This is a genomic window from Ulvibacter sp. 2305UL32-6 (assembly GCF_058148545.1).
Window position 1 is genome coordinate 1 of the sequence record NZ_JBYVKA010000003.1, and the last position, 57,671, is coordinate 57,671.

At 38.5% G+C, this 57,671-nt stretch carries 45 protein-coding genes (1 of these 45 running past the window's edge); 8 read left to right on the forward strand and 37 right to left on the reverse strand.

Annotated features, from left to right (window positions below):
* Positions 1-1,362 (reverse strand): choice-of-anchor L domain-containing protein (locus ACY2RU_RS09855; RefSeq protein WP_490138287.1); only part of this gene is annotated, 1,362 nt, incomplete at its 3' end.
* Between the two features lie 75 nt (positions 1,363-1,437).
* On the opposite strand from ACY2RU_RS09855, the gene ACY2RU_RS09860 reads away from it, so the two are divergent.
* The 6 genes from ACY2RU_RS09860 to ACY2RU_RS09885 all read left to right on the forward strand — a co-directional run bounded on the left by ACY2RU_RS09860 (position 1,438) and on the right by ACY2RU_RS09885 (position 7,375).
* The gene (locus ACY2RU_RS09860; RefSeq protein WP_490138288.1) at positions 1,438-2,370 is read left to right on the forward strand and encodes a NifU family protein; all 933 of its coding nucleotides are present in this window, start codon (positions 1,438-1,440) and stop codon (positions 2,368-2,370) included.
* A 202-nt stretch (positions 2,371-2,572) separates the two neighbouring features.
* Entirely contained in the window at positions 2,573-2,773 is a 201-nt protein-coding gene (locus ACY2RU_RS09865) for a dodecin family protein (protein ID WP_490138289.1), read from the forward strand.
* A gap of 73 nt (positions 2,774-2,846) precedes the next feature.
* Positions 2,847-4,964: a thioredoxin domain-containing protein gene (locus ACY2RU_RS09870; RefSeq protein WP_490138290.1), complete on the forward strand. Its 2,118-nt coding sequence runs from the start codon at positions 2,847-2,849 to the stop codon at positions 4,962-4,964.
* Between the two features lie 4 nt (positions 4,965-4,968).
* A complete protein-coding gene (locus tag ACY2RU_RS09875; RefSeq protein WP_490138291.1) occupies positions 4,969-5,829 on the forward strand; it encodes a mechanosensitive ion channel family protein in 861 nt (286 codons plus the stop codon).
* A 29-nt stretch (positions 5,830-5,858) separates the two neighbouring features.
* Complete coding sequence (locus tag ACY2RU_RS09880) at positions 5,859-6,554, forward strand: hypothetical protein (RefSeq protein WP_490138292.1); 696 nt, start codon at positions 5,859-5,861, stop codon at positions 6,552-6,554.
* Positions 6,555-6,622: 68 nt separating this feature from the next.
* A complete protein-coding gene (locus ACY2RU_RS09885) occupies positions 6,623-7,375 on the forward strand; it encodes a hypothetical protein (protein WP_490138293.1) in 753 nt (250 codons plus the stop codon).
* Here ACY2RU_RS09885 and tsaB read toward each other — a convergent pair.
* From tsaB to cyoE, 14 genes are all read right to left on the reverse strand, one after another.
* Positions 7,362-8,018, reverse strand: a complete 657-nt coding sequence (gene tsaB / locus ACY2RU_RS09890) for a tRNA (adenosine(37)-N6)-threonylcarbamoyltransferase complex dimerization subunit type 1 TsaB (RefSeq protein WP_490138294.1) — start codon at positions 8,016-8,018, stop codon at positions 7,362-7,364. The genes ACY2RU_RS09885 and tsaB overlap by 14 nt on opposite strands.
* Positions 8,018-9,316: an efflux RND transporter periplasmic adaptor subunit gene (locus ACY2RU_RS09895; protein WP_490138295.1), complete on the reverse strand. Its 1,299-nt coding sequence runs from the start codon at positions 9,314-9,316 to the stop codon at positions 8,018-8,020. The genes tsaB and ACY2RU_RS09895 overlap by 1 nt, the downstream gene beginning before the upstream one ends.
* A 3-nt stretch (positions 9,317-9,319) precedes the next feature.
* Positions 9,320-10,651, reverse strand: a complete 1,332-nt coding sequence (locus ACY2RU_RS09900) for a TolC family protein (protein WP_490138296.1) — start codon at positions 10,649-10,651, stop codon at positions 9,320-9,322.
* Positions 10,652-10,713: 62 nt separating this feature from the next.
* Positions 10,714-11,874, reverse strand: coding sequence for an efflux RND transporter periplasmic adaptor subunit (locus ACY2RU_RS09905; RefSeq protein ID WP_490138297.1), 1,161 nt, complete (start codon positions 11,872-11,874; stop codon positions 10,714-10,716).
* Between the two features lie 32 nt (positions 11,875-11,906).
* Positions 11,907-13,166 (reverse strand): ABC transporter permease, encoded by a 1,260-nt coding sequence (locus tag ACY2RU_RS09910; protein ID WP_490138298.1) that lies wholly within the window; start codon positions 13,164-13,166, stop codon positions 11,907-11,909.
* A gap of 1 nt (position 13,167) precedes the next feature.
* The gene (locus tag ACY2RU_RS09915) at positions 13,168-14,412 is read right to left on the reverse strand and encodes an ABC transporter permease (RefSeq protein ID WP_490138299.1); all 1,245 of its coding nucleotides are present in this window, start codon (positions 14,410-14,412) and stop codon (positions 13,168-13,170) included.
* A complete protein-coding gene (locus tag ACY2RU_RS09920) occupies positions 14,405-15,127 on the reverse strand; it encodes an ABC transporter ATP-binding protein (protein ID WP_490138300.1) in 723 nt (240 codons plus the stop codon). The genes ACY2RU_RS09915 and ACY2RU_RS09920 overlap by 8 nt, the downstream gene beginning before the upstream one ends.
* 376 nt (positions 15,128-15,503) lie before the next feature.
* Positions 15,504-16,028 (reverse strand): DUF420 domain-containing protein, encoded by a 525-nt coding sequence (locus ACY2RU_RS09925; RefSeq protein ID WP_490138301.1) that lies wholly within the window; start codon positions 16,026-16,028, stop codon positions 15,504-15,506.
* Positions 16,025-16,723 (reverse strand): SCO family protein, encoded by a 699-nt coding sequence (locus ACY2RU_RS09930; protein ID WP_490138302.1) that lies wholly within the window; start codon positions 16,721-16,723, stop codon positions 16,025-16,027. Before ACY2RU_RS09930 ends, ACY2RU_RS09925 begins: the two co-directional genes overlap by 4 nt.
* A gap of 6 nt (positions 16,724-16,729) precedes the next feature.
* Positions 16,730-17,374 (reverse strand): hypothetical protein, encoded by a 645-nt coding sequence (locus tag ACY2RU_RS09935; RefSeq protein WP_490138303.1) that lies wholly within the window; start codon positions 17,372-17,374, stop codon positions 16,730-16,732.
* 118 nt (positions 17,375-17,492) lie between these two features.
* Positions 17,493-17,936, reverse strand: coding sequence for a cytochrome C oxidase subunit IV family protein (locus ACY2RU_RS09940; protein WP_490138304.1), 444 nt, complete (start codon positions 17,934-17,936; stop codon positions 17,493-17,495).
* A gap of 49 nt (positions 17,937-17,985) precedes the next feature.
* Positions 17,986-18,969 carry a cytochrome c oxidase subunit 3 gene (locus ACY2RU_RS09945; RefSeq protein WP_490138305.1) on the reverse strand — a complete coding sequence of 328 codons (984 nt, stop codon included), beginning with the start codon at positions 18,967-18,969 and terminating at the stop codon, positions 17,986-17,988.
* Positions 18,970-19,012: 43 nt separating this feature from the next.
* Positions 19,013-19,597, reverse strand: a complete 585-nt coding sequence (locus tag ACY2RU_RS09950; RefSeq protein ID WP_490138306.1) for a cytochrome c oxidase subunit 3 — start codon at positions 19,595-19,597, stop codon at positions 19,013-19,015.
* Positions 19,597-20,544 (reverse strand): heme o synthase, encoded by a 948-nt coding sequence (cyoE, locus tag ACY2RU_RS09955; RefSeq protein ID WP_490138307.1) that lies wholly within the window; start codon positions 20,542-20,544, stop codon positions 19,597-19,599. Before cyoE ends, ACY2RU_RS09950 begins: the two co-directional genes overlap by 1 nt.
* Before the next feature lie 116 nt (positions 20,545-20,660).
* Here cyoE and ACY2RU_RS09960 point away from each other — a divergent pair, with 116 nt between their 5' ends.
* Positions 20,661-21,662: an MBL fold metallo-hydrolase gene (locus tag ACY2RU_RS09960; protein ID WP_490138308.1), complete on the forward strand. Its 1,002-nt coding sequence runs from the start codon at positions 20,661-20,663 to the stop codon at positions 21,660-21,662.
* A gap of 14 nt (positions 21,663-21,676) precedes the next feature.
* On the opposite strand, the gene ACY2RU_RS09965 is transcribed toward ACY2RU_RS09960, so the two are convergent.
* The 21 genes from ACY2RU_RS09965 to ACY2RU_RS10065 form a co-directional block, all read right to left on the reverse strand.
* The gene (locus ACY2RU_RS09965) at positions 21,677-23,809 is read right to left on the reverse strand and encodes a gliding motility protein RemB (protein ID WP_490138309.1); all 2,133 of its coding nucleotides are present in this window, start codon (positions 23,807-23,809) and stop codon (positions 21,677-21,679) included.
* Between the two features lie 186 nt (positions 23,810-23,995).
* Complete coding sequence (locus tag ACY2RU_RS09970; RefSeq protein ID WP_490138310.1) at positions 23,996-24,793, reverse strand: energy transducer TonB; 798 nt, start codon at positions 24,791-24,793, stop codon at positions 23,996-23,998.
* A 114-nt stretch (positions 24,794-24,907) separates the two neighbouring features.
* The gene (locus ACY2RU_RS09975; RefSeq protein ID WP_490138311.1) at positions 24,908-25,630 is read right to left on the reverse strand and encodes an energy transducer TonB; all 723 of its coding nucleotides are present in this window, start codon (positions 25,628-25,630) and stop codon (positions 24,908-24,910) included.
* Positions 25,631-25,873: 243 nt separating this feature from the next.
* Positions 25,874-26,611 carry an energy transducer TonB gene (locus tag ACY2RU_RS09980; protein WP_490138312.1) on the reverse strand — a complete coding sequence of 246 codons (738 nt, stop codon included), beginning with the start codon at positions 26,609-26,611 and terminating at the stop codon, positions 25,874-25,876.
* 25 nt (positions 26,612-26,636) lie between these two features.
* Positions 26,637-27,035, reverse strand: coding sequence for a VanZ family protein (locus tag ACY2RU_RS09985; RefSeq protein WP_490138313.1), 399 nt, complete (start codon positions 27,033-27,035; stop codon positions 26,637-26,639).
* On the reverse strand, positions 27,001-27,381 hold the full coding sequence (gene gcvH / locus ACY2RU_RS09990) for a glycine cleavage system protein GcvH (protein WP_490138314.1): 381 nt from the start codon (positions 27,379-27,381) through the stop codon (positions 27,001-27,003). The genes ACY2RU_RS09985 and gcvH overlap by 35 nt, the downstream gene beginning before the upstream one ends.
* Before the next feature lie 30 nt (positions 27,382-27,411).
* Positions 27,412-34,653 (reverse strand): T9SS outer membrane translocon Sov/SprA, encoded by a 7,242-nt coding sequence (gene sov, locus ACY2RU_RS09995; RefSeq protein ID WP_490138847.1) that lies wholly within the window; start codon positions 34,651-34,653, stop codon positions 27,412-27,414.
* Positions 34,654-34,707: 54 nt separating this feature from the next.
* Positions 34,708-35,289, reverse strand: a complete 582-nt coding sequence (gene ruvA / locus ACY2RU_RS10000; protein ID WP_490138315.1) for a Holliday junction branch migration protein RuvA — start codon at positions 35,287-35,289, stop codon at positions 34,708-34,710.
* Positions 35,290-35,369: 80 nt separating this feature from the next.
* Positions 35,370-37,679: an NADP-dependent malic enzyme gene (locus ACY2RU_RS10005; RefSeq protein WP_490138316.1), complete on the reverse strand. Its 2,310-nt coding sequence runs from the start codon at positions 37,677-37,679 to the stop codon at positions 35,370-35,372.
* A gap of 69 nt (positions 37,680-37,748) precedes the next feature.
* Positions 37,749-38,603, reverse strand: a complete 855-nt coding sequence (locus ACY2RU_RS10010) for a transporter (RefSeq protein ID WP_490138317.1) — start codon at positions 38,601-38,603, stop codon at positions 37,749-37,751.
* A gap of 92 nt (positions 38,604-38,695) precedes the next feature.
* Complete coding sequence (queG, locus tag ACY2RU_RS10015) at positions 38,696-39,622, reverse strand: tRNA epoxyqueuosine(34) reductase QueG (RefSeq protein ID WP_490138318.1); 927 nt, start codon at positions 39,620-39,622, stop codon at positions 38,696-38,698.
* On the reverse strand, positions 39,622-40,956 hold the full coding sequence (locus ACY2RU_RS10020; RefSeq protein ID WP_490138319.1) for a cytochrome P450: 1,335 nt from the start codon (positions 40,954-40,956) through the stop codon (positions 39,622-39,624). Before ACY2RU_RS10020 ends, queG begins: the two co-directional genes overlap by 1 nt.
* A 3-nt stretch (positions 40,957-40,959) precedes the next feature.
* The gene (ruvB, locus tag ACY2RU_RS10025; protein ID WP_490138320.1) at positions 40,960-41,982 is read right to left on the reverse strand and encodes a Holliday junction branch migration DNA helicase RuvB; all 1,023 of its coding nucleotides are present in this window, start codon (positions 41,980-41,982) and stop codon (positions 40,960-40,962) included.
* 402 nt (positions 41,983-42,384) lie between these two features.
* Positions 42,385-44,211 carry a cytochrome c oxidase subunit I gene (locus ACY2RU_RS10030; protein WP_490138321.1) on the reverse strand — a complete coding sequence of 609 codons (1,827 nt, stop codon included), beginning with the start codon at positions 44,209-44,211 and terminating at the stop codon, positions 42,385-42,387.
* A gap of 21 nt (positions 44,212-44,232) precedes the next feature.
* Complete coding sequence (locus ACY2RU_RS10035; protein ID WP_490138322.1) at positions 44,233-45,294, reverse strand: cytochrome c oxidase subunit II; 1,062 nt, start codon at positions 45,292-45,294, stop codon at positions 44,233-44,235.
* A gap of 24 nt (positions 45,295-45,318) precedes the next feature.
* Positions 45,319-46,677: a quinol:cytochrome C oxidoreductase gene (locus ACY2RU_RS10040; protein WP_490138323.1), complete on the reverse strand. Its 1,359-nt coding sequence runs from the start codon at positions 46,675-46,677 to the stop codon at positions 45,319-45,321.
* Between the two features lie 25 nt (positions 46,678-46,702).
* Entirely contained in the window at positions 46,703-47,371 is a 669-nt protein-coding gene (locus ACY2RU_RS10045; protein ID WP_490138324.1) for a c-type cytochrome, read from the reverse strand.
* A 1-nt stretch (position 47,372) separates the two neighbouring features.
* On the reverse strand, positions 47,373-47,909 hold the full coding sequence (locus tag ACY2RU_RS10050; RefSeq protein WP_490138325.1) for a DUF3341 domain-containing protein: 537 nt from the start codon (positions 47,907-47,909) through the stop codon (positions 47,373-47,375).
* A gap of 1 nt (position 47,910) precedes the next feature.
* Positions 47,911-49,686 (reverse strand): helix-hairpin-helix domain-containing protein, encoded by a 1,776-nt coding sequence (locus ACY2RU_RS10055; protein WP_490138326.1) that lies wholly within the window; start codon positions 49,684-49,686, stop codon positions 47,911-47,913.
* 27 nt (positions 49,687-49,713) lie between these two features.
* On the reverse strand, positions 49,714-52,785 hold the full coding sequence (locus ACY2RU_RS10060; protein ID WP_490138327.1) for a TAT-variant-translocated molybdopterin oxidoreductase: 3,072 nt from the start codon (positions 52,783-52,785) through the stop codon (positions 49,714-49,716).
* 82 nt (positions 52,786-52,867) lie between these two features.
* Positions 52,868-54,199, reverse strand: coding sequence for a c-type cytochrome (locus tag ACY2RU_RS10065; RefSeq protein ID WP_490138328.1), 1,332 nt, complete (start codon positions 54,197-54,199; stop codon positions 52,868-52,870).
* Between the two features lie 224 nt (positions 54,200-54,423).
* Between ACY2RU_RS10065 and ACY2RU_RS10070 the strand changes: the two genes are divergently transcribed.
* The gene (locus ACY2RU_RS10070; RefSeq protein WP_490138329.1) at positions 54,424-54,822 is read left to right on the forward strand and encodes an SPOR domain-containing protein; all 399 of its coding nucleotides are present in this window, start codon (positions 54,424-54,426) and stop codon (positions 54,820-54,822) included.
* 133 nt (positions 54,823-54,955) lie between these two features.
* On the opposite strand, the gene infB is transcribed toward ACY2RU_RS10070, so the two are convergent.
* Positions 54,956-57,671, reverse strand: partial view of a translation initiation factor IF-2 gene (gene infB / locus ACY2RU_RS10075; RefSeq protein WP_490138330.1) — the 3' portion only. 83 nt of this gene lie beyond the right edge of the window; the window shows 2,716 of its 2,799 coding nt (coding positions 84-2,799); the start codon falls outside the window, past its right edge — the gene reads right to left on this strand; the stop codon is at positions 54,956-54,958.

Genomic DNA, 57,671 nt, shown 5'->3' on the forward strand with positions numbered 1-57,671 from the left:
GATAATCAACTCAACGACATCAAAGCAGCCAAATGTATTCTCTTCCAAACGTGCCCATACAGAGTCAAAACCAGCCATTGTATTTGTATACATGGTAGGATCTGGGATTGGAAACGCACCTGCCTGAGCCGCCGTTTCCGAAGTAAACCAAGAAACTGTAGTACCCGGTTGTCCATTCATAACTTGCACATCCCGATCTGTAAGATTAAAAAGACCAATACCATCATACGGTAGATCATCACAGATCTTTAAAATATCGGGGATCCCCGCAGTAGGTTGTGGTGCGAATTCTACTTCAATTTCGTCGGTAGCTGCACAACCTGTATTACTTGTAACTTCTATTTTATAAGTACCATCGACAGTAACATCTAAAGTGCTATTTGTCTCCCCAGGAATAAGGTCAAACATACCTGTACCTATATTTAAAACAAACCATCTATAAGTAGACCCTAATTCTGGCATCACACCAATAGTAAAATCTTCACCTTCACAACCAGGGTTCCCACTAGCAATAGTGGCATCAGGTCCTAGATCAACACCTATATTAAATGATCCAGCTTCTAAATAAACGGAGATATCAAACTGTGTATCTTGCTGATCGGCAATAACTAATTTAATGGTATATGTATTCCCTGGAGTAACCGTTCCCATAGCTGTCAATTCTACGGTTTGACCATTAAAATCGATAGCTGCGCTTGCCGCGGGAACTGAAGGAGCCATAGGATTTGTTATAGGCTGAAAATTGTATTGTCCAAAATATTGTTCATTAATCGCCGCGCATTGGCCAATTACCTCATACCGAATGTTAGTAACTTCAATTGGTGTTGCTGTTCCTGGCAATACGGCTAAGTTCTGAACAGCTCCAGTAACATTGTCGGTAAGAATAAAAGCGAAAGCATCAGAAAAAGAACATTCAAAACCCTGATTATATTCTTCAGAGGCCATGATAAAATCGAAACTGATGTTTGAAATTAATGGAACAAAATTAAACTGAATATACGATGCGTTCATAGTTCCAGTAGCGGTTGTATTAGCTTCTAGATCTGCATCACCTCCCCATGCACCCCCGCCATCACTATTGAGGTCTACATTAGGGCCAGGAGCATTTTGCACATTTCCAGAAGATAAAACTACGCCTTCGGCAAAAGGAAAATTAGATCCATTGGCATTAAAATAGGCAATACCATTTACGTCGCCAAAATCGGTTCCTGTGCTTTGAGAAAAGTCGGAAACCTGGGCACAAGGGCTGTCAATTAAAATATCTTCAACAAGCTGTTGAGTAGTAAATGTTTCATCAATTGTGATTTGAGCCAACCCTACAGCCGAAACCAGCAATGAAACGAGGAGTAATATTTTGTTCATAAGGGAGGGATTATGCAGCCAAATATATTGAATACATTGAGTTTCTTTTTATATTTTTGCAAAAAAATGCACTAGATGACTGATTTTAACATTACTGTACAACCTACAAATAACGAAAATATTGTAAAATTTGTTGCGAATACTTTTTTAACTCAAGCCAAAAGCTTCGAATTCAAAAACATAGAAGAGGCTCAACCGAGCCCTTTGGCGCAACAATTATTTCACCTTCCCTTTGTTAAAACTGTTTATATCTCACAAAATTTTGTCGCTATTGAAAAATATAACATTATAGGTTGGGATGCCGTTCAAGAAGATGTCGCAGAAGCAATTTCAGATTATTTAAAAACTGGAAAACCAGTAATTACTTCTTCGGAAGATACAACCAAAATTCCTGTAACCGTATATGCAGAAAGTACCCCAAATCCAGGCGTATTAAAATTTGTAGCAAACAAACCTTTGGCTTCCGGAATTTTTGAATTTAAAAATATTGATGAAGCGCAACAAGCACCTTTGGCTGCTGCTTTATTTACCTTTCCATTCGTAAAGGAAGTGTTTATTAGTTCCAACTATGTTTCGGTCACAAAATACAATGTTGCCGAATGGGACGAGATCTCAATGGAGGTGCGTGAATTTATACGTAGCTATATTGAAGACGGAAAAGTTATTTTAAATGATGCGTTGCTTCAGAAAGAAGAAAGCACTACTTCCGAAGAAAACGAAAATGGGACTGCACCCGAATCAAACGGCACTATAAATACATCATATACAGACATAGAAAAAGAAATCGTTTCTATTTTGGATGAATACGTAAAACCAGCCGTTGCAAGCGACGGAGGCCATATTGCATTCGATTCATTTGACGAAGCAACCAAAACAGTTCGCGTCATCCTTCAAGGTGCTTGTAGTGGTTGTCCGTCATCGACTGTTACACTCAAGAACGGTATTCAAAATATGCTAACTGAGATGTTGCAAGGACGTGTTACTACTGTTGAAGCTGTTAATGGATAATGGAAGCGCAAAGAGTGAAGGCAGAAGCTGCTATTGAGTTTTGAAAGGGAAAGGCCTTAGATGACAAATCACGACTCACTTCTAACTAATCTCTACCATTCTACCCCCTATATTCGGTCTTTTAACTTGATTTTCAGAAAAAACCGTACAATAAATTGTAACTTGGTTCTTCAGAAAAATTAACCTTAAAAATAAAATCATTATGGCTGTATTAAAAGTAATTGAAGTATTAGCAAATTCGACAAAAAGTTGGGAAGATGCCGCACAAAACGCTGTTGCACAAGCTGCTAAAAGTGTTAAAAACATTCGCTCTTGCTACATCAACGAGCAAACTTGTATTGTAAACGGTGATTCTATTACAGAATATCGTGTAAACGTAAAAATTACATTTGAAGTAAAATAACTTCTTTTATGATCAAATAAAATGCGCTTTTGATCTCTTCGGAAGCGTATTTTTATTTCTTATCTATCCTACTATGCGTCTTTCGGTATTCCTCCTTTTTATTACCATTTTTATTTCTTCCTGTAACTCTTCAAAAAAAGATATTGTGCAAAATCACGCCTACACCAATGAACTTATCCATGAATCGAGTCCGTATTTGTTGCAACACGCGCACAATCCGGTAGACTGGAGGGCATGGAATGAAAAGACCCTTGAAACCGCCAAAACGGAAAACAAACTTATGATCATTAGTATTGGGTACGCAGCCTGTCATTGGTGTCACGTAATGGAACGTGAAAGCTTTGAAGATTCAACCGTTGCTGCCGTGATGAATAAGAATTTTATAAGTGTAAAAGTTGATCGTGAAGAGCGCCCCGATGTAGACCAAATTTATATCAATGCGGTGCAATTGCTTACCGGCAGTGCTGGCTGGCCACTCAATGTGATCACTTTGCCCGACGGAAGGCCTATTTGGGGAGGAACGTATTTTAAGAAAACTGAATGGTTAAGCGCCCTAGAACAGCTTCAGGAATCGTATCAAAAAGAGCCCGAAAAAATAAAGGAATATGCAGACCGTCTAGAAGAAGGGATCAAAAATATGGATCTGATCGAATTAAATACAGACGTTGTTGACTTCGGATCGTATAACAAGGAAGCCACCTTGGCTCTTTGGAGTAAGAATTTTGATCAAAAATTTGGAGGATATCAAAGAGCTCCGAAATTTATGATGCCGAATAATTATCATTATTTGCTTCGAAATGCCATACAAAACCAAGACACCGAACTTTTAAAATACGTTAACACGACTCTGACTAAAATGGCCTATGGCGGAGTTTACGATCACATAGGTGGCGGATTTGCTCGCTATAGTACCGATACTAAATGGCATGTACCACACTTCGAAAAAATGCTTTATGACAATGCACAACTAGTAAGTCTTTACAGTGATGCTTATTTAGCGACTAAAAATGAATTGTATAAAGAAGTAGTGACAGAAACTCTCGATTTTATTGCCAGAGACATGACCAATAGTGAAGGTGCTTTCTACTCTTCGTTGGATGCCGATAGCGAGACGGAGACGGGTGAGTTAGAGGAAGGCGCATACTACGTTTATACTAAAGAGGAATTGCAATCGCTACTCCAAGAAGATTTTGAATTGTTTAAGTCTTATTACAATATCAATAGCTTCGGAAGTTGGGAAAAAGGCAATTACGTGCTAATTCGCGATACGAGTGATGCAGAAATCATTTCAAAATTTGAGATCACTTCCGAAGACCTTCAGAAGAAAAAAGTCGCATGGAAACTGCAACTTTTAGCCCATAGAAACAAACGAGCTAAACCTCGCTTAGATGATAAAACCCTTACTTCTTGGAATGCATTGATGCTAAAAGGTTATGTAGATGCGTATAAGGCCCTTCAAGAACCAACATACCTCAGTGCCGCCTTAAAAAATGCAAATTTTATCAAGGAAAAACAATTGCAAGAAAGCGGCGCGCTTTTTCACAACTATAAAGATGGAAAAAGTTCAATTAATGGATATCTTGAAGATTATTCAGCTGTCGTTGACGCTTATATCTCCCTTTATGAAGTAACGATGGACATACAGTGGTTAGATATAGCCAAGGTATTGGCTGATTATAGTTTTACGCATTTCTTTGATGAAGAAAAACATATGTTCTATTTCACTTCCAACGAGGATAAGGCGCTAGTTACACGTACAATAGAGTACAGAGATAACGTTATTCCTGCCTCAAACTCTATGATGGCAAAAAATCTGTTTAGATTATCACATTATTATGACAGTCCGAAATTTGGCGATACTGCGAAACAAATGTTGAAAAACGTGCTTCCCGAATTAGAGCAATTTCCTTCAGGTTTTAGCAACTGGATGGACCTCATCGCTAATTATCAAGGTAATTTTTATGAAATTGTTGTCGTTGGAAAAGATGCCGCAAGTAAAATTCAAAGCATTAACCAGTCATATATACCGAATAAACTAGTTGCTGGAAGTACAATTGCCAGTGATGCATACCTTCTACAAGAGCGTTATATTGATGGAGAAACCCTTATTTATGTTTGTGTAAATAACGCCTGTAAGCTACCTGTAAGTGACGTGAAAAAAGCATTAACATCAATAAAAGTTACCAAATAGATTTATGGAAAAATTTCAAGATATTGAATTTTATATAGATAAATACGGACAAAAAATAATTGATTTTATTCCAAGTTTGTTGGGAGCTATAGCGCTTCTTTTTATCGGACTCTGGCTCGCTCGTATGATCAATAGATTAGTGGCTAAATTTTTTAAGCAGAAAGATTACGATCCTACACTTGAAAAATTTATAGCTAGTTTAATTAACTACGGTTTAAAAATTCTTTTGTTTGTATTAGTAATTACTCAATTAGGTGTTGAGTCTGCTTCGTTAGTTGCTATCATTGGAGCCGCGGGATTAGCCATCGGGTTGGCCCTTCAGGGTTCGCTAGCAAATTTCGCAGGTGGCGTGCTTATTTTATTGCTTAAACCATACCGTGTTGGGCATTTTATAAAAGCGCAAGGAATAGAAGGCACCGTAAAGGAGATCTCTATTTTTACGACAAAACTGAATACTTTTGGCAATCAATTAGCGATTATCCCAAATGGGCAACTTTCAAACGAAAGCATTATTAATTTTACCGAAGAAGGCATTCGAAGAGAGGCAATCACCATTGGAATTAGTTACGACAGCGACATCAAATTAGCAAAAGACATTTTATTAAACCTTGTGATGGAACAAGAATTAGTGCTTAAAATGGAGGATAAAATGCCTATGGCTGTTGTTATAGAATTAGCAGACAGCGCTGTAAATTTAAGCCTGCGTTATTGGACAAGAAATGAGGATTTCTGGAATGTAAGATTCTATACCCTTGAGGAAGCTAAAAGACGCCTTGAAGCTCAAGGTATTTCTATACCATTCCCACAGCGCGATATTCACCATTACAATTTGGAAAATCAAACAAATATTAAGTCGAAGGCATAATTTTTGATACATTTGAAAAAAATAAACACATGAAAACAAGACTATTCACAATTCTACTATTTGCCTGTGTGGCAATATCGATGGGGCAAACCGAACATACCTATTTACTTCAAAAAGAAATAGACGCTAATTTTGATGCTACTTTTAGAGGACTCTCTGAAGATCAGCTTAGTGATATGAAGGGCTCCGCATATGAAAATGAATCGTTTTTATTGGGTAATATTTACCAAAACGATAAGTTAGTATCTAAAAATGTATTATTGCGTTACAATGCGTTTTCTGATGAGATCGAAATAAAAAACGGCAATGATGATAGCTATGGGGCACTCCTAAAGAACGCCGACACCTATGCTAGAATCATGGATAACATTTATATCTTTATTCCGAAAGATGGGTCTAATTTAAAAGGACATTATTTTAAAATTTTGACTTCAGGAGAGCATTTCGAATTATACAGCAAAATGGAAGCTACATTTAGACCACCTTCTTTGGCTAAAACCTCATATGACAGTGATCAACCTGCTAGAATAAACCAAGAAACTAGCTATTACTTAGTTTCCAAGAGAGGTACATTCTATGAATTGCCTACGAGTAAATCTAAAATCGTGAAGGTGATGGGTTTAAAGAAGAAAGAGATAAATACCTATATTAAAAAGGAGCGAATTGACGTAAATAGTGAAAAAGACCTTATCAAATTGGTTAATTATTATAATTCAATTCTTTAAAATATAGTTTTTCCTCACATTTGGAATGTTTTTTTATGTAAATTGAGGTGGATTATAATCTCAATAAAATGACTAAATACATACTTTTATTTTTATCACTACTTTTTATTAATGATGTTGTTTTAGCTCAAAAGGAATATCCCGTTCGCGCCTCATCAAAGAACCCTTTTTGGGAGCTTCAGTCACGTGCCATTGAAATAGAATCGGCCAATGAGTTTTTTGGCGATAATCCAAATTCAGTCGATAATATTGAAGGTTCGCCTTATGCAAACAAAGAGTTTGTTTTTGGCAAATTATACATCAATGGAGAACTAAGCAAGAAGAACGTCTTATTGCGATACAACATATTATCTGAAGAGATCGAGATCAGTACTTCAAAGACATCTACCGAAGATACGTATGATGCTCTTTTTAAAGATCCGGCATACCATGCAAAAATTGGTAACACCATCTATATTTTTGCAAACTATCAAGATTCTGCTGATGATGGAGGCTACTTTTCATTTTTAGAAAGCGGTTCTGTTTTTGATTTTTATAAGAAAATGACGGTTACTTTTACGCCTGCTAAAGAAAGTAGACCCTATCGTCCTGCGATCCCCGCTAAATTTGAAAAGGACACTCATTACTATTTAGTTTCTAAAGAAGGGAACTTCTTTAAACTACCTAATAAAAAAGCAAGATTGATCAAGGCAATGGGCGATAAAGAAGAGGAAATTGAAGCCTTTATAAAAAGCCGGAACTTAGTTGTTGAGAATGAGACTGATATGATTGCACTGTTTAAGTACTACGACGGTCTCCTATCTAGCTCTAACCCGCAATAAAATCTTTAAGATAATACGGCTCGAAATAAGCAACATCCTCAAATTCCTGATTTACATACTTTTTGAATGCCAATTGAGTCATCTCGCTCGATGAAGGTGTAATGTTGGTTCTAAATTCTGCATTCGCATGTGCACATATATCTCGAAATTTTGCCACCCCGTTACCAATAAAGATCGTTTTCCCTTGTTTTAGAAAAGCAGAAAAAGATTCAGTCGATAAAATTTCAGCACGGGTTTCTCTTATTTGTATTTTTTCCGAAGAAAAAACAGCCGAATAAACTTCCATACGCCTTGCGTCCAACAAAGGAATAATTATGGCGCTCTCTTGAACTTGTTGTGCCAAAACAGTTAAGGTGGGAACCGATATAAGTGGAACATCTAAGGCATAACAGAGCCCCTTTGCGGCAGAAACTCCAATACGTAGACCCGTATAAGAACCTGGTCCTTTACTCACTGCTATAGCGTCTAAATCCTCTTTCCTGAGATTTGCTTTCTGAAGTACTTCCTCAATATAAACATGAAGTCTTTCAGCATGTGAATACTGCTTATCATTATCTTCTTTCAATGCAATAACGCTTCCATTTACTGAAAGCGCTATAGAGCAATTTGTAGTTGCCGTTTCAAGGCATAAAATGACCGCCATTAGTCGTTCTTTTCTGAAGTTTCTTCGTCTTTCTCCTCCTCCTTTTCCACTCTATCGCCAGACTTTAATGTTTTGGTAACTGTATTATAAGGCCCTGTAATAACTTCATCACCTGGTTTTAAACCAGTGATTATTTCAATATTAGCGTCATCCTGGATCCCCGTAGTGACCACACGTAATTTAGCCTCATCCCCATTTTTTACAAAAACACATTCAAACTTTTCATCGTTAGCAGAAGTGGTCTTTGCTTCCGATTTTTTATACGCCTTTTTAGCCGTTGTGGTGTCTGTTTTAATAACAACTGCACTAATAGGCACACCGAGAATGTCGTTCTTTTTATTAGTAATTATATCTACCGTTGCCGTCATCCCTGGTCGAAACGGAGAATAATGGTCAGGTTTTCCTTCGGTTAGATCTTTATAACTTTCTGGAAGAATTCGGATCTTAACTTTAAAATTGGTCACTTGATCTGCAGATAGTGCCTGCTGAGCAGAATTTGCAATTTCGGTAACAATTCCTTTAAATTCACGTTTTAAATAAGCGTCTACCTCAACAATAGTTGAATCACCACCAGATAATTTGACAATATCATTTTCATTTACGTCTACTTCAACCTCCATATTGTTTAGGTTGGCCACACGAACAATTTCGGTACCCGCCATTTGCGCTGTTCCTACCACACGTTCTCCCAATTCAACCGACAACATCGAAATGGTTCCTGACATAGGAGCATAAATAGTGGTCCTTGACAAATTATCCCGAGACTGTTTCACATTGGCTGCCGCACTTTGCACACTGTAATATGTTGCTTGTTGGTTACCCTTTGCCATTTCATAATCTGCAATAGAGGCATCCCATTCTGATTTTGAAATTACACCCTTTTCAAAGAGACTTTTATTTCGATCATAATTTAACTTTGCGTTTTTTAAACTTGCTTCAGCTTGCGCCAATTGAGCACGTACATTTTGAAGACCAGCTTGTGATTGGCTTACTGCCGCTTGAATCAAATCTGGATTAATCTTAACCAAAAGATCTCCTTTTTCGACCTTTTGCCCTTCAATTACTGGAAGTTCAATGATCTCACCAGAAACTTCCGAAGAAAGTTTTACCTCTACTTCAGGCTGGATCTTACCTGTTGCTGCTACCGTCTCGATAATATCGATAGGTTCGATCTTCGTGATCTCAACCGATTTAAAATCGCCACCCTTTCCGAACCATCCAACCTTTTTTCCATAGATCAATGCGGATAGCAGAAGTAATACAAAAACAACGATAATAATTAGTGTCTTTTTTTTCATGGTTTAAAATTTTAATTCCGATGCGGGAACGCCAAAATAAAGTTCAAGCACTTTAGTTTTGAAAATATAATCGTATTTCGAGCGATTTACCTCAATACGAGCATTGTCGTAGCGCAATTTTGATTGACTAAAATCAAAAGCGTTGGTTCGTCCTACATCGTAACGATCTTTTGCGTACTGGTATGCTAAATTTTGTGATTCTAAAGCAGATTCTGCAGCTTCATACGCTTTTAGTGCTCCTTTGGCATCCACATAAGCCTGATAAATACTAGATTCAAGATCTAATTTAGCCTGTTCCAATTGGTACTTGGTGCGTTCAACACTTATCTTACTTCGTTTAACATTGTTTCTTGCTGAAAATCCATTTAAAATAGGAACGTTTAAGCTTAAACCGTATCCAACACCGTCATTTTGCCAAAGTTGGTCTGTAAAGGTTCTCTGTAATGCATCATTATCTGAGTATCGTGTATCATATCCGAAAAAAGCAGATAGTGTAGGATAGTACACACCGCGGCTTAATTGAAGGTCTTTTTCTGCCAAAGCAACATTTTGTTCGGCAATTTTTACTTCGCTTCTATTTTCTTGTGCGGTATTGATCACTTCGGAAACTGGTTTCAGCATAATTCCAGAATCAACTACCTCATAACCTTCATCGACGACATCAAAATTTTCAAAATCTTTGATCAAAAGAAGTTGGGCTAAACTTATTTTCGAAATAGTCACTGCGTTTTCCGCCACGGCAATTCGCTGCTTTTCATTGGCATCGGTTGCTTGAATCTCGAGCAGATCTCCGCGAGGAATTACTCCAGCATCAACTAATTCATTGGTTCTCTTGATCTGTTCTAAGGTCACCGCGTTCTGTGATTGAATCACCTCTAAGTTTGCCTTGTTAAGCAGCACCTGTAAAAAGCCATTTGCAACAAACAACGAAATATCGTCTTTCATCTTATCTAAACGATATTGACTAGCAAGTTTTGATAGATCGGCACGTTGTAATTCACGAACATTCCGAAGGCCATCAAACAACGTATAGCCAATACTTGCTCCGCCACTAGCCGACAAAAATGTTACGTTAGCAGGATTCCCAGTGGTAGGATCAAAACCAAGACCCGTATTTTGGGAAACACTGGCACTGAGATTTAACGATGGTAAAAAGTTGCCAATAGCATCGAGTTTTTCAATTTCGGTGCTTGCCACGTCCAATTCGCTCTGTTTTACCGAAATATTATTTTCCAACGCATGTTGCACACATTCCTGCAAGGTCCATTTCTTTGCCTGTGCATTTACCACGATGGTGGCAAAAAGAAAGATGCTGAATAGAATTGATTTTTTCATGTTGCTTATTGTTGTTGAATATGTCTTTTGTTTTCTGAAAGTGTTACAGAATATTTCGAAAATTACTGTTGCCCGAAAGATGGAGCAGCCTTAATTTGATTCCAAACCTTAATTTTGTCGTCTTTAGAGATCCCGCTAACAATCTCTACATTAAGTCCATCGCTGATGCCAAGTTCAATATCACGACGCTCAAATTCCTGATCGCCAGTCGCTATTTCAACAAATGGTTTTTGCGTCTCCGGATCATACTGTACAAGCGCCTCCTTGAGTGTAAGCACATCTTCAGCCTTGGCCAAAATAATAGAAGCATTGGCGCTTAAGCCCGCACGTATAAAAGTTGTATCCTTTTTGCTTAGTGTCCCTTTTATTTCAAATTGAATAGCCCCGTTCTCACTAATTCCCTTTGGTGCAATATAATCTAAGATCGCATCAAACTTTTTATTTTCGATCGCTCCCACAGTAATTTCCAACGGAAGATTCTCTTTTATTTTACCTACTTCACTTTCATCAACCTTTCCTTCGAAGATCATTTTATCGACATCTGCTAAAGTAGCAATGGTTGTTCCATCATTAAAATTGTTTGATTCAATAACCTGATTTCCCGTCTTTACAGGAACGTCTAGTACCATTCCAGAAACAGTAGCTCTAATCTCTGTATTTGCTGAAGCTCCTAAGCCACTAGTTGTACCTGTTTTCACAATATCAAAGGTTTGTTGCGCGCCTGACAATCCAACTTTTTCTTGGTTGAAGCGTTGTTGCGCCTGATTGTAATTAAGTTGCGCCTGATCAAACTCATTTGCTGAGATCACACCTTTTTCAAAGAGTTCTTTTTGCCGATTATAAATGTTTTTTTCACTATTTAAGGCTAATCGAGCAGTTTCAACCTGAGTTCGTGCACTATTAATATTGTTTTTCGCCGAGCTCAATGAATTGATATTAGGCACTACCTTAACCTTTGCTATTAGATCGCCCGACTTTATGATATCTCCAGCTTCAACAAAGATTTCATCAATAATTCCTGAAATATTAGGTTTTATTAGCACCTCTTCTTTTGGAACAATACTACCAGTAGCCACTGTCTTCTTAACAATAGTCTGTATTGAGGCCTGCTCAGTTTCGTAGACCACTGGGTCTTGCCGATCAAGGCTAAAAACATACCATAATCCTAAAATAAACCCTAGAACAACGACGATAAGTACGGTGATTATAATTCCTTTTTTCATAGTAATAAGTGTATCAAATATCTTTTTGTTAACTATTCTGTTCGCAATGCATCCACTGGTTTAATTCTTGTGGCTCTTATGGCAGGGAAAAGTCCTGCTAAAACTCCTGAAATTATTAAGATGATCAATGCTGTGATCACCACTTCAATATTTACTGACGGGTTTGCGAAATTTTCTACAGGTCCGCTTTGCTCAAGCGCGTAATTCATGATCCAAATGAGTCCGGCACCAGAGGCTACTCCCGCCATACCGCTCAATAAGGTGATTATTAATGATTCTTGGATGATTTGTCCTCGAACTTGCCATGGGGTTGCGCCTAGGGCTCTTCGTACGCCAATTTCATTGGTTCTTTCCTTTACTGAAATGAGCAAAATATTAATCACTCCTATCATCCCAGAAGCTAGCACAAGGCCGCCCACAAAAAAGCCAACAAACTTTAAAATATCAAACAAGCCCGTGATCCTTCCGAAGGCTTCAGCACGATCAAAATTCCCAATAGCACGGTCGTCATCAGGGTGAATGGTACGCTGTTGGCGCATTATCTCCAAAATCTTAGGCTTTAAGGCTGTAATACTATATGCATCGTGCGCTGTAATCGCCATCCAGCCTACCTCGTCTCCGCGATTAAAAACCTGATTGAATGTAGTAAAAGGCACGTAAATAGTATTTGCCAGCTCCTCACTATTTCCATTGTCACTAGGAGCTTTAAAAGCACCAATGACCATAAAATTTACACCATTGATCTTTAAATATTCACCAATGGGGTCTTCACCCACGTTAAAAAGGCTTGTAACCACTCCATCGCCAATTACAACGCCTTTTCGTTTATCATTTATATCTGAATAACTTATAAAGCGCCCAGCCGTAATATCCATTGGCTGCTGACTTATAAACTCGGGGTAGTCGCCGCTTACGGTGAAAGCCCCGGTTTTTTCATTTCGGGTCACATTGTTTGCGCCGTTATATCCTCCCAATTGTCCACGAGGTGAAACATATTTTAACTCAGGTAACTTTTCCTTTAGTACATCAACATCCTCTACTTTAAAGCGAACATAGCGGCCTTTTGGCAATCCTTTATATGGTTTCGAGGTGCCTTGCCCCCACATAAACATCGAGTTGGTTGCGAAATTTCCAAAATCTTTACTTACCCCGTTGCGTAACCCTGTAGTTAAAGCAAGTAGCACGACCAAAATAAAGATACCCCACGCTACTCCAAAGGCAGTTAAGAGCGTTCTAAATGGATTGGCGCTAAGCGCTTCAAGGATTTCGTTCCAGCGATCTCTATTAAACATATTATTCGTCTCTTAAAGCGTCAATTGGTTTGATATGAGCAGCACGTCGTGCAGGAATATAACCTGCAACTGCTCCTGCTACTATTAAAATAACGACCGTAATAATAGCCGTATTAAAATCAACTTGTGGCGATTTTATAAAATCGTTATCCACCATAGGACTCACTAATTGCAATAATCCCACCCCTGCAAAAAGACCAAAAAATCCTGCAATGGCGGTGATAAATATCGCTTCCTGTAAAATAAGACCAATAATAGAACTTGGTAACGCTCCAATAGCCTTTCGAATACCGATTTCTTTGGTACGCTCCTTTACTATAATAAGCATGATATTACTAACACCAACTACCCCCGCAATAATGGTAAAGATCCCAATAAACCAAAATACATTTCGTATTACTGCAATCAAACTATATATTTTTTTTGCTTCTTCTAATGTATTATTGACGTTTACAGCACTGCGATCATCTGGAGCCACGGTATGTCTCAATTTAATATCTTGCTCAATATTTTCTGAAATCGCCATAGATTGCGCAACTGCTTCATCAAAATTGTCGGCCATTTTCACCGTATACGCTAACGACCGAACCCTATCACCTGCCCCAAATGCTATTTGAGCAGCAGTAAGAGGTACAAATACGCGTCCTTCTTCTCGTTCACCTCCTGGATCTGTATAGACCCCTACTACCTTAAAATTTACGCCAAAGATGGAAATTATTTCACCAACAGGGTCCTTACCTTTAAATAGATCCTTTTGAATGATATAACCAATCACTGCCACCTTCCTAGATTCATTCATATCACCTTGGCTTAAGAACCTCCCAGATGTCATACTTGCATTCTCAATAAACTGTTGGTCAGGGTTCGCGCCCTCTAATCTATAATTCCCCGTTTCCCCTTTATAAGTTATTTGGCTACCCCATATATTATAAATAGCCGTTTTATATTCTAAATTATCTTCATACTTGGCATTGATAGCCTCAAAATCACTATTTCGCATTTGGATATAGCGTCCCGGATTTAGGCCTTTATAACTTTTTGTGGTCATTCGGGTCCAAACCGAGATACGATTTGTTGCGTCTTGTTCAAATTGAGTTTTTACTCCTTTCTGAATTCCGCTACTAAAACCTAAGAGAATCACTAGAATAAAAATACCTGATGCAACTGAAAGACCCGTCAAAAAAGTACGGAGTTTATTTTTTCCAATGGTTTCAAATATTTCCTGCCAGCGTTCTAAATCAAACATTAGCTTCAGCTTTTAAACGCGCATCTACAGCCCGAATTTGCGTGACTTTACTATCATCAATGATTCGTCCATCTTTTAGATTGACGATACGTTTGGTCATATGAGCGATATCGTCTTCATGTGTAACCAGTAAAATAGTTTTTCCTTCATCATTGATCCCCTGAATAAGTTCCATAACCTCATAAGATGTTTTGGAATCAAGTGCTCCAGTAGGCTCATCGGCCAATAACACTTTTGGATCACTCGCCAAGGCTCTTGCAATTGCGACACGCTGCTTCTGACCACCCGAAAGCTCATTCGGCAAATGTGTTGCCCACTCTGCGAGACCTACTTTTTCAAGATAATGCATAGCTTTCTCCATACGAATGTTGCGCTTAACACCTTGGTAATACAAGGGCATAGCCACATTATCGAGTGCCGTTTTATAATTTATAAGATTAAAGGACTGAAAAATAAACCCAAGAAATTGATTTCGGTAGCGAGCAGCTACCTTTTCGTTCAGGTTTTTTATGATCTTTCCATCGAGATGATAGGTTCCACTATCAGCTTCATCAAGCATTCCAAGGATATTGAGCAGTGTAGATTTTCCAGATCCTGATGATCCCATAATCGATACCATTTCTCCTTCAGAAACTGAAAAATCAATCCCTTTAAGAACATGCAGGGAATTGTTCCCCATCTGATATGATTTGTGTAAGTCACTAATTTCAATCATAATAATACTATTAAGCACAAGGTAAAGGCTTCATACTTTTAAAGTGTGAAAATTTAGTTAAGACTTACAAAGCTTTTGGTTGGTGAAAGTCTATTATATAAGACGTCTTCTGTTTATTTTTGTTACAGTATTCTTCCGAAGAAAATGAAAACTAGACTGCTTTACTCTTCTTCCACATACGATAAATTACATAACCTAAACCGCCTACGAGTAGATACGGAAAAATCATTAGGTATAAAATACCATTGTTAACCCCCTTAGCGGTTGCGCCCCCATCTTCAGTTTCAAGCACTGCGCGACACATTGCACATTGTGCTTCAACCGGTAAACTTGCTACCACAATGAATAAGAGAAAAAAGATATATTTTGCTTTCATTTAATAATAAGGTGAGATCATTAAGTATACAATTACTCCGGTAACGGCAACATATAACCATAACGGAAATGTAATACGGGCAATTTTTTTGTGTCTTATGAAATCACTAGAAATGGCGCGAACATAGGTAATCAAAACAAACGGAATCACAATTATAGACAAAAGGATGTGAGTGATCAGTATAAAATAATACACATATCGAATGGCACCCTCTCCTCCATAGACAGTAGATTCGGAAGTCATGTGATAAGCGACATACATTACCAGAAACAAGACTGATAATGTAATTGCCGATTTCATAAAAAGCTCATGCGTTTTACGGTTACCCCTTTTGATCATAATCACAGCAAGTATTAATAAGATTGCCGTGATTCCATTAGTAGTGGCGTAAATAGGAGGTAGAAAACTAAGAGGTTCTACATTGGGGATCTTAACCGTAAACAAGACCGCTACAACGAGCGGAATTACTATTGAGAGTATCCAAATCAATATATTGTATTTTCTATTTGCGGCTACAGAACTCATTCTTTCAATAATTTATTAATATCCATAATTAGCATATCGATTCCTTCCTGCTCAAGACCATCATAGTAAATGATAGGGTTTCCAATTCCATCAATTCTTGAACGTATAATACCTTTTTTATCAATTAATGCGAAATAACCTTGATGCTCAAATCCACCTTCGATTTCGTTGTTTTCGGCGGCATAAATTTTAAACCCTGTGTTAGATAATTCAAAAATATCTGCTTTTGTACCCGTCAAAAAGTTCCAATTCGGATGTGTTGCTCCATATCCTTCGGCATATTCTTTTAAAACTTGAGGCGTATCATAGGTTGGATCTATTGAGAAAGAAGCGATCCCAAAATCGGTTTCGTCCATAAATGCCTCCTGTACTTTTAACATATTGGTGGTCATGATCGGACAAATACTAGGACAAGTGGTAAAAAAAAATTCGACCACGTATACTTTCTCCAGGTAATCTGCATTTGAAATAGTGTCATTATTTTGATTAATGAATGTAAATTCGGGTACTTTTCCTATTTCCACCATCGTACCAAAATCTGCTTCATCGATTTCGTCATAATTACCCACATTACTCATGCGGGTATTTTCTACAACTGTATGATTTTTCAACCTATCGACGATCCTTGGGACAAAGATGATCCCGAAAATTAGAATGATAGCACTAAGCCCGATATAAGCGTTTTTTCTTTTCATACTACATTATATTTCGCGATCAGATTTATACTTTTTAAGCTCTAAGCGATATTCAGCAAGGATCACCTTAATATCATCACTCATTTTATTGTTGATCACTGCCACACTACGTGCGTCAAATCCGTATAAGACCCCGACATCCTCATCCTGATCTCTACCTCTTAAACTGGCCTCTTTGTCTATAATGAATACGTATGGGGTAGCTAAATTTGCGTCCAGATCGAGATTTGTTTTGAGCGAGTTAAATACCTTGTTGATATCTTCGGAAGAACCAAAAGCAAAGCGCCATTTGGTAGCATCTGTAATTTCATTGATCTTTCTTTTGAGTTCTGCCGCGTCTTTTTCGGATCCCTTCGGAAGTAAAATAACCAGTTGAAAATCTGTAAATTGATAATTTTTTTTATAGATTTTATGCGTAAGATTAAATGCATTTGCTTTATTCGATAGGGGCTCATTTCCGAAGAAACCCAAAACAGTAATATGACCATTTAGCTGTAACGGATTACCATCAAGATCGGTAAAGGAGGTTAATTCAGAAACATTTTCAGTTAGTATGGGAAGCTTACCAAAGTTGTTCACTCCCGATGCAAAAAAAATATAAACCGTGATAGGGAGGATAAATAATATGCCAAGAATTAGGAACTTCTTCATTTGTGGTGCATTGCTTTTGCAAAAATAGCGAGCAAAACGGTCTTTAACAATGTTTGCTAGTTAAAATTACCCATAAAAAAAGCCCCGATAACGGAGCTTTTATTTTAAAGTGTGTTTCTTAGAAATCAAATTTTACAAATCCATTTTTATAGACTTCAAAAATATAATCACCTTCAATAAGTAAGATCATTACTAAGTAGCAGATCAAGAAGATCGCGGTCCATACAACTGCACGACGAAGCCCTGTGGTCTCATCTCGCATGTGCATAAAGTCCCAAGTAATATAATATGCTTTAACGAGCGTAAGCACGATAAAGATCAAGTTTAAAGGTTTCATAAAGATAAAGGGCGATAACAGGATATTACCCATTGTTGACCAAAAGCCTCCTTCAAAAGCCGACATAAATGGCGTCATTAAGAATTCAGGTTTTACAATTCCTAATGCAACTTCAATGATAGTTACAACAGAAAGAAAAACAAATACACCCCAGATCTTTGAAATATTCGATTTGAAAGTAACAAGTCCTCTGAAGATTGTTAAGTTATGTTCGTGGTGTGCCATTTTTATTACTTATAGTTTATTCTAAAAATCTTTCGATCTATCAACTGTTTTATACTAGATAGAAGAAGGTAAATACAAATACCCAAACTAAATCTACGAAGTGCCAATACAATCCTACTTTTTCTACCATTTCATAACTTCCGCGTCTTTCATAGGTCCCTATTACAACATTGAAGAAAATAATGATGTTAATAAGCACTCCAGAAAATACGTGAAAACCGTGAAAACCAGTAATAAAGAAAAAGAAATCTGCAAATAATGGTGTTCCGTATTCGTTGTGACGCAAGTTTGCACCTTCAACAACCATCGCTCCGTCATTTGTCAATTTAGCAATAGATTCTGAACGCGACAGTACTGTTGGTTTTCCATGTTCATCATAATACTGTGTACGTATTAAGAGATTGTCCTGCGCCATAAAACCGGCGGTCACTTCCTCTAAAGAGACAGAAGTTCTGGTAACGGGCTCTGCTTCGTACCAAATTCCGTTTTTCGCTTCGTGGTTTTCTCTAACTCCCTCAATAGGAATAGCAAAATCTCTTAAAGCTACACGTTCTCCTTCAGTATTTAAAAATTGAATGATCTTACCACCCTTAGTTTCTACTGCACCGTAGTCTCCTTTAATAAAGGTATTCCATTCCCAGGCTTGTGAACCTACGAAAATTAATCCCCCAATAATGGTTAAGAACATATACAGAATTACTTTTTTCTGTTGCATCTTATGCCCTGCGTCTACGGCAAGTACCATAGTCACAGAAGAGAAGATCAGTATAAATGTCATGAAAGCCACATAATACATGGGCGCATCTACGCCATGCAGAAATGGAAAGTGGGTAAATACTTCGTCGGCAATTGGCCAAGCGTCTATAAACTTAAATCTCGAGAAACCGTAAGAGGCTAAAAATCCTGAGAAGGTCAAGGCATCAGAAACGATGAAAAACCACATCATCATTTTACCATAACTCGCTCTTAAAGGCTGGTTTCCACCACCCCAGGTCTTTCCTTCGGTACCTGTTTCAACAACAGTTGCTTCCATACAAAGTAATTGGTTTATTAGTGTGCAAAAATAGGGATAATTTTCATCTCACAAAATAGAAAAATAAAAAGAGATAAATCCACAGTATATCAACGAAATGCCAAAAAGTGGCAGCTAGTTCAATTCCAAGGGTTTTACCGTTCCTATATCTTTGTTTATAATGATTATAAATTACAACTAAAAGCGAAATTAACCCAGCAGCAACGTGCAATACATGCATTATTACTACTAAATATATAAAAGAGGTGGTAATTGTGCTTTCGGCACCAGTAAAGAAATAGCCATTAGCTATGATCTGATTAAAACCCGCAAACTGTAATCCTAAAAAGACACAGCCTAGTAAAAATGTTAAGACTAAAAACAGCATTCCCAATCCTTGCTTTTCATTTTTAATTGCTCTTTTTGCAAGATGTATGGTAAGGCTACTAACTAGTATTACCGCCAGACTATAATAAAAAGCTTGTGGAATTTGAAAATCAGTCAACCAATCTGGTCGCTCTTTACTAACCACATAACCACTAGTGATTCCAGCAAAACTCATTGATAAACTAATTATACCAAACCACAGCATCATTTTTTTTGCTCGGCTTAGCTTTTGCTCATCAGTATCATTTAGGTATTTACTCATTATCTAATAAATTTGTCTGCTACAAAGATGATTTGAAGCAATGTAATATAACTAACGCTAACCAGCATTAATTGCTTAGCAGCTTTGTCTGTTTGTTTTTTGTATAATCGAATAGCGTAATAAATTAACCACACGCCTATGCCGCCAATAAGAATTGCCGCAACCAGGCTCAACTTTAAATCTCCTGTAACATGAAAAGCAGGTATCAACGACGCGATCACCGTCCAAATACTATAAAGAATAACCTGAATTGCCGTGCCTTTATTCCTTTTTCCATTGGGAAGCATAAAAAAACCTCCTTTTTTATAATCATCAAATAAAAACCACCCTATCGCCCAAAAATGTGGAAACTGCCAAAAAAACTGAATCATAAAGAGTGTTCCTGGCTCAATACCAAAATCGTTCGTGGCCGCAACCCATCCTAACATAAAAGGAATAGCTCCTGGAAAAGCACCAACAAAAACAGAAAGTGGCGTTCTCGTCTTTAAGGGGGTATACATGCTGACATACATAAAGATGGAGATCGCGCCAAACATGGCGGTCTGGGCATTGATACTATACAGCACTACTAAGCCTAAAACAGTAAGAACACTAGCGATAATAAATGCTGTTTTTACACCCATCCGCCCTGCAGGGACAGGCCTGTCTTTGGTTCTATCCATCTTAGCATCCAAATCACGTTCAATGATCTGATTGTATACATTCGACGCGCCAACCATACAGTAACCTCCAACACTAAGAAGTAAGAGCACATAAAAATCAATAGAATCTACTGCTAGCAAATAACCTGCTACGGAAGAAAAAACGACACTAACAGACAATCTGATCTTGGTGATCTCGGTAAAATTCCGGATCAACGATGGTTTTATAGTTTCTGATCGAGTGACAGACAAGTATTTTGTTTTAAAAATAACATAACACACTTGATTTTCAATATGTGCTGTCATTTTGTTCGGCCTGCAAAGATACACCTCCCTCCCTTTTTTCGCAATTTTATATTCTATATTCTTAGCTATTTATTTGGTCAAATTTTATTACTTTGAACCCTTATAAATAATGAACTATGAATTTTAAATTTATCCTTGCTATTGTCCTAATTTTTGGTCTGTTTTCTGCGGAAGCACAAACAGACGGCGGCAAAAGCAGCAACACTAAAATTATAAAAGTTAAAGACAATATCTATATGCTTCAGGGCAAGGGTGGTAATATCGGTTTTAGTATTGGACCCGATGGAATTTTAATGATCGATTCTCAATTTGCTGATGCTTCCGAAGACATCATGAAAGACATCAAACGCCTAAGCAAAGAACCTATTCACTTTTTGGTCAATACCCATGCACATGGAGATCATACTGGTGGAAATGCCAATTTTGCAAAACAAGGCGCTGCCATTATTGCACATTCAGGCGTTCGTAGCAGTTTAGAAGGAAAAAAGAACGCTTCAAAAGAAGCGGGCGGTTCAACAAAGATTGATGAAAAGTCGTTTCCAGTCATTACGTTCGACGATAAGATGAATATTTATTTTAACGGAGACACCATTTTAGTAATGCATCTTGAAAACGCACATACCGATGCCGATGCCATCGTATATTTTATGGACAGCAATGTCTTACACGCAGGCGACGTACTATTTAATGGAAAATACCCGTATATAGACACTTCAAACGGAGGAAGCCTAGACGGATACATCAATGGTCTTAATAAAATTATGATGGTTGCTGAAAAAGACACTCAAATTATTCCAGGTCACGGCGACTTAGCAACCTTAGTTGATGTTAAGACTTCGATTAGAATGCTTAGAGACTTGAGGCAACAGGTGACATTTCAATTTTTGAACCGCAAAACTGAAGCGCAGATCTTGGCTATGCGAGATTTTACTAAAGAATACGATGATCTTGGCTATGGAGATGGATTTATCTCTACCGAAAAGATATTGAAAGTAGTCTACGACGATGTTAAAAGAAAATATTCCGATTTCGACCCACGTAGTATGGAAGAAATTAAAAAAGAGCTTCTCGAAAAGTATGGTCAGGAAGAAAAATCAAAAAATGGTAGAAAAAACTAATGCTACCTACTTTCTTAGAAATCGTAATACCAATTAAATAGATCGGTCCTGATTCCAAAATTGACCCAGGTCGTGTTATTTTCAAATACAGTTTCTGTGTTTACATCTGGTTTAAAATCTCTGATGATCAAACTTCCGTAAAGCTTTAAATTAGTTGCAGGGTTAATTAAATATCCTGCTTCTAGCTCTCCATGGAAAAAATCGGTTGTATTTCCTTGTGCCAACGAATTTCCATCGTCACTGATCCGCATATCTTCGGTTCCGTAAATATCTCCTCCGTAAAATTTTTGGTCATCTGTGGTATTAAATTCGAAACCCCGTTTTGCTATAACGATCTTGGCGTTGCCATATATTCTTCCGTAGTGATAACGTGCGATCCCAATAAATTCAGAAAAATTAGCCCCTAAAGTATGCGCCATTGATTGATTATTATGGCCATAATTCAATATAATTGAATTGTGCGAATATGTATAAGGTCTTACACGATTGTATTCTGCTTGCATATATAAATTATCAACACCAAAGGCATCATAGTACTTAAGCCCCAATTGATATCCTATCTTATTTTTATAACTCCCGTTTCCTCCAAAAATATCTTTGGTTGAAAACTCGTCAATGATAAGCTGACTATAGGCATTTATTCGATCTGTAAACTTATATTTTGCCGTTAGTCCAATTAGCGCGTTTCCGCCACGCGACCCAGTAGAAAACTCAATGGCTCGATAAAAAATGACTGGATTAATGTAATTGAAGTCGAAGCCGCGGTCATTGTCATTTTCCCAAATAACAGATTCAAATAGGCCAATATTTAATCGCTTTGTCACATTATAACTCAAATAATGGTTAGCCATAAACTTTGTTCTATACGAACCACTTTCAGTTACCTCAGGGCGTACGTCACGCAAAGACATCCACGTATTGGTGTATTTGAGTTTCCAAAAACTAGTATTCAATTTCACAAAGGGATACGGACTTGCATTATCACTCATCAATAAAGATCGGTAACCATCACCAATAAAATTCTTTCCGTGACCTAATTGAATATTGAAGTGTTCAGATGCGGTATATGAAACATGACCGGTCGCAATAGGGTAATCATATGAATCATCGCGAAAGATCTTTGCTATACCGCGTCCCGGAATTATAGCCGGGTTACCACCATCGGGACGAATACTTTCAGCGTATCGATTAAAATAGTCTGCAAACCGTCCTTGACTTTCGTAAATAGTAGCAAAGAAGTTAACTTTTTTACCAATTCCACCCTGGGTGGTTACCAAGCGCGTATTATTATAGGTACTGATATCTTCGCCTATATCTTTCCCAGCTTGTAAATCTACACCCGGATCTAAGGTGATCCAATAATCCTTTCCCTTGAGAGTAACCATATGTTCGTTCCATAATTTCCTGCCCAACCAAGTAGTTCTTTCCTTAAGCAAGGGAGCGTTTTCGGCTTGAAAGTCATAGTACTTATTAACTTCGCTATATAGATAAGGCTTTTGTGCGGTGTGGTTATTCAACCCAACACGGTTCATAGCAGGATCAAATCTGCTGTAATTTGTATGTGACAATGGAATGTAAATACCACTGCTGTATTCATCATTCGAATAAGGAAATTTCTCGATCGCGTCATATTCTTCCTTTAAGGCATCTTTATTCTGAAGAGTTTCGGAAGTAGTAGCCACTTTCGGCCTATTATTGATTCCCGATAGATTAGAATTTTCAGAAGGCACGGAAGCAATTGGCAGGGTCAATGGAATATTTACTTCTAAGGTAAATTGGACATAAGACGGATTACCGTTGTAAGTTGCGGGCTGAATTTTTGGAAGCGAGTCAAAAACACGTTTAGCCTCTTCCTTCAATTCATTATATACTGCATCTACATATAATAATTTAAAAGCTCCTTCCTTATCTACCTCGAAAAGTAAATTTAATGATCCAGTATAATCTTCTGTACCAACAATAGATGGCACTTTATAATTCTTATAAATAAATGTGCGTAAGGTATTGTTAAAGCAAGATTCTAGCGCATTGATCGGTACGGTTGAACATTCGGGAAATACCGGATACTTTTCATATTGATTAACGGCATTTTGGGAAAATACGGTACTAGTTAGTAGAAAAAACAGCAATGAGGCAATGTATTTCATCTGTACAAAAATTGTATTTCAGTCGATGGTAGAATGCCTACTGAATTTTGGTAGTAGATACGCATATTTCGGGAGCATCAAATCGTACTAAAGTGTTTGTTTATGGCTGAAAGATACGTTTTTTCGTCCGTATGACAAGACGCAAAAAAAGCCCGTTTAGGTTCTCCAAACGGGCTCATGTGTTAACTAGTAATTTAATTGCAAAGTAATAGGAACCATATAAATAACATCTACATTTGAATCCCCTTGCCTTCCTGGCTTCATTTCTGGGAGCTTATCAATAACTCTTTTGGCTTCGTTCTCCAATGCAGAATGTTTTGAACGAGCTTTGATATCAACAACTTCACCTCTTTTATTAATTGTAAATTGTACAAAGATCCGTTGAATTGGATCCCCACTAAGGTCTTCAAAGTCTTCTGTTCTGAATTTTCTACTTACAAAAGCTGCAATTTTTGAAGACATACAATCCACTTTTGCCTTATTTCCAACCACACTTTCACAGCCTGGGAATACAGGAACATGTTCAACATTCAACACATTTGTTGTTCCTGTATTTACTGGTGGCGTTGGGGTTACAACTCCTGCATTCGGATCGGGATCGGTGTTTGTTATTGGTGTATCTGTTGGTGCAATATCAGGGCCATCTGTTTTAACCAAATTATCTACAGGTGTAAAGGTTGTGGCCTGTACTTTTTGTCGAACAGGAGGCTTCACTACTGGTGTCTTTACAACGGCTACTGGCTGTTTAACTGGTTCCTCTACTCTGTATTGTATGGTTGCCGGATCTAAGATCATCCCCGTTCCTCCATCAGATATAGGATTCGGCTTTACTTCAAATTCTATTTCCATTACAAGGAAAACGGCTAACAGGCTAAGAATAAGTCCGATTTGAAAATACAGCCTAGAATTCCAACGAATGTTGATATTCTTTTTATCGGCTCTTTTGGTCAATACTTTTTGATCACTTTTTACAGATGGTTTCATAACGTTGTATTTTAAGGATTAATAATACTTAGAGAATACAAGTGTTATGCCACAAAAGAAAAATCCTACCGTTGCCGATAGGATTTTACCTTAAATTATAAAGTGTTACTGTATTTACTGAACCTCAAATACGATAGGAAGTGAGTACAATACACCAACTGCTTTTCCACGTTGCTTACCTGGAGTCATTTTTGGCAAAGCACCAATTACTTTTTTAGCCTCAGCTTCTAAACTAGGATGCGGAGCTCGTGCTAAAACATTAACTACGTTTCCATTTTTGTCAATTTTAAATTGAACTGAAATACGTTGTCTTCCTTCCAACCCTAAATCTGAAGCAAGTTCATCACCTCTAAATTTATTACGAACAAACTTGGTTATCTTTTCAGACATACAAGCTTTTTTAGCAGCATTATTTCCTGCGCTTTCGCAACCAGGATAAATTGGCACATTTTCAATTACAGCAAAAGGTACATCAGCAATTTCTTCTTCTACAACCTCTTCAATTTCTTCAATTTCTACGATTTCTTCCTCTTGATTAGTTTCGGTAGACTCAATAATGGTCTCCTCAATCTCTTCTTCATCTTCAATCACTTCAATCACCTCTGGTGCTGGTGGCGGTGGCGGTGGTGGCGGTGGTGGTGTAATAGGCTGTGTGATTGGAATTTCTTCTTCCAAATCATCACCAACATCTACCATTCCTGCGTCTAAGGCAGACTTATCATATGTTTTCCATTCGATGGCTGTCCATCCAACAAAAAGCATAAATGCCAACCCTGCTAAGAGAAATACAGAGCTCCATTGTTTAAGATCTGCTTTGGGATTCTTTTTTACTTCCATGATATCGTATTTATATAGTTGCTAATTTATAGAAAATCTATTGGACTTTAAAACATAATACCGGATTATGTTTAAAAAAATGATTTCCTACTTGAATATAGAACAAAATCAATAAAACATTGTAGATAATTCATCAATGCAGCAATAAAACTATGCTCTAAACGGCTATTATACCAGTTTATTAAAGCTCAATTATTGTGCCATACATAAGAAATGTAACAGACAAACCCGATGTTAGTTTCACTACTGGTTTTCTACTTGAAAGATTATGGGAAGTGCATAAAGAACGCCAACAGGTTTCCCTCGTTGTTTTCCAGGGATCATTTTTGGTAACGAACCAACAACCTTAATAGCTTCTTCCTCCAATTTTGAATGTGGAGCCCGAGCGCGTACGTCAACTACATCACCATTTTTATTTATTTTAAATTGCACTGAAATTCGCTGTCTTCCCTCTAATCCTAATTCACCTGCTAAACCAGTATCAAATTTACCAACTACAAATTTCTCAACCTTTTTAGACATACACTCCTTCTTTGCACTATTATTAGGTTCATTTTCACAACCTGGATAAATTGGCACATCCTCAATTACGGCAAAAGGAACATCGGCAATCACTTCCTCATCTACCTCAACTTCTTCGATTTCATCAATTTCAGCGATTTCGGCATTTTGGTTTAATTCTGAAGATTCAATTATAGTTTCTTCAATTTCTGCCTCATCTTCAATTTCTAAAATAACGGTAGTAATAGCTGCGGGTGGTGGCGGTGGTGGCGGTGGTGGTGTATTAGGTAGGTCGGTTATGGGAATATCTTCATCAAGCAAGTCGGAAACATGAACCATTCCGCTATCAAGGTCTCCTCTGTCAATACTCTTCCATTCAAGACCTCGCCATGTTATAAACAGCATAAGAACCATGCCTACTTGAAAAAATATAAGGCTATACCGACTAATTTCTGCTCCCGGATTTTTTTTGACTTCCATTGCAGTGAGTTTAGGTGTTACTATTTCAGTGAACTAACCTGCTTCTCACAATATTAAAGGACAAGAGCCCCAGTAGACTTCCAAAACCGTTCGCCAAAACGTCTAATAAATCAAACTGTCGTGACGTAGTAAAATAGTGTTGGGCTACCTCAATGGCAATGCCATAAGAGAAGCATATAACCAAAACTACGATTACAGTCTTAGATAAAATATGATATTTATCACTAGAAAATGCAAACCATAACCAAATAAAGCCTAACACCCAATGGATTAAAACATGAATCGTCTTGTCCAGATACGGAATATTCATTTTTGGTACGTCAGTCGACGGAGCCAAAAAAGCAACTGTAACAAATAAGGTGTAGACTAAGGCTGCTGCAAAAAGCGTCTTAGGCTCCGATAACTTCTTTATAAGCTTCGTCATCCAAAAGTTGTCCTACTTCATCGGGGTTCGACATTCTGATCTTGATCATCCAACCTTCACCGTAAGGATCGTTATTGACCTTTTCTGGCTCTGACTCTAAAGAGTCATTGAATTCAATGATTTCTCCCGATACCGGTAAAAACAAATCAGATACAGTCTTTACAGCCTCAACGGTGCCAAAAACCTCCTCGATATCCATAGTTTCATCTAAGGTTTCTACTTCAACATATACAATATCGCCCAATTCACCCTGAGCAAAATCAGTGATACCAACTGTGGCTATATCACCCTCTATTAAGATCCATTCATGATCTTTAGTATATTTTAAATTTGAAGGAACATTCATAAGTAATTTGTATTAAGTGTTTTTTATCTTTTAGTTTCCGAAGTTGTAGCGCAAGGTAAAGCCGCTTCGAATAGTTGTCTGAGGAAATGCGGTCGATATCGCATATTCAGAGAATGTATGATCATAATAGAACAAGGCCGTTAAGTTTTTACTCAAAGCATAATCTGCAGAAAACTGAAGGCCGTAAATAGTTTGTCCAGCTGTTGTTTGATTATTTTGAATATCTAAATATCGAATAATTGTTTTATTATCTCGACGAGAAAGATCTACTTTAAAGTTTAGATCACTTCGAAGAATTTTCTTCTTTCCTCCAAAATTAGTTCCAACTCGCAAATCTTTAATGCGATATCCGAGACCTAGCACAATTTCGTTCCCTTGAATTTCAGTCAACAGATTATTGGCAAAACTCAATGAAAGCGCTCTGTCTTTTCTATATTCTGCCAAGATCTTAACTGAGTTTTTCATTTCAAAATCTAAACGTACCAATGGAGAAAATTGCTCGGTCAGGTTTACATTCGTTAAGAATAACTCGCTTTTAAAATTACCGGCTTGATCTTTTGCATCTGGATCATTGCGGTCAAAATCTAAGTTTGTTTGAAATTGATTTACTGTATATAACGCCTGATACCCATGCTGGATAGAGAATCGCTTAAAGCGCTTTTTAAACCAAGCTAAATTCATTAATCCGGTATACTTAATATCCCAGTTCGGCAATGGTATATCACGCAGGATACTTGTTTTTTCTTTGGAAGCATCACTTCCTTTGTATGCAGAAATAAAGGCTGGAAGCAATACATCTTGACTCGTCTTCCCATAACCTATTGGGAAGCCATCGTCATCTAAATTATTAGGATCTGAAGTATCAATTCCGCGGCTTTCAGCAAGACGTTTTGCAACAATAAGACGATTATTTCGGAAGTCGTCAAAGGCTTCAGAGGAAACTTCATCGCTCTGCCCGAAGGCTGTTCCTATCAATAAAGTTGAGATGTTAAAATTTCCGAAGGTATTCGGCGTCAACGATCTATAGATCCCATCTTCAACGATATAATTTTCAGAATAATTTTCAGAATACACTCTATTTCCGTTTAAATCGATCTTTAAATCGGGGATCAATTCAATATTCACCTGTGCATCTAATTGTCTGCTTTCACTCTCGGTGTACTGTTCGTTAAATTCTGGATAGATAGTAAGCCAACCTTTACGTGCTGCCATTTCTCGAATCTCTCGCTGACTACCCATGGTAAAACCGAAAGTAGGCTCCACGGTTCCTGCAAACCCTACTGAAGGAGTATAACCTGGCAAGAAAATACCCTGTGTTTCTTGATAATTAAATTGTATTTTTTTGATAGATGTTGCAAAACCGATCAATGTATTCGCAGCTTTTTCTCCTCCTGTTAGAGAAGATGTTCCACCAGCACCGCCAGCTCCTCCTCTACCACCACGAGCTCCAGATCCGTCTGAACTTAAACTTCCTTTTTTCTTAGAAGTTTCTTTCTCTTCGCCACCTGTTTTACCACTGCCTCCATTGTCTCCAACACCTTCAAGTCCGCCACCTTTATTACCACTAGCTCGTTTCGATCCGTTAGTGATCTTTTTAAGACCAACATAACGGTAAAAAGTATTCATGTCTAAGGTCGAATTGATCTTGTGTGAACGTGCATTTTGAACCGAATTACCCAAGTCATAAGCAATAGGCTCGCTACCATCATCAGTTGGTATTTCAATATTATTAAATAAGTCACTACTGTCCTGCCATTGAAAATCACCCGTATATGAATAGGTAGATCTTATAAATTTCAAGAATGGAAATTTAGCCGTAGGAAGATCGTAATTGACCTGCAGCGACTGCACGTGACGGTTAGGATCTCCTATTTCAAAGAAACCATCCCATACTCCAATAGCGTTATTTACATTTCCTTCCGAATCAATGTAATTATTAATAATACGGTTGTTTGCAGAATTAAAATTAAATCGCAAGGAATTGGTAAGATTGTAGTTGAGCGTGTACTGCCAGTCGAACAAGAAGTTACGTTGATATAATTTCGGCGCAGGAATATTTCCTTCAACAAAATTAACCTCACGGAATTTTTGCTCATTGTACTGTCGCACAATATTTGAACTCACCGCTATGTTTGTTGGCACATAATTAAAGTTTAGATCTTTTAAAAATTGCCAGTATTTACTATTGAAAACAGAGTCGTTCTTTTTAAATGGCTCGTACGGTTTTTGTGTGAAATTGTAATTGTAGGTTGCTCCAGCTCGAACATTCTGATCTAAAGATTCTTCAATCTCAAAGCTCTTATGATCTACTTGATTATATGAATACGACAGGGTCAAATTTTCTACATCATAGATCTTTGGTTTAGCATCGCCCGTGCGTTCCTTTCGAACTCCAATAAAATTAATGCTTTGTCTACGTGTATATTCAATAGACTGTTCTCGAATAGAATCTCTACTAGCTTCGGTAGCCGCATTCTTTAAGCTTACGTCTAATTCAATATCTTGAAGTTCTGGGTCGTATTGAGGTGTAATTTGTTCTTCACCAATTCCATAGTTAAACGGCAATTGAATTCCCCATTTATTAGGGAGTAACTGACCTAAATTCCAGTTAGTAACAACATCGTACTGTTGCACGTCTTCTCTACTTCGTTGATTTGGTCCTTGTTCTACACTACCAAAACCAACCGTGCTTCTTCCAGCTGTTGCACTTACGGTAGCAAAATCGGCTAGATTGGCATCAACATTTGCAACTGCGGCCCATCCTGCTTGATTTTTTAATTCTGAAAGACGTAATTCATTGAACCAAACTTCTCCACAAAGATCTCCAGAAGTTGCGTTTCTAATCCCCAACATAATGATACGAACATCTCCAAAACTTGGACGCCCTTTAATACCAATTCGCAGATCATTTTCGGAACCACTTCCCGACCCTTCGATCAACTCATTCTGATCAAAGAAAACGGCTTCATCTGTATTATTTGTTGTTCTGGTCTTTATTTCTTGAAGTAAACTAAGAGGCAGATTAATACGGTTCTCCACGGGCCAAACCACTTCAGGACTAAGTGATTCAGAAGATATTTTTAATGGAATCTGAACTTCATAATAGTTTTGATCTAAGTCATTACCCATACGCATAAAGGCTACTAAGTCACCATCATTTGGAGTGGTTTCATTTGCAATTCCTTGTGCGTGAATAAACATTTCCAGATTCTCATATTGACGCATGTCAACATTGAAATTTTTATATACAGAACGTGCATCTTGCTCTTCCAATCCGCAAACCCGAAGTGCTAATGATTGTTCGTTTTGACGAATCAGGTTGTTATTGTTGTTTAATTCTTCACGAATAACTCCCGGAGGCAATACGTAGATACCTCCATTTTCTTCAATACTTACTGCTTCTACATCAAACACAGTATCATCTTGTGAAGGATCTTGTCCAGGATTGGCTAAATCTAACGATTGATTGTAACGTCGGTAATCTCCTCGTACTAATTCTAATGTTCCAAAACGCAATACAGTTGGCTGTTCAAAACCTGTCATATAGGTTCTCATAAAACGAATCGAACGGAAATCGGATATCCCATTTACTGCTCGTTCTGGTTCCTGAATAGGAATTTTAAACTGAACCCAGCGTACTGGGATGACTGAATTATCTGGTAATGTAACATCAATATCTTTTACATCGGTAATATAATCTTGTGAACTACCATGCATACCCGTGTTATTCTCTACGGCCATACCTCTATAAATAGGCACTTTGTACTCGTAATAGGCATCAACGGTGTTCATTGTGTTGTCACGGTTAATATCTTCCACATCTGGCTGCGCTGTTGAACCTCTATTGGTATCACCTACGTTCTCTGGCGAATTCCCTTCTGTTCCGTTGTAACTTCTATAACGATCTAATATGTTTCCTTCGGCTTGTAAAAAATATTCGTAGTTATCATTCGATGGATCTGGCAGATTTCCGTAGCCACCAAACATATTTTGTTCGTCGGCATCATTTAAACCATCATAACCAATATCTTGAGCCGTTCTATCTGGACCAGTAGAGTCAAAAGTATACACCAATGATTGGTTGGTTGGCACTTTACCCCAAGCTGTTGGTGTTGTATTAGTATTCATCTCCCCATCGCCTGGAAGTCCATTTTCATACTGTTTTCTACCATCACGAAGGAGGTCTTCTGAAATATTTCCTAAGTTAAAATAAACAAATCCGTCGTCCACGATATTATCATCATGCACATAGGGATCCATTACCCAAAATTGAATGTATTCAACGTTGGATTGTTCAAAATCTGTTGTAGATAATTGTCTTGTGATTGCTCCAAAACGTTCCTGAGGATCATTCAAGGTATTAGTTCCTACAACTGCTGGATCAGGATCATAGTTATACGGTCCTCTTTCCGAAGGATAAAAAGCTAAATCTAAAGGAAACAATGCTTGCGTTTGCCCTTGAATAATGTCTTGTTCTGGAAAGATCTCATCTCTAAACACACGACGTGTAAAAGGTGAGGAAAGATCTTCATCATTAATACCCTCTGGGCGCTGACTACTATAGAAAACTGGGTCAATAGTATACCAATTTAAGCGGGCACGTTGATAGTTGTATTGTAATAGATCTCCCGCAGATGCATTTGGATCTATTCTAAAGTCTTCGGGAGTACTTCCTAAATACCAGCTCAATGGTGATTTTACATCAACAGCTGTTTGCGATGCCTCAAAATCATCAATATAAACGGTTGCTTTTCCACCGAAATCAGAAACCTTTGGTGCACCAGGAATAAGATATGCAAACTCTCCACGTACCGAAACGTTAGATTCTACATCAGTGTCAATGTTAGGTAATTTATTTACTAAGCGAGTTAAAAAAGGAACTTCGGTAGAATAATTTGCATTAAAACCAATTATCGTATTATTAATAGGTTCTACATTATACGATGATTTTTGTGTTAGCGGACGTTCATTCAAATTGATATAAGTCGCGCCAATTTGTAATTCATCATTAAATTTATGTTCTACATTCAATCCTGTAAAACGTTTGGTCTGTTGACCGAAGAGTGTATTGTTTTCCGTAGAAATATTGATAGGTGTGTTTGAATTCAACAAAGCAGAATCTAAGATCTGCACCCGTCCTAATTGATAATTTACCGTATAATCAACGCCTTCAACCAAGGTTCTTCCGCCAGCCGTAACTGTTACGGAACCTTGCGGGATATTAAAGGCTCCAATAGGAATTCCATCAGACCCAGTTGATTTATAGGTACCTTTTAGTTGAAATTTGTTCTTATCACTATCTTCTTGCTCTGCTTGCGTTTTTGTTGTTCGGTAAAGTGATCTATAGACGTATTTATTCTGGTTGGCATTATAGGTTGCCGGCATGTCATAAAATGGTTGGACAGCAGGAGGATCATCGGATCTCAATTTTTCAAAAAGATACTCACCAAATGGTTCTACACTTGTAAATATGATACGACCATTTTGCGTGTCCACCGTGATCCCAGGAATATAATCAAAGAATCCATCTCCTCCATTTTGCGGATCCCCGTTATAGTTGAGACGATCCAAATTGAAGACGTTTAATAAGATTGTATTTGCTACATCTTCGGGTAAAGGTTGTGGAGGAAAATTCATATTACCTTCGGCTGCACTGATGTAATTTAGCGGAGAAGGATTTGTATATAGTACATTTAAGTTGAAATCTTCTTGTTCCAATTGAAAAGCACCAATACTATATATGTTTTTCATCATCAGATCCCAAATAGGCTCTGTTACTGTGGTAATGTTACTCTTTAATAATTTTACCACTATACTCTGCGGAATTCCTTCAATTGGGTCATCACCTGGATCGATTGGCTGAATTTCTCCACCGGTTGGATCCACACCATCAGTTGAAAATTCTCCTACTTGATATACACGTCCGTTTACCGTATACTGAAACGCTACAGCCAAAACTTCATCGTTATTTAGACGTTGATTTAAGGATATATATCCTAGCTGAGTGTTTAATTGATATTCGTTAGTCTGAAGTTTTCTCGCGTTTTCTAGTGTTACATAATCTGTACCATCACTTACCGGTACGCCTCCAAAGCCTTGCGCAACTGTTGAAACATCACGAATTTCTGGAGTCAAAATACTTTGTATTGAAGGATCATCGATCCCCAATGGGTTAAAGTCGTTATTCCCGTTGTCTGGGAAAGCATTTCGTGATTGATTTATAAATCCTCCAGGTATTGGGTTTAAACCAATATTAGTGCGATCTGCTTCTCCAATATCTTGTAATGCAACTATATTTCTAACATTCTCGGTACGAGCAGTTCGGTTAGTGATCCACACTTCAGATCGCGTGATCTGAATATTACTATTGATAAAAGGGTATTGTTGTAATGAGCGATCGTAATTATCTCGGAAGTAATGGGCTAAGAAAAAGTGGCGGTCTTGGTCGTATTCAGAAATGAACAACTCAAAATCGTTTACTGTTGCTCCACCTTCGGCTACTACCGAGCGTGTTTCCGATTTCTGTTCTGAAAAGACTCCGGTAATGGTTGTTTTACCAAATTGCAATTCGGTTTTAACACCAAAAAGACTCTGAGCCCCTTGAATTAGTGTACTATTAAGCGGCATACTAACGTTACCTACTTCTATTTTCTGAATAATATCATCTTCGGTTGGCGTATATTCTAGTTTGATTTGATTCTGAAAATCAAAGGTCGATTGTGTATCGTAATTTGCCGTTACCTGAAGACGCTCTCCTACTTTTCCTAAAAGACTTAGACTAATTCGTTGGTCGAAATCAAAGGAAAGACTTTTCCGATTTCGAGGTGAAAAAGCTGGATTATCCTGCTTTGTAAACAAGACACCTAAATCCATCTCAACACTACCTTGTGGGATCACTTCAATACTATTTCCTCCAAAAATGCTTTCAAAAAAACTTGAATTAACATAAAAAGTGGGAAGCAGATTTTTTTGCAATTCTTCTGAACCTTCCTTTCGCCCATCAACAGCGTCAATCTTATCCTTAAAATACTCCTTCATTTGTTCCTTTAAGATCAAATCTTGGTATTCTTCAGGAGTAAGAATTATGGGATAGGTGATATTAAAATCACCCAAGGTTTTTGTATAGATATAACGATCTGAGATGGGATCGTATTGATACGCATCCTGGATACTTTGTGGTTCGGGAAGATCCATGCTCCCCATGGAATAGCCAGTATTTGTTGAATCCTGTGCGTATAATGAAAAAAGACCCCCAAATAAAAATCCGGTTATTAAGAATAATTTTAAAAATCTATGCTTGCAATAGTAATTATGTGCGCCCAATTGTTATAATTTTTTTAAAGCTTGTTTTATGATCGTTTCTACCGATGCTGAAGGGTCTTCCTTTACAATTGTGTCAAGTACCTTTTCAGCCTGCTTTCTGGCAAACCCCAATGTCTCCAAAGCAGATAACGCTTCATTTTTATTCGTATTGCTTGAAATCGAAGAAATACCCTCGATGCCAAACACTTTCAAAATCTTGTCTTGCAGGTCTAAAACAATGCGTTGCGCTGTCTTAGAACCAATTCCCTTAACAGATTGTATAGTTGCAATATCGTTAGACGCAATAGCATCTCGAAGCTGCTCCGGATCAAGTGACGAAAGCATCGTTCTCGCCGTATTTGCTCCTACCCCCGATACCGAAAGTAACAATCTAAAAATTTCACGCTCCATTACCGTCGAGAAGCCATACAAAGTATGGGCGTCTTCACGAACCTGCAAATGCGTAAAAAGTTTCACATTTTCTGTGGCGGGAAGTTGCCCAAAAGTGTGTAACGAAATATTGACAAAATAGCCTACTCCATTACACGCTATTACAACATCAGTTGGATTTTTCTCCACTAATCTTCCCTCCAAATGGTGTATCATATGTGAACATTATGTTAAGGTTTCAAATATAGTACAATTATTTGTAGTCGAAAGCTACGACCACACTAAAAAATAGCGCTCTATTTTCGTTTATTCCTACGTGCCTTTTGCTCCTTTTCTCGCTTATCTTTTTGTTGGGCATCAACAACAGCAACAGCAGCCATATTGACCATTTCCTCAACACTTGCTCCCAATTGTAGAATATGAACAGGCTTGCGCATTCCCAACATGATAGGACCAATAGATTCGACATTGTTTAGCTCTTTTAGAAGCTTATAATTGCTGTTTGCTGAATCAAGATTCGGAAAAATAAGGGCATTCACCTTTTTACCTGCTAATTTTGAAAATGGAAATTTCTTCTGAAGCATCTCTGGATTGAGCGCAAAATCAGTCTGTAATTCGCCATCAACTACCATATCAGGCGTAACGCGGTGTAGATATTCTACAGCCTCCTGAACTTTTGTAGCATGCGGATCTTTTGAGGAACCAAAATTTGCGTAAGAGATCATCGCAATAACAGGATCCATCCCAAACATTTTCATGGTGTAATTTGTCATTTGCGCAATTTTAGCCAATTCTTTGGCGGTTGGATCAATATTGATCGACGTATCTGAAATAAATAACGGCCCCCTTTTGGTCAACATCAAGTTTGTGGTTGCTACTTTAGAAACAGTATCAAAGCGACCTACAGTTTCTAGAACAGGACGCACCACAGAAGGATACGAGCGTGAATAACCCGAGATCATCGCATCGGCATCTCCTTCGTTTACCATCATGGAAGCAAAATAGTTTCGTTCGCGCATCAATTTTTGAGCGTCGAATAGCGAAACCCCATGTCTTCTTCTGTTTAACCAATGCTTTTCTGCATAAAAGTTTAACTTTTCAGATTGCTCATCCGTTTTTGGATCAATGATCTCTACATCACCTTCCCATTCAATTTGATCCATAAGATCGAGAATGATCTCTTTTCGCCCTAAAAGAATAGGAATCCCAATTCCTTCCTCAGCAACAATTTGCGCTGCTTTCAGTACATCGAGATGATCTGCTTCGGCAAAAACGATGCGTTTCGGACTTAATTTTGCCCTGTTAAGTAGTAGACGAACGATCTTATTATCGCTCCCCATTCGTTCATTTAATTCGTCACGGTATTTTTCCCAATTCGTTATTGGTTCTAAAGCTACCCCACTCTCCATTGCAGCTTTAGCTACTGCTGGTGGCACAGTAGCAATAAGACGAGGATCAAAAGGTTTTGGTATTATGTAGTCCTTTCCGAAGGTAAGCTTCGTTTCTCCATAGGCTATATTCACCTGCTCGGGTACTGGCTCTTTGGCAAGATCGGCTAAAGCTTTAACCGCCGCCATTTTCATGTCTTCATTGATCTTTGTAGCACGTACGTCAAGCGCACCTCTAAAAATAAAAGGAAACCCTAAAACATTGTTCACTTGATTAGGATGATCACTTCTTCCCGTAGCCATAATAATATCATCGCGGGTTTTTACGGCAAGGTCGTATTCAATTTCTGGGTCGGGATTTGCCATCGCAAAAACAATGGGATTTTTAGCCATTACTTTGAGCATCCCGGGAGTGACAATATTAGCGATAGACAGCCCTACAAAGACATCGGCATCCTTTAAAGCTTCCTTAAGCGTATCGATCTTTCGAGCTGTGGCGAATTCTGCCTTTTCTTCGGAAAGTGAATCGCGATCCTTCCGAATCACACCTTTACTATCCAGCATCACAATATTTTCTGAATTTGCACCAAAGGCCTTATAAAGACGGGTACAAGAAACGGCTGCAGCGCCAGCTCCGCTAATTACAATACGAACATCTCCAATATTTTTTCCTGAAATTTCCAAAGCATTTAAAAGTGCAGCTGCAGAAATTATGGCAGTACCGTGTTGATCATCATGCATCACAGGGATATTGAGCTCTTCCTTTAATCTGCGTTCAATCTCGAAAGCCTCGGGAGCTTTTATGTCTTCCAAATTGATCCCTCCAAAAGTAGGAGCAATGTTTTTCACTGTTTCCACGAAAGAATCAATATCTTCTGTGTCAACTTCAATATCAAACACATCTATGTCGGCAAAAATTTTAAACAGCAAACCTTTTCCCTCCATTACAGGTTTTGAAGCTTCCGGACCTATATTCCCAAGACCTAAGACCGCTGTGCCGTTGGTGATCACAGCAACCAAATTGCCTTTTGCGGTGTATTTATAAACGTTGTTTTTGTCCTTTTCAATTTCAAGGCAAGGCTCGGCCACACCTGGCGAATAAGCTAATGAGAGATCTCGTTGGGTAGCATATTTTTTTGTCGGAACCACCTGAATCTTACCAGGTTTTGGCTTAGCGTGATATAAAAGGGCCTCACGGCGTTTACTTTGTTTGCTCATAATATTGGAAGTAAGTTACTTCGGTTTGATGAGTTACAAATGTAAAGCAGTGGGAGGAATCAAGAAAGGTTATTGATCCTTTTTCGCGTCAAATTTGTAATACAATCCAAAACTAAGAGATGCTTTACGCGGCAGGAGGTTTGCAGAAAAAGCACTGGCCGTTGCTGCTGTTATTCCTAATTGATCTGTCAATTCAACAATCGTCTTAAAAGAATAGCCAGCATATTCCTGATCATTAGCATACAAAGCTGTATAAGATTGAATTAGAGGCAAAATTACATCACCATTCTTAAAAGATGTAATATAATCTAAACGTGCTATAAACCAGGCAGTGTCAAAAAACTTATAACCCGCTTCTCCATTTGCTTGAAAATTATGGCTATAATCATTGGTTCTTAAAGCGACACCTGCGTTTGCTTGAGCAAAAAAATTATTCGTGCCTTTTCCAACAGAAATAGAAGGAATGATACTCCATGCATCAAGGCCTGTGGCAATACCTGTTGAAGAATCATACGTTCCTGTTTTTGCCTCTGCATAAAGTGACCCCGAAACTACAAAACTACGGTTGTACAAATTATGCCGTACCCCAAATGTAAGATTACCCAATGCATCTTCTTGGTCTGTAGCCGAGAGATCACCCAGGCCGTCAAAGTATTCATTCTTGATCGACTTGAATGGAATAGTCACACTAAGTGTGGTTTTATCGGTTAGTCCATATTCAGCAAATACCTGATAGGTTCTGTCTGTAAGTGTACTTAAGAGTTCTGCCGTTTTATCTCCATCAACAAAAAGACGATTGTAAGGGCCAATATTTGTAAAGTTGAGCTGTGTATATAATTCGTCTTTCGCTAAGGTCCATGCACTTTGCGCTTTTATTGCCGTGATTGATAAGGAAATGATTATAAATAAAAGTGCCTTTTTCATATTTATTCCGGTTGGATGCTCTAGACATTTTGGTCGGAAAACACAGAAATTATTACAAAATACATCTAAATTTCTTTTTTTTTACTTCGGAACTACTTCTTCAAGAAATTAATATTTCGTTGTAAGCCACTAAATTTTGTGCGCTTTACAGCACTTTTCTTAAAGAGCTTCTGAAAAACATCCGTTGTTATTTCTTCCCAATCTTTTTTAGTCATATCAAGTAGTTGCGGATTCGGATCAAAAAGTGGTTCGCGATGCGACTGACTGAAGCGATTCCACGGACAAACATCCTGACAAACGTCACAACCAAAGATCCAATCGTCAAATTGGCCTTTGACTGAAGCTGGTATTTCATTCTTTAATTCTATCGTAAAATAGCTAATACACTTGCTGCCATCTACCACGTAGGGTTCAACAATTGCTTGGGTAGGACACGCGTCAATACAAGCGGTACAAGAGCCGCAATGGTCTGTAACTACAGTATCGTATTCAAGATCGAGATCTATGATCAATTCGGCTATAAAGTAAAAAGAACCCGTCTGTTTAGAAAGTAAATTACTGTGTTTTCCAATCCAACCTAGTCCGCTCTTTGCCGCCCAGGCTTTATCTAACACTGGCGCCGAATCGACAAACGCCCTTCCATGAACCTCGCCAATTTCCGAAGTAATAAAATGAAGCAATTCTTTTAATTTATCCTTGATAACAAAGTGGTAATCGGTGCCATACGCGTACTTAGAGATCTTATAGCTGTCTGAGATCTGTTCTTCGGAAGGGAAATAATTTAATAATAGTGAAATGACACTCTTAGAATCGGGCACAAGTTTAGTAGGATCCAGTCGTTTGTCAAAATGGTTTTCCATATAAGACATCTCACCATGCATATTGTTTTCCAACCAAGTTTCTAAGCGCGGGGCTTCCGCTTCCAAAAAGCCCGCCTTGCTTACACCACAGGAAAGAAAGCCCAAACGTATGGCTTCGGCCTTTATTTGTTGTGTATGCTTACTCTTATTATTGTACACTATATTCTCTTTTGAAGTGTTAAGATAGCATCTTTTGGTTTTAGCGTAATTAGCGGTGTAATTTGTATAGGCTCTGTTTTGTGCGCGATTTTAAATTGCTGAATTAGCTCTGCAATGGCAAGAACCATTTCAAAAATGGCAAAATTATTACCGATACACATTCGTGGTCCCGCACCGAAGGGGTAGTAATATTCTGAATATTTAAGCGAATTTCCGGCAGCAAATCTAGAAGGATCAAAGGTTTCTGGATTTTCCCAAAATATCGGACTTCGATGTATTTCATATAAAGAAAAAAGCAGGTTCGAATTTTGTTTGATCTTCATTTCACCAAATTGATCGTCTTGCAAATTTACTCTATCTATAAAATAGGCTGGTGGATACATACGCATGGATTCTTCAATAACCTGTTTGGTGTAAGGGAGTGCTTTTATAAGTTCCATTAGATCATCAGAACCAGTTTTTGCCCGCTTTACTTCTTGATAAACTTGTTCTTGAACCGATTGATCTCGCGCCAAAAGCTCTGCCGTAAATGTAAGCGCATTAGACGTCGTTTCGTGACCAGCGGTAAACAGTATCAAGATCTCATCAATGAGCTGCTTTGGTTTCATTGCAGTTCCGTCTTCGTAGCGCGCATCCAAGAGCATATCCAACAGATCATCTTCGCGTTTACCACTTTCTCGCCGGCGGTCAACAAGTCTCTGTAATATATTGCGAGCTTCTTGTACCAGATCTATATTTTTTTTGATGCTTCCGCCTAATTTAAACCACCATATTTTGTACGGCTGGCGTAACTCGCGCACCAACATTTTTTGAGCTGTTTCTGTAATAATTTGTAATCTCTTAATTTCAGGAAGCGTAACCCCTCCACTAAAGAGGGCTTTTGCAACTGTTTGAAATGCGAGATCATTGAAAGTCGGAAAAATATCTACTGGTAGATCTGAAGGGAGCTTAGCAATTTCAACCGAAATAGCTTCTTGCATTGCAGAAAGCAAATTGACCAACTGTTTTTTATGAAAAGCTGGTTGAATCATTTTACGCTGCTTCTGCCAATGTTTTCCTTCCGAAGTCAATAGACCATAGCCCACATATTTGGCGAGATCCCTAGTTTGAATTTTCGACTTGGTATAATTTTTTTGATTTTTCTGAAGCACATATTGTAAAAACCCAGCATCTCGCGAAAAATATACTGAATTGCCAAACCCAATTTGAAGTTGAAACGTATTACCCAGTTTTTCGAAATTTCTGTGATGAAATGGCAGTGGGTTTTTAAGGATCTGAGCGGCGTGTTTTAGAAATCTAAAAATAGAAACTTTTGGAATACCTTTATTTTGCATAGGTTAGAACAGCCCTCCTTGCGTGGGTCCTTTAATTTTTCCTAAATGTTTATAAGCAGCCTCGGTTACTTCACGACCGCGTGGTGTGCGCATAATAAAACCTTGTTGAATCAGGAAAGGTTCATATACTTCTTCTATGGTTTCGGGACTTTCAGAAACTGCCGTTGCTATGGTTGTAATTCCAACTGGGCCACCTTTAAATTTATCAATAATGGTGGTTAGTATTTTATTGTCCATTTCGTCTAAGCCATGGGCGTCAACATTCAATGCTTTAAGTGAGTATTTTGCGATAGCAATATCAATATTTCCATTTCCTTTTATTTGTGCAAAATCACGAACTCTGCGCAATAATGCATTGGCTATACGCGGTGTACCCCTACTTCTCCCGGCGATCTCAATTGCCGCCTCCATACTTATGGGAACATCCAAAATCCCTGAGCTTCGTTGTACGATGGTAGTAAGCAGTTCTGTGCTGTAGTATTGTAGTCTAGATGCAATTCCGAAGCGAGCTCTCATGGGTGCAGTAAGCAATCCTGATCGGGTAGTTGCCCCTACTAAGGTAAAAGGTGCCAAATGTATCTGTACCGATCTAGCATTGGGTCCAGATTCGATCATAATATCAATTTTATAATCCTCCATGGCAGAATATAAATATTCTTCAACTATGGGACTAAGGCGATGAATTTCATCAATAAATAAGACGTCGCGTTCTTCGAGGTTAGTTAAAAGTCCGGCAAGATCCCCTGGTTTGTCTAGCACAGGTCCTGAAGTCACTTTAATTCCAACATTGAGCTCGTTGGCAAGAATATGTGCGAGTGTGGTTTTTCCTAGCCCAGGTGGCCCGTGAAACAACGTATGATCGAGTGCTTCATCTCTTTGGTTAGCCGCTTGAACAAAAATTTGGAGATTTTCCAGAGCCTGATCTTGACCTGTAAAGTCGTCAAAAGAAAGCGGACGTAATTTTTTTTCAAGATCAAGGTCCTGTGGCGTAAGGTTTTCTTCGGAAGGGTCCAAATGTTCATTCATATCACAAATATACGAAAGCGAACGTTGCTTCCGTATAAGAATCATTTCCGAAGAACATGCTTGAATAATATAAAAGCCGCACCAAAAAGGTGCGGCTTAAATGAACACAGTAAAATCCCCACGATTTACTGTTGTACATAATTATCACAGTCATAAAGATACTGTTTATCAAGCCATTGCACCTACGTAAAAACCCTTAATTTTTCCTACAATAAATGTATATCTCACAATTATGGCTTACAAAAACCAATGTGAATCCTATATCTATCTCTTTAGACTCATTTTAACTATTGAATTATTTGCTAGCGTAAGGCTATACTACGAGGTAGGTAAAATGAAACATCCCCCTCCAAAAAATGGAAGGGGATGTAAAAGTTTAAGATCTATAAAAGCAAAATTTGTTTAGTGCTCCATTTCATCTTCGTTGTCATGCATAGGAATATGTTGTGGAATATAATCTTGACCTGGAATCACATAGTCCGTGCCATCTTTATTCATCTTACTATAATCATATGACCAACGATATACGTGTGGAATTGGGCCATCCCAGTTTCCGTGGATATGTTTCACTTCGGCTGTCCATTCTAAGGTAGTAGATTTCCAAGGGTTTTTAGGTCCTTTTTTTCCGTAGAACATAGATTGAATAAAGTTATATAAGAATACTAACTGGGCACCAGCAGTGATGATTGCAAAAATGGTAATAACCACATTTACATCAGCAAGATCATCAAAATATGGAAATGCTGTATTTGAATAATAACGTCTTGGTAATCCTGCCATACCAATAAAGTGCATTGGGAAGAAAACTCCGTATGCTCCAATTGCTGTTATCCAGAAATGAACATATCCTAAGTTTTTGTTCATCATACGTCCTTCAAACATTTTTGGGAACCAATGATAAACTCCGGCAAACAGACCATAAAGTGCAGAAATACCCATCACTAAGTGGAAGTGAGCTACTACAAAATACGTATCGTGAACGTTAATATCTAAGGCACTATCACCAAGAATAATTCCGGTTAAACCACCTGAAATGAAGGTAGAAACAAATCCGATGGAAAATAGCATTGCTGTGTTAAATTGTATATTTCCTTTCCACAGAGTTGTGATCCAGTTAAAGGCTTTTACCGCAGATGGAATTGCGATCAATAGTGTTGTAAACGTAAACACCGAACCTAAGAACGGATTCATCCCTGTAACAAACATATGGTGACCCCAAACAATGGTAGATAGAAAGGCAATAGCTAAAATCGATGCAATCATCGCTCTATAACCAAAAATTGGTTTTCTGGCATTGGTTGCCATAATTTCTGAAACCAGACCCATGGCGGGTAGAATTACAATATATACCTCTGGGTGTCCTAAGAACCAAAAAAGGTGTTCGTATAATACTGGAGATCCTCCCTGATTGTGTAATACTTCCCCGGCTATATAAATATCTGAAAGGAAGAATGATGTTCCAAAACTTCTATCCATGATCAACATCAAGGCAGCCGAAAGTAAAACTGGAAACGAAACAACACCGATTATTGCCGTAACAAAGAAAGCCCAAATCGTCAATGGCAATCTTGTCATAGACATTCCTTTGGTTCTTAAGTTAATTACGGTTACGATGTAGTTTAATGACCCTAATAAAGATGATGCAATAAAAATAGCCATAGACACCAACCATAGTGTCATACCTGCTCCAGATCCCGGAATAGCTTGTGGTAATGCGCTTAATGGTGGATAAACTGTCCATCCTGCAGAGGCTGGTCCAGCTTCAACAAAAAGTGACATAACCATGATTACACTAGATGTAAAGAAAAGCCAGTAAGAAACCATGTTTAGAAAACCCGAGGCCATATCTCGTGCGCCAATCTGTAAAGGAATCAAAAGGTTACTAAAGGTTCCACTCAAACCTGCCGTAAGGACAAAGAACACCATGATCGTACCGTGAATAGTAACTAAAGCAAGATATACACTTGGGTCCATGACGCCACCTTCGGCCCATTTTCCTAAGAATATTTCGAAAATAGTAAAAGGTTCTTCTGGCCAAGCAATTTGCATTCTAAAAAGAAGTGACATGGCAATTCCAATGATACCCATAAACAACCCTGTGATCAGGTATTGTTTTGAGATCATTTTATGATCAGTACTAAATATATATTTAGTTACGAAGGTCTCTTTATGATGATGCCCGTGATCATCGTGGTGATCTACTGCGAGGTCGTGTGCGTGTGCTGACATATCTTTAAGCTAATTTTTTTATTATTTTTTCAATGTAGTTGCGATAGTAGGCTGTTCAGCCAACCATGCTTCATAGTCTTCTTCAGACTCCACTATGATCTTCATTTGCATGTTATAGTGATTGTTCCCACAAATCTTGTTACAAAGCAACAAGTAGTCAAATTCATAAGGCTCTAGTGCTTCTTCCCCTAGTATTGCCAATTCTTCACTTTTTGCTCTACGCAGTTCGTTAATATTATTCACTTTGGCAATAATATATTCATCTTGGCGCATCTCCGCGGTAGTTACCGATGGAGTAAATGCAAATTGTGTTACCATACCAGGAACACAGTTCATCTGTGCTCTAAAGTGAGGCATAAAGGCTGAGTGCAATACATCTTGTGAACGCATCTTAAATAAGATCTTACGACCTACTGGCAAGTGTAATTCATTTACCACGATATCGTCTTGCGCATTTGGGTCTGACGCATCTACACCTAGTTGATTTACACCCTCAATTAATCGGACGTTAGCCTCTCCTAGTGTATTGTCTTCACCACTGTATCGTGCTCTCCAATCAAACTGATAGGCGTATAACTCAATAACCATCGGATTCTCTTCTTCATCCACATTCATAATGTCTGTCCAAGTGAAAAGTCCGTAAATTATAAGTCCTGCCAAAACGATAACTGGGATGACGGTCCAAATAAATTCAAGTTTATCATTATCTGCAAAAAATGTTGCTTTTTTATTCTTCTCACCACGGTATTTAAATGCATAATAATGCAATAACCATTGTGTTAAAACTCCCACAAAAAGAATCACAGCCCATGTAATAAGCATTAAATTATCAATGCCAACACCGTGCTCTGAAGCCGATTTTGGAAGGAGAGTGTCGGCCCATTTCCAATAACTCATGATCAAGAGCAGGTAAATGAATAACGTAAAGCCAAGCATCAAATAACCATTGATGTGGTTGTCTTTTTCTGAAGCTATTTCGGCAGCGCTATCTGGTTTGGCTTTAGACATCTTAAATATCTTACCCATTTGCCAAACAGCAACTCCTAAAAGAATGATTACTAATACAACTAAAAATGCGGTCATCGTTATCTGTCTCTAACTAATTAATTAATAATGAAAATGTTTACTCTCTTTTACAAACGGGTTATTCTTAACCAATAATGGCGCTTTGGTAAGTGCTCTAAACACCACAAAGAGAAACAACCCTAAAAAGAACAACATAGATGCTATTTCTGGAATTCCAATAAACCATGAAGTTCCAACGGTGCCTGGCATTACAAGTACGAATAAATCGACATAATGCCCTGCAAGAATAACAATCCCTGTAAGCACTACAAACCAATTTACACGTTTATAATCACTGTTCATAAGAAGTAGTACTGGGAATACAAAATTCATAACAAGCATTCCGAAGAAAGGCAGTTTAAAATCTTCTATTCGCGTTACAAAATAAGTCACTTCTTCAGGAATATTTGCATACCATATAAGCATGAACTGTGAGAACCATAGGTATGTCCAGAAAATACTAAATGCAAACATAAACTTAGCTAAATCGTGAATATGACTGTCGTTGACAAATTCTAAATATCCTTTCGATTTTAAGTAAATAGTTACCATGGCAATGGTAGTAATGGCACAAACCATCATACCAGCAAAAATATACCAACCATATAAAGTACTAAACCAGTGTGGATCAAAACTCATCAACCAATCCCAAGACATCATAGATTCGGTATAGATAAAGAATACTAAAAATCCTGCTGAAATTCTAAAACTTTTCTTGAACCACTTATTATCTGAAGCTTCGTCACTCTTACGAGAGAATTTCACCGCGAACTGACGATACAGTATCCATCCTCCTAAAAAGATAGCAGCCCGAATTAATAAACCAGTACCATTTAACCAGCCTGCTTTTCCTTGAAGCAATTTATCATGAGCTACAACCTCTGGGTCTGCCCAAACAAATAAGTGATTTACATGAAAGCCTGATAAAGCTAATAAAACGAACATAATGATTCCTCCAGGAACTAAGTACGCCGTAATTGCTTCCATAACCCTAAATAACACGGGAGACCATCCCGCTTGTGCCGCGAATTGTATCGCATAAAAAGCAAGTACCCCCAACGAAATCATAAAGAAAAAGAAGCAAGCTATATAAAGTGCTGCCCAAGGTCTGTTTTGTAGTTGGTGGAGCGTATGTTCTAAATGCTCTTCTTCACTACCATGTGCAGAAGCTTCTCCGTGCTCTTCTTGAGATACGGCATGCGTACCCTCAGAATCGCTATGAGTATCATGAGCTGCTTCAATAGCATGACCGTTGCCATGATCGTCGCCATGGCTTGCCATCATTTCTTTTACTTCAGCAGTAGAAGCCGGCGCAGTAAAAAAGCCTGCAAGGATACCCAGGGCTCCTAGCACCATACAAATGATCGCAAAAAGTTTTAATTTACTAGTTAGCGTATACATATCTTAGCTATTCTCTTTGATTCGTTTATTCTTGTTCAGTTTCGTTGTGCTGTTCTGTTAAAGAAGCAGTATCTGTAGACAAAGTAACCATTTGTGGTGTCTCTTCATTTACATCTTTAACTGGCGCTAATAAAGGTTCTCCGTTTAATGCAGCCTTTAAATTCATAACATGCATGGTAATTTGCCAACGTTCTAATTCGTTCGTTTGCGAAGCATAAGACCCCATACTATTTAGACCATACATTTGTACGTGGTAAACACCACCTTCTGTAATATTTCTTCCCGGATCAGAGTAGCTCGGAATTCCTAAGAATTTTTCACGTTCTACAAGAATTCCTTTCCCGGCACCAGCACCTCCATGACAAACCGCACAATAAATATTGTATAACTGTGCACCTTGTGTTAAGTTATCTTCGGTAACCTTCAATGGATTTTTTAATTCTACTTTTGCCAATTCTAATCCCTCTGTTGTATTAGGATAATCATAGGGCTGCCATCCACGTGGAATTGTACCTTCCGCAGGCAACATGGCCTCCATTCCATTTTCGAAAATGCCATAATCCCCATAGGTTTCATATCCTATAGGCTCATACATGTTTGGCATGTATTGATAATTTGGTTTGTTATCGTTAAAACAAGAAACCATACTTGCAGAAGCAATCAACAACAATGCTATATTCAGTATACTTTTCATATTAATGATCTTCATCTGTTTCAATTAAACTAATTTCTACAGCACCTGTGTTGTATAAAAACTCAGACATTTTTGCTACATCGTGATTCCCTGTATCTACAGCCATTAAAAAGTGATCATCAGTAGTTCGCACATCTGGGTTTTCAGCTTTCTTAAAAGGCCATAGTTTACTTCGCATATAAAAAGTGATCACCATTAGGTGAGCAGCAAAAAATACAGTCATCTCAAACATAATTGGGACGAATGCTGGCATATTCTCAATATAACTAAAGCTTGGTTTACCTCCAATATCTTGAGGCCAATCTTCAATCATGATAAAATTCATCATAGTAGTGGCTACAGCAAGACCAACCAACCCATACATAAATGAGGTAATTGCGATTCGTGTTGGTTCTAAACCCATCACTTTGTCTAGCCCGTGAACCGGAAAAGGTGTATAGACCTCTTCGATATGATAATGCTCTGCACGCACCTGCTTTACAGCCTGCATTAAGAGGTCATCGTCATTGTAAATAGCGTGAATCACTTTCGATGCCATATTAATTGTTTTTAAGTTTTGAAGCCTGACCAGCCCAATCGTCACGTTTTGCACGTCCAGGAAATTCGCCAATAATTTCGTCTAATAGATCGTAATCTTCATTGGTCATTCTACTTACCTGACCAAAAGTATAGATTCCTAATTGGTGTAGTTTTTGCTCCATTACAGGACCAACTCCACTAATTTTCTTAAGATCGTCGGCTGTTTGCGTAGCAGGATCAAAAGTTCCTAATTTACGCAATAGGCTATCTACCTGATCTTTTTGATATGGAGAATCTATTAGGGCATCTGCATTTACTGTTGGATTGTGTTCCTCGGAAGAATCAACATCCAAATTAGTGCTATTTGCCGCAGGCTCACGTACCACCGGGCTGTAATGCTTAACATCATCCCCGTGCTCAGCACGTAATTTTTTATATTTTGAACCAGACCCTTTTAAAATAGATTTTACTTCCGCCTGTGCAATTACAGGGAATGTTCTTGCATAAAGTAAAAACAATACAAAGAAGAAACCGATCGTTCCGATAAAGATTCCAATATCAACAAAGGTTGGTGAGAACATTGTCCAAGAAGACGGTAAGTAATCACGGTGCAATGAAGTCACAATAATAACAAAACGCTCAAACCACATCCCTATATTTACAACAATTGAAATAAAGAATGAGAACATAATACTCGTTCGTAGCCTTTTAAACCACATAAACTGTGGCGAGAATACGTTACAAGACATCATCGCCCAATACGCCCACCAATACGGTCCGGTCGCTCTGTTCAAGAATGCATACTGTTCGTATTCTACACCAGAATACCAAGCTATGAACAATTCCGTAATATAAGCTACACCTACAATAGATCCTGTAAGCATGATCACAATGTTCATCAATTCGATATGCTGAATAGTAATATAATTTTCAAGATTAGACACCTTTCGCATAATAATAAGCAAGGTGTTTACCATGGCAAATCCAGAGAAGATAGCTCCCGCAACAAAGTATGGTGGGAAGATCGTGGTATGCCAACCAGGAATTACCGAGGTAGCAAAGTCAAATGATACAATGGTGTGTACCGAAAGTACCAAAGGTGTTGCCAAACCAGCCAAAACCAACGAAACTTCTTCAAAACGTTGCCAGTCTTTTGCACGTCCACTCCAACCAAATGAAAGGATGCTATAAATTCTTTTTGTAAAAGGTGTAACTGCACGGTCACGGATCATGGCGAAATCGGGTAAAAGACCTGTCCACCAAAAAACTAAAGAAACCGAAAGATAAGTCGAGATCGCAAATACATCCCAAAGTAATGGCGAATTAAAGTTTACCCATAAGGATCCGAATTGATTCGGAATAGGCAATACCCAATATGCTAACCATGGTCGACCCATGTGGATAATTGGGAATAATCCAGCCTGAATTACTGAGAAGATCGTCATGGCTTCCGCAGAACGGTTAATTGCCATTCTCCATTTCTGTCGGAAAAGCAGTAGTACCGCCGAAATCAGTGTTCCTGCGTGACCAATACCTACCCACCAAACGAAGTTGGTAATATCCCAGGCCCAACCTACAGTTGGATTTAATCCCCAGGTCCCAATTCCAGTAGAAACAGTATAAATAATACAACCAATACCCCATAAAAAGGCAATCAATGCGATAGTAAATACTATCCACCAAGATTTATTTGCTTTTCCTTCTACAGGAGCAGCCACATCCACAGTAACATCGTGGTAGTTTTTGTCTCCAATGATTAAGGGTCTTCTAATAGGTGCTTCGTAATGCGACGCCATATCTTATAATGCTATTAGTCCGTTAGTTTAAACTTCTTTCGTATTTCTCACTTTTGCATGGTAGAACACATTTGGTTCTGTTCCCACTGCTTCAAGCAAGTGATACATTCTATTATCTTTTTTCGCTTTGTGAACTTCACTATCGTGATCGTTGATATCTCCAAAGACCATTGCACCACTATTACATGCAGCAGAACAGGCTGTTTGGAATTCAACATCTTTCACTGGTCTGCCGTCACGCTTCGCAGTAAGGATAGAAAGTTGTGTTTTTTGAATACACATAGAACACTTTTCCATTACCCCACGTGAACGAACTACAACATCAGGATTTAACACCATGCGTCCGAGGTCATTATTCATGTGATAATCAAACTCATCATTCTCATTGTATAAGAACCAATTGAAACGACGTACTTTATACGGACAGTTGTTCGCACAGTAACGTGTTCCAACACAACGGTTATACGCCATATGATTCTGGCCCTGACGTCCGTGAGACGTTGCCGCTACTGGACAAACCGTTTCACACGGAGCATGATTACAATGTTGACACATTACAGGCTGAAAGGCTACCTGCGGATTTGCAGAAGGATCTTCCATCGAGATCAAGGTGTCTTTTACTCCAGTTTCTCCAAAAAGTCCGCTTGCGCTTTCCTTTTTAACTACATCGGCGTCAAATGATTCTTCCGAAGAATAATATCTATCAATACGCAACCAGTGCATATTTCTACTTTTTCTAATTTCTTCTTTCCCAACAACAGGAACATTGTTTTCTGCATGACATGCGATTACACAGGCACCACATCCGGTACAAGCGTTCAAGTCGATAGACAGATTAAAATGATGCCCTACAGAACGGTCAAAACTATCCCAAAGATCAGCATCTGGTGAGGTCACCGCAATTTCTTTGTGATCTTTTGAAACCATCGGCATTGGATTCCATTCGCTGGCATCAGAAGTATTGAATATCTCCAAAGTGGTTTCGCGAATAATATCACGACCCATCATTGTATTTTGCAACTGTACACATGCAAATTCATGCATTCCAGTGGCTTTTTCAATAGTTACGTTTTGTACTTCTGAAAAGTTAGCGTACAATGGATAAGCATTTACACCTGTCTGCATTTCTTTCTGAATTGCAGCAGTCTTACCATATCCAAGTGCCAAACCAACAGAACCTGGAGCTTGTCCCGGCTGAATTAAAGCAGGCACATTGTTTAACACAACATCACCCATTTTAACCGTTACATAACTTCCGTTAAGCGCACCGTTAGCAACATTTTCATTTTCTATCCCTAATTTCTTAGCATCGGCTGAAGAAACGGTAACATAGTTATCCCAAGATGCCCGAGAAATAGGATCAGGCATTTCCTGTAACCAAGGGTTGTTGGCCTGCTGACCATCACCCATAGCAGTTTTAGTATACAAAGTTAGCTCTAAACCTCCATCTTGCCCAGTCATTGACAAAGCTCCATGAGACGATTGACTCGTCAAAGTAGCTTCACCATCAACAGCAGGCACTGGCTCGGTAACTACATCTACATTTGTGGTCAAGAAACCAGCTTCTAAGGTTTTGTTCCAAGACTTTCCGTCAAGAACACCTTGCCATGTTTCTTTTATATAATCGTAATAATTTTTCGTGTTTCCAGTCCATTGTAATAAACAATCCTGAAATTGTCTTGTATTAAATAATGGACGAATGGTTGGTTGAATCAAACTAAATGTTCCTTTCTTCATCTGAACATCTCCCCAAGACTCAAGATAATGAGGTGTAGCAGCAACTAAATCTGCTGCAGCTGCAGTAGCATCAAGTTTTGAAGCAAAAGCAAGTCTTAATTCAAGATTCTTATAAGCTTCAGTAAAGGCTTTATTATTTGGGAATGAGTATACAGGGTCTACACCTACTGTGATCATACCTTTTACACTGCCACTAATAACATCATTAAGCACTTTTTGTACTTCGGAATTACTTCCTTGACGTGTCATACGAGGTTTAGCCGTATCCATTACAACACTATTAGCGTTGTAATTAAGAGCCATAGCTTGTGCATTCACATCTGGAAGACCCGTAATAAGAACTCCTTTGCTTCCAGCGGCCTCTAATTGTTTTTTTGCATTGTTAACAGCAGTAGCTACATGATCGGGCAAACCTGAAGTACTACCTCCAGTTAAGGCACGAAGAACCGCCATTTGCTCAGATGGCTTTACAGGCACGCGCTTATCTGCGTTAGCACCTGAAAGTGTCATATTAGCTTCAAATTGAATATGGCGAGACATTTTTCCATTCTTTGGAACACGTCCTTTAGAATATCCACCTGAATACCCACCACCTTGCCAGTCGCCAATTAAATCGGCACCAACAGAAACAATAACTTCAGCTTTTGAAAAATCGTAATCAGGCATGGCGCGAACACCATATTTATTCTGAAAGGCATCTAATGCAGCCGATGAAGACACAGTATCGTATACTACGTGGCGTACATTAGGATTAAGTTCTGTAAATGCTGCAATAAGTTTAGCGGTAGAAGGACTCGCAAAAGTTTGCGTCAACAAAACGATGTCTTTGCCAGACATTTCGTTCATTTTCTTTGCAACTTCGGTATCAAATTCTTTCCAAGTGACCTCTTTACCACCAGCCATAGGCTGCTGTAATCTGTTAGCATCATATAATGACAAAACCGAAGCTTGCGTTCGCGCATTGACACCATTGTTATATACTGAAAGATCGTTGCGCTCAATTTTTATAGGGCGACCTTCACGTGTCTTCACCAAAACATTAGCAAAGTCAAAACCATCGGCAATACTAGTTGCGTAATAATTAGCTACACCAGGAATAATCTCATCTGGAGCAACCACATAAGGGATCGACTTGATCACTGGACCTTCACAGGCCGCCAATGATGCTGCCGCTGTGGTAAACCCAACATATTTTAAGAAATCACGACGCGTGGTAGAAGAAGCCTCAAGCGTTTCTTTGTCCCCCAAAAATTCATCTGTTGGAATTGACTCCACAAATTCATTTTCCTGAAGCGTCTTAACAATAGAGCTGTTTTCGTCTAGCTCTTCAACACTTTTCCAGTATTTCTTGTTTGATGCCATTTATACTTTATTATTTAATGATTGAAAGATTAAAAATTAAAGGATTAATTATTGATCTCTAAATTTTTGAATCTTTGAATTTCTAATAGTGACACTTTCCACATTCCAATCCACCCATTTGCGCAGCCGTCAACTTGTCTACACCGTATTTTTTGGAAAGTGCTTCATGAATTTTTTCGTAGTATTCATTGCCCTCAAGATTTACATTTGTCTCTCTGTGACAATTAATACACCAACCCATTGTCAATGGCGAGTATTGAGACATAATTTCCATCTCCTCTACCGGTCCGTGACAAGTTTGACATTCAACCCCAGCAACCGTAACGTGTTGCGAGTGGTTAAAATATGCAAAATCAGGAAGGTTGTGAATTCGAACCCATTTAACTGGCTTCGTTTCACCTGTATATTTTTGCTCATCGGCATTCCAACCAACTGCGTCGTATAATTTAAGAATTTCTTTGTTGTAATCAACACCGTACTCTGCCATACCTTCAGCTTGCACTTCAGCAGCAACTTCACCAATATTTTTATGACAATTCATACAAACATTTAATGAAGGGATACCTGAATGCTTACTTCTTCTTGCCGAAGAGTGACAGTAGTTACAATCGATCTGATTGTCTCCCGCGTGAATTCTGTGAGAATAGTGAATAGGTTGTACCGGAGCATAGCCCTGATCAACACCAACCTGCATAAAGTAGCCATACATAAAGTATGCAGAAGCAAGAAGTAAAAACACAGAAGACACTAAAACCAAAAATTGATTTTCAGCAAAAGCTTTCCAGATCGGAGTGCGCTTTGTCTCTTCTTCAAAAGCTACCCCATTTGCATCTGCAATCCGGTTTAGCGTTTTAGTCACTAAGAACAACATTACAACCAACAACAAGAAAACCAATGCGAGCGCACCAAGAATTAAATTATTAGAAACACCACCTCCAGTATTATTGCTAGCCGTATCAGCTCCACCCGTTGGAGGAGGGGCAACGGTTTTTTCAGTATATGTATACGCTAAGATATTATCAATATCTGTAGTAGATAACTGTGGGAAAGCTGTCATCGGCGAGCCGTTAAACTCCTCAAAGATCTTTACTGCTTTCGGGTCACCCGACTTCACCATCTCCGCACTGTTGGCAATCCATTTGTACAACCACTCTTTTTCATACTTATCGCCAACTTGAAAAAGGGCAGGTCCCACCGCTTTTTTGTATAATTTATGACATGCCGCACAATTTGCCTTAAACAAAGACTCACCGGCTTGTGCGTCACCAACACCAGGCGCTGGAGCAGCCGCCTCAGCCTCGGCCGTTAGTACAGGCGCATCTTGCGCTATACTGGCGGTAGAAATTGTTAGCATACAAGCTAACAAGACAAGTGACAAATTTGAGAGTAGATTTTTTAACTTCACCTTTTGCATAGTAATGGTTAATTATTGTCAATAGTTTGGCACGTAATTGGTTAATGTTTCTTAAACGATTAACGCCCCTTTACGAGCCACAAATAACGGCACAAAAGTACGGTTTAAAGTCGATTTGAAAAATCTAAATAAAGTGTTAACGGTTAATTTATAATTATTCTAAATAATAAAATTAGCTCGAATAAAGTTTATAAGATTTACATTTGCACCTCAATACTATTACAATGAAGACTCAACATACATTTAAAATATTAATTATCAGTATTTTACTTACTTTTTCTTCGGAAATTACTTTTGCACAACAAGCAACAGTTACCGTAAATCAAGATAGCAAAATAACACAATTGCTCAACCTGAAAATGGCGCTGGAGAAGGAAAATAAACTTACCGACGGTTATACCATACAACTGTATTATGGTGAATTAAACCAAGCAAATAGTGTTATAAGAAAATATCGTGGTCTTTACGGAAGTTGGCCCGCATCGATTGAATATGAGACACCAAATTATAAAGTCTGGGTAGGAAATTTCAGCACACGCCTTGAGGCTGATCGTGCTCTATTGGAAGTTCAGCGAAACTTTGAATCTGCTTTTATTTTAAAGCCAGAACGGAAGAAGCAGTGAGCAGTGAGCAGTGAGCAGTGAGCAGTGAGCAGTGAGCAGTGAGCAGTGAGCAAAATATAAAAGCCCGAATTCCATAGTGGAATTCGGGCTTTTTTCTATCAATAGAATATCAAGAGTATCGATAAACTAAAACTTATTTCAGCTTTTTCTTTACTGCAACTTCCTGGAAGGCTTCTATAATATCGCCTTCATAAATATCATTGTAGTTTTTAATCTGAATACCACAATCATATCCTTTAGCTACTTCTTTCACATCGTCCTTGAATCGTTTTAACGAATCAAGTTCACCTGTATAGACAACCACACCTTCGCGAATCAATCTAATTCCAGCGCTTCGTAAGATTTTCCCAGTCAAGACCATACAACCTGCAATGGTTCCCACTTTCGAGATCTTAAAGGTCTCACGAATCTCTGCAGTACCCGTGATCTCTTCTTTCATTTCTGGAGACAACATGCCTTCCATCGCGTCTTTTAAGTCGTTGATCGCATCGTAAATAATTGAATATGTACGGATATCAATTTCTTCCTTATCAGCTATTTGACGGGCATTCCCCATTGGTCTAACGTTGAAACCAATGATGATCGCATCGGAAGCCGAGGCTAGCAATACATCACTTTCAGTAATAGGACCAACCGCTTTATGAATAATATTCACTTGAATTTCTTCCGTAGAAAGTTTTTGGAACGAATCTGTCAATGCTTCAACAGAACCATCCACATCTCCTTTCAGAATAATATTCAACTCCTTAAAGTCTCCAAGTGCAATTCGTCGTCCGATCTCATCAAGTGTAATATGACGTTGCGTTCTAACCGACTGTTCACGTTGTAATTGTGTACGACGACTCGCAATGTCTTTCGCTTCGCGCTCATCTTCGAACACATTAAATTTATCTCCCGCCTGTGGCGCACCGTCTAAACCGAGAATCGAAACAGGGGTCGAAGGACCTGCTGCTTTGATCTTTTTCCCTCGTTCATCGTGCATGGCTTTTACTTTTCCGCTATTTTGCCCTGCAAGAACGTAATCTCCAATACGAAGTGTTCCCGCTTGCACTAAAATAGTTGAAACATAGCCCCGCCCTTTATCCAAGAACGCTTCCACAACGGTACCACTAGCTGGTTTATCTGGATTTGCTTTCAATTCCAATAACTCAGCTTCGAGTAATACTTTCTCTAATAATTCTTTAACACCTTCACCTGTTTTTGCTGAAATATCATGTGACTGGATCTTTCCACCCCAATCTTCAACCAACAAGTTCATTTGCGCTAATCCTTCTTTAATCTTTTCAGGATTTGCGTCAGGCTTATCTATTTTATTTATTGCAAACACAATTGGCACACCAGCAGCTTGCGCATGACTGATTGCCTCCTTTGTCTGTGGCATGATGCTATCATCTGCAGCCACTACAATAATTGCTAAATCGGTTACTTGAGCACCTCTGGCACGCATGGCGGTAAACGCCTCGTGACCTGGTGTATCAAGAAATGCTATTTTTTGTCCGTTCTCCAACGTAACTCCATAGGCTCCAATATGCTGTGTAATTCCTCCAGATTCTCCTGCGATCACATTCTCTTGACGAATATAATCCAGTAATGATGTTTTACCGTGGTCAACGTGACCCATTACAGTAACAATAGGTGCGCGATCTTTTAGATCTTCTGGTGCATCTTCATCTTCTTGTATCGCTTCTTCGATATCAGCAGTAATAAACTCTACCTCATAGCCAAATTCATCGGCTACAATAGATAATGTTTCGGCATCCAAACGCTGATTCATTGTTACCATCATACCCAGCGACATACAAGCAGAAATAATATTGGTAACTGGCACATCCATCATGGTAGCCACTTCGCTTACCGTTACAAATTCGGTAAGTTTTAACAACTTATTGTCAGCTTCTTGTTGTGCAAGATCTTCTTCTGTCTTTTGACGGTGACTATCTCTTTTCTCTCTACGATATTTTGCACCTTTTCCTTTAGAAGACTTCCCTTGAAGTTTCTCTAGAGTTTCGCGTACTTGTTTTTGTACTTCTTCTTCACTCGGCTCTTCCTTTGGCACATTGCTGCGCCCTACTGCCTTACGTACCGGACCTCGTTGATCACGACCTGCGCCAGAAGATCTAGGAGCTTCTTTACTTATGCGGCGTCTACGGCCCTTTTTCTCATCACCCGGTTTCTTGTCAGTTTTTTTCTTTTCAGGTTTTTTAAATTGAGAGAGGTCAATTTTTTTACCCGTAAAGTTCGGACCATTCAGTTTTTGATAATTGGTTTCAACTACCGTACTTGTATTTTCTGCAGGTACCGCAGCAGGAATGGTTTTTTCTTCCTTTTTATCCGCTACTTCCTTAGGCGCGTCGGCCTTCACCTCAGCAGGAGTAATTTCCTCTTTCTTTGCTTCGACCTTCGCAGGAGTTTCCGTCTTCGGAGCCTCCACTTTAGGAGTGTCCTTCTTAGGAACTTCAGCCTGAGGCACTTCCTTTTTAGGAACTTCGGCCTTTGGAGTTTCTGTTTTAGGAGCTTCCTTTACAACATCTTTTACGATCGCTTTTGGCTCCTCAGCTTTTGGCTCAGCTTTTTTCTTATCGGCATTAAGGTCAATTTTCCCAACCTTCTTTGGACCGTCTAATTTGGCTTCGGCTTTTATGACTCTTGAAGCTTCTTTTTGTTGCTTTTCCTCTAATTCGCGCTCGCGCTCTAAACGTAATTCTTCTTTCTCCTTACGTTTTTCTTCGCCTACTTCCTTAGACTGTACCTTCTTGCTTTTATCGGTTTGAAACTCGTCAAAAAGCACCTGATATTCGTCGTTGGATATCTTTGTAGTTGGACGTGCGTCCACCTCATAACCGTGAGAA

Excerpts from the sequence above, each read along its gene's own strand:
- ACY2RU_RS09860 (WP_490138288.1), top strand. The coding sequence starts at position 1,438 with ATGACTGATTTTAACATTACTGTACAACCTACAAATAACGAAAATATT.
- ACY2RU_RS09865 (WP_490138289.1), top strand. The coding sequence starts at position 2,573 with ATGGCTGTATTAAAAGTAATTGAAGTATTAGCAAATTCGACAAAAAGT.
- ACY2RU_RS09870 (WP_490138290.1), top strand. The coding sequence starts at position 2,847 with ATGCGTCTTTCGGTATTCCTCCTTTTTATTACCATTTTTATTTCTTCC.
- ACY2RU_RS09875 (WP_490138291.1), top strand. The coding sequence starts at position 4,969 with ATGGAAAAATTTCAAGATATTGAATTTTATATAGATAAATACGGACAA.
- ACY2RU_RS09880 (WP_490138292.1), top strand. The coding sequence starts at position 5,859 with ATGAAAACAAGACTATTCACAATTCTACTATTTGCCTGTGTGGCAATA.
- ACY2RU_RS09885 (WP_490138293.1), top strand. The coding sequence starts at position 6,623 with ATGACTAAATACATACTTTTATTTTTATCACTACTTTTTATTAATGAT.
- tsaB (WP_490138294.1), bottom strand. The coding sequence starts at position 8,018 with ATGGCGGTCATTTTATGCCTTGAAACGGCAACTACAAATTGCTCTATA.
- ACY2RU_RS09895 (WP_490138295.1), bottom strand. The coding sequence starts at position 9,316 with ATGAAAAAAAAGACACTAATTATTATCGTTGTTTTTGTATTACTTCTG.
- ACY2RU_RS09900 (WP_490138296.1), bottom strand. The coding sequence starts at position 10,651 with ATGAAAAAATCAATTCTATTCAGCATCTTTCTTTTTGCCACCATCGTG.
- ACY2RU_RS09905 (WP_490138297.1), bottom strand. The coding sequence starts at position 11,874 with ATGAAAAAAGGAATTATAATCACCGTACTTATCGTCGTTGTTCTAGGG.
- ACY2RU_RS09910 (WP_490138298.1), bottom strand. The coding sequence starts at position 13,166 with ATGTTTAATAGAGATCGCTGGAACGAAATCCTTGAAGCGCTTAGCGCC.
- ACY2RU_RS09915 (WP_490138299.1), bottom strand. The coding sequence starts at position 14,412 with ATGTTTGATTTAGAACGCTGGCAGGAAATATTTGAAACCATTGGAAAA.
- ACY2RU_RS09920 (WP_490138300.1), bottom strand. The coding sequence starts at position 15,127 with ATGATTGAAATTAGTGACTTACACAAATCATATCAGATGGGGAACAAT.
- ACY2RU_RS09925 (WP_490138301.1), bottom strand. The coding sequence starts at position 16,028 with ATGAGTTCTGTAGCCGCAAATAGAAAATACAATATATTGATTTGGATA.
- ACY2RU_RS09930 (WP_490138302.1), bottom strand. The coding sequence starts at position 16,723 with ATGAAAAGAAAAAACGCTTATATCGGGCTTAGTGCTATCATTCTAATT.
- ACY2RU_RS09935 (WP_490138303.1), bottom strand. The coding sequence starts at position 17,374 with ATGAAGAAGTTCCTAATTCTTGGCATATTATTTATCCTCCCTATCACG.
- ACY2RU_RS09940 (WP_490138304.1), bottom strand. The coding sequence starts at position 17,936 with ATGGCACACCACGAACATAACTTAACAATCTTCAGAGGACTTGTTACT.
- ACY2RU_RS09945 (WP_490138305.1), bottom strand. The coding sequence starts at position 18,969 with ATGGAAGCAACTGTTGTTGAAACAGGTACCGAAGGAAAGACCTGGGGT.
- ACY2RU_RS09950 (WP_490138306.1), bottom strand. The coding sequence starts at position 19,597 with ATGAGTAAATACCTAAATGATACTGATGAGCAAAAGCTAAGCCGAGCA.
- cyoE (WP_490138307.1), bottom strand. The coding sequence starts at position 20,544 with ATGACAGCACATATTGAAAATCAAGTGTGTTATGTTATTTTTAAAACA.
- ACY2RU_RS09960 (WP_490138308.1), top strand. The coding sequence starts at position 20,661 with ATGAATTTTAAATTTATCCTTGCTATTGTCCTAATTTTTGGTCTGTTT.
- ACY2RU_RS09965 (WP_490138309.1), bottom strand. The coding sequence starts at position 23,809 with ATGAAATACATTGCCTCATTGCTGTTTTTTCTACTAACTAGTACCGTA.
- ACY2RU_RS09970 (WP_490138310.1), bottom strand. The coding sequence starts at position 24,793 with ATGAAACCATCTGTAAAAAGTGATCAAAAAGTATTGACCAAAAGAGCC.
- ACY2RU_RS09975 (WP_490138311.1), bottom strand. The coding sequence starts at position 25,630 with ATGGAAGTAAAAAAGAATCCCAAAGCAGATCTTAAACAATGGAGCTCT.
- ACY2RU_RS09980 (WP_490138312.1), bottom strand. The coding sequence starts at position 26,611 with ATGGAAGTCAAAAAAAATCCGGGAGCAGAAATTAGTCGGTATAGCCTT.
- ACY2RU_RS09985 (WP_490138313.1), bottom strand. The coding sequence starts at position 27,035 with ATGACGAAGCTTATAAAGAAGTTATCGGAGCCTAAGACGCTTTTTGCA.
- gcvH (WP_490138314.1), bottom strand. The coding sequence starts at position 27,381 with ATGAATGTTCCTTCAAATTTAAAATATACTAAAGATCATGAATGGATC.
- ruvA (WP_490138315.1), bottom strand. The coding sequence starts at position 35,289 with ATGATACACCATTTGGAGGGAAGATTAGTGGAGAAAAATCCAACTGAT.
- ACY2RU_RS10005 (WP_490138316.1), bottom strand. The coding sequence starts at position 37,679 with ATGAGCAAACAAAGTAAACGCCGTGAGGCCCTTTTATATCACGCTAAG.
- ACY2RU_RS10010 (WP_490138317.1), bottom strand. The coding sequence starts at position 38,603 with ATGAAAAAGGCACTTTTATTTATAATCATTTCCTTATCAATCACGGCA.
- ACY2RU_RS10020 (WP_490138319.1), bottom strand. The coding sequence starts at position 40,956 with ATGCAAAATAAAGGTATTCCAAAAGTTTCTATTTTTAGATTTCTAAAA.
- ruvB (WP_490138320.1), bottom strand. The coding sequence starts at position 41,982 with ATGAATGAACATTTGGACCCTTCCGAAGAAAACCTTACGCCACAGGAC.
- ACY2RU_RS10030 (WP_490138321.1), bottom strand. The coding sequence starts at position 44,211 with ATGTCAGCACACGCACACGACCTCGCAGTAGATCACCACGATGATCAC.
- ACY2RU_RS10035 (WP_490138322.1), bottom strand. The coding sequence starts at position 45,294 with ATGACCGCATTTTTAGTTGTATTAGTAATCATTCTTTTAGGAGTTGCT.
- ACY2RU_RS10040 (WP_490138323.1), bottom strand. The coding sequence starts at position 46,677 with ATGTATACGCTAACTAGTAAATTAAAACTTTTTGCGATCATTTGTATG.
- ACY2RU_RS10045 (WP_490138324.1), bottom strand. The coding sequence starts at position 47,371 with ATGAAAAGTATACTGAATATAGCATTGTTGTTGATTGCTTCTGCAAGT.
- ACY2RU_RS10050 (WP_490138325.1), bottom strand. The coding sequence starts at position 47,909 with ATGGCATCGAAAGTGATTCACGCTATTTACAATGACGATGACCTCTTA.
- ACY2RU_RS10055 (WP_490138326.1), bottom strand. The coding sequence starts at position 49,686 with ATGGCGTCGCATTACGAAGCACCTATTAGAAGACCCTTAATCATTGGA.
- ACY2RU_RS10060 (WP_490138327.1), bottom strand. The coding sequence starts at position 52,785 with ATGGCATCAAACAAGAAATACTGGAAAAGTGTTGAAGAGCTAGACGAA.
- ACY2RU_RS10065 (WP_490138328.1), bottom strand. The coding sequence starts at position 54,199 with ATGCAAAAGGTGAAGTTAAAAAATCTACTCTCAAATTTGTCACTTGTC.
- ACY2RU_RS10070 (WP_490138329.1), top strand. The coding sequence starts at position 54,424 with ATGAAGACTCAACATACATTTAAAATATTAATTATCAGTATTTTACTT.